At 68.8% G+C, this 54,333-nt stretch carries 56 protein-coding genes and 1 pseudogene (1 of these 57 only partly in view); 35 read left to right on the top strand and 22 right to left on the bottom strand.

What is annotated here, in order from left to right; all coding sequences use genetic code 11:
• The 5 genes from ACFPMG_RS10355 to ACFPMG_RS10335 form a co-directional block, all read left to right on the top strand.
• Positions 1–375, top strand: the 3' portion of a protein-coding gene (locus ACFPMG_RS10355) for a hypothetical protein (RefSeq protein ID WP_376995052.1). It extends 24 nt beyond the left edge of the window; 375 of the gene's 399 nt are visible here — the last part of the coding sequence; its start codon lies beyond the left edge, outside the window; it ends in the stop codon at positions 373–375.
• Between the two features lie 124 nt (positions 376–499).
• Positions 500–1,813: a proline--tRNA ligase gene (gene proS / locus ACFPMG_RS10350; RefSeq protein WP_376995050.1), complete on the top strand. Its 1,314-nt coding sequence runs from the start codon at positions 500–502 to the stop codon at positions 1,811–1,813.
• Positions 1,814–2,135: 322 nt separating this feature from the next.
• A complete protein-coding gene (locus ACFPMG_RS10345) occupies positions 2,136–3,383 on the top strand; it encodes a lipoprotein-releasing ABC transporter permease subunit (RefSeq protein ID WP_376995049.1) in 1,248 nt (415 codons plus the stop codon).
• A complete protein-coding gene (locus tag ACFPMG_RS10340) occupies positions 3,376–4,065 on the top strand; it encodes an ABC transporter ATP-binding protein (RefSeq protein WP_376995048.1) in 690 nt (229 codons plus the stop codon). The genes ACFPMG_RS10345 and ACFPMG_RS10340 overlap by 8 nt, the downstream gene beginning before the upstream one ends.
• 126 nt (positions 4,066–4,191) lie before the next feature.
• Positions 4,192–5,049, top strand: a complete 858-nt coding sequence (locus ACFPMG_RS10335) for a dienelactone hydrolase family protein (protein WP_376995047.1) — start codon at positions 4,192–4,194, stop codon at positions 5,047–5,049.
• 15 nt (positions 5,050–5,064) lie between these two features.
• Here ACFPMG_RS10335 and ACFPMG_RS10330 read toward each other — a convergent pair whose 3' ends face one another.
• Together ACFPMG_RS10330 and ACFPMG_RS10325 are read right to left on the bottom strand one after the other, a co-directional pair.
• Positions 5,065–5,952 carry an EamA family transporter gene (locus ACFPMG_RS10330; protein ID WP_376995046.1) on the bottom strand — a complete coding sequence of 296 codons (888 nt, stop codon included), beginning with the start codon at positions 5,950–5,952 and terminating at the stop codon, positions 5,065–5,067.
• An 80-nt stretch (positions 5,953–6,032) separates the two neighbouring features.
• Positions 6,033–6,635, bottom strand: a complete 603-nt coding sequence (locus ACFPMG_RS10325; RefSeq protein WP_376995045.1) for a hypothetical protein — start codon at positions 6,633–6,635, stop codon at positions 6,033–6,035.
• 190 nt (positions 6,636–6,825) lie between these two features.
• Between ACFPMG_RS10325 and dnaE the strand changes: the two genes are divergently transcribed.
• From dnaE to gloA, 18 genes are all read left to right on the top strand, one after another.
• Positions 6,826–10,308 carry a DNA polymerase III subunit alpha gene (gene dnaE, locus ACFPMG_RS10320; RefSeq protein ID WP_376995043.1) on the top strand — a complete coding sequence of 1,161 codons (3,483 nt, stop codon included), beginning with the start codon at positions 6,826–6,828 and terminating at the stop codon, positions 10,306–10,308.
• Positions 10,309–10,356: 48 nt separating this feature from the next.
• Positions 10,357–10,536 (top strand): hypothetical protein, encoded by a 180-nt coding sequence (locus tag ACFPMG_RS10315; protein WP_376995042.1) that lies wholly within the window; start codon positions 10,357–10,359, stop codon positions 10,534–10,536.
• Positions 10,533–10,808: a type II toxin-antitoxin system RelE/ParE family toxin gene (locus tag ACFPMG_RS10310; RefSeq protein ID WP_376995041.1), complete on the top strand. Its 276-nt coding sequence runs from the start codon at positions 10,533–10,535 to the stop codon at positions 10,806–10,808. The genes ACFPMG_RS10315 and ACFPMG_RS10310 overlap by 4 nt, the downstream gene beginning before the upstream one ends.
• Before the next feature lie 199 nt (positions 10,809–11,007).
• Positions 11,008–11,793 carry a 30S ribosomal protein S2 gene (gene rpsB, locus ACFPMG_RS10305; RefSeq protein ID WP_038528344.1) on the top strand — a complete coding sequence of 262 codons (786 nt, stop codon included), beginning with the start codon at positions 11,008–11,010 and terminating at the stop codon, positions 11,791–11,793.
• Between the two features lie 115 nt (positions 11,794–11,908).
• Positions 11,909–12,838, top strand: a complete 930-nt coding sequence (tsf, locus tag ACFPMG_RS10300) for a translation elongation factor Ts (protein WP_038528340.1) — start codon at positions 11,909–11,911, stop codon at positions 12,836–12,838.
• A gap of 54 nt (positions 12,839–12,892) precedes the next feature.
• Positions 12,893–13,648 (top strand): UMP kinase, encoded by a 756-nt coding sequence (gene pyrH / locus ACFPMG_RS10295; RefSeq protein ID WP_035673100.1) that lies wholly within the window; start codon positions 12,893–12,895, stop codon positions 13,646–13,648.
• Between the two features lie 3 nt (positions 13,649–13,651).
• Positions 13,652–14,209 carry a ribosome recycling factor gene (gene frr, locus ACFPMG_RS10290; RefSeq protein WP_376995038.1) on the top strand — a complete coding sequence of 186 codons (558 nt, stop codon included), beginning with the start codon at positions 13,652–13,654 and terminating at the stop codon, positions 14,207–14,209.
• A gap of 4 nt (positions 14,210–14,213) precedes the next feature.
• On the top strand, positions 14,214–14,951 hold the full coding sequence (locus ACFPMG_RS10285) for an isoprenyl transferase (RefSeq protein ID WP_376995037.1): 738 nt from the start codon (positions 14,214–14,216) through the stop codon (positions 14,949–14,951).
• A complete protein-coding gene (locus tag ACFPMG_RS10280; RefSeq protein ID WP_376995035.1) occupies positions 14,896–15,744 on the top strand; it encodes a phosphatidate cytidylyltransferase in 849 nt (282 codons plus the stop codon). Before ACFPMG_RS10285 ends, ACFPMG_RS10280 begins: the two co-directional genes overlap by 56 nt.
• A 7-nt stretch (positions 15,745–15,751) precedes the next feature.
• A complete protein-coding gene (locus ACFPMG_RS10275) occupies positions 15,752–16,942 on the top strand; it encodes a 1-deoxy-D-xylulose-5-phosphate reductoisomerase (protein ID WP_376995034.1) in 1,191 nt (396 codons plus the stop codon).
• A gap of 54 nt (positions 16,943–16,996) precedes the next feature.
• On the top strand, positions 16,997–18,130 hold the full coding sequence (gene rseP, locus ACFPMG_RS10270; RefSeq protein WP_014240157.1) for an RIP metalloprotease RseP: 1,134 nt from the start codon (positions 16,997–16,999) through the stop codon (positions 18,128–18,130).
• A 29-nt stretch (positions 18,131–18,159) separates the two neighbouring features.
• Entirely contained in the window at positions 18,160–20,529 is a 2,370-nt protein-coding gene (gene bamA / locus ACFPMG_RS10265; RefSeq protein ID WP_376995033.1) for an outer membrane protein assembly factor BamA, read from the top strand.
• 1 nt (position 20,530) lies between these two features.
• Complete coding sequence (locus ACFPMG_RS10260; protein WP_376995032.1) at positions 20,531–21,109, top strand: OmpH/Skp family outer membrane protein; 579 nt, start codon at positions 20,531–20,533, stop codon at positions 21,107–21,109.
• 197 nt (positions 21,110–21,306) lie between these two features.
• Entirely contained in the window at positions 21,307–21,777 is a 471-nt protein-coding gene (gene fabZ / locus ACFPMG_RS10255; RefSeq protein ID WP_376995031.1) for a 3-hydroxyacyl-ACP dehydratase FabZ, read from the top strand.
• On the top strand, positions 21,774–22,562 hold the full coding sequence (lpxA, locus tag ACFPMG_RS10250) for an acyl-ACP--UDP-N-acetylglucosamine O-acyltransferase (protein ID WP_376995030.1): 789 nt from the start codon (positions 21,774–21,776) through the stop codon (positions 22,560–22,562). Before fabZ ends, lpxA begins: the two co-directional genes overlap by 4 nt.
• Positions 22,563–22,613: 51 nt before the next feature.
• Complete coding sequence (locus ACFPMG_RS10245; RefSeq protein WP_376995029.1) at positions 22,614–23,456, top strand: LpxI family protein; 843 nt, start codon at positions 22,614–22,616, stop codon at positions 23,454–23,456.
• A complete protein-coding gene (lpxB, locus tag ACFPMG_RS10240; RefSeq protein ID WP_376995028.1) occupies positions 23,453–24,673 on the top strand; it encodes a lipid-A-disaccharide synthase in 1,221 nt (406 codons plus the stop codon). The genes ACFPMG_RS10245 and lpxB overlap by 4 nt, the downstream gene beginning before the upstream one ends.
• A complete protein-coding gene (gene gloA, locus ACFPMG_RS10235) occupies positions 24,670–25,065 on the top strand; it encodes a lactoylglutathione lyase (RefSeq protein WP_094305990.1) in 396 nt (131 codons plus the stop codon). Before lpxB ends, gloA begins: the two co-directional genes overlap by 4 nt.
• A gap of 6 nt (positions 25,066–25,071) precedes the next feature.
• Here the strand turns inward: gloA and ACFPMG_RS10230 are convergent, their stop codons facing one another.
• The gene (locus ACFPMG_RS10230) at positions 25,072–25,599 is read right to left on the bottom strand and encodes a GNAT family N-acetyltransferase (protein ID WP_376995027.1); all 528 of its coding nucleotides are present in this window, start codon (positions 25,597–25,599) and stop codon (positions 25,072–25,074) included.
• Between the two features lie 123 nt (positions 25,600–25,722).
• Here ACFPMG_RS10230 and ACFPMG_RS10225 point away from each other — a divergent pair, with 123 nt between their 5' ends.
• Both ACFPMG_RS10225 and ACFPMG_RS10220 read left to right on the top strand, forming a co-directional pair.
• Entirely contained in the window at positions 25,723–26,643 is a 921-nt protein-coding gene (locus ACFPMG_RS10225) for a LysR substrate-binding domain-containing protein (RefSeq protein ID WP_376995026.1), read from the top strand.
• A 56-nt stretch (positions 26,644–26,699) separates the two neighbouring features.
• Positions 26,700–27,308, top strand: coding sequence for a glutathione S-transferase family protein (locus ACFPMG_RS10220; protein ID WP_376995025.1), 609 nt, complete (start codon positions 26,700–26,702; stop codon positions 27,306–27,308).
• A 4-nt stretch (positions 27,309–27,312) separates the two neighbouring features.
• Here ACFPMG_RS10220 and ACFPMG_RS10215 read toward each other — a convergent pair whose 3' ends face one another.
• The 3 genes from ACFPMG_RS10215 to gltX all read right to left on the bottom strand — a co-directional run bounded on the left by ACFPMG_RS10215 (position 27,313) and on the right by gltX (position 30,332).
• Entirely contained in the window at positions 27,313–27,519 is a 207-nt protein-coding gene (locus ACFPMG_RS10215; RefSeq protein ID WP_014240168.1) for a hypothetical protein, read from the bottom strand.
• Positions 27,512–28,825: a citrate synthase gene (gene gltA / locus ACFPMG_RS10210; protein ID WP_183180770.1), complete on the bottom strand. Its 1,314-nt coding sequence runs from the start codon at positions 28,823–28,825 to the stop codon at positions 27,512–27,514. The genes ACFPMG_RS10215 and gltA overlap by 8 nt, the downstream gene beginning before the upstream one ends.
• A gap of 94 nt (positions 28,826–28,919) precedes the next feature.
• Entirely contained in the window at positions 28,920–30,332 is a 1,413-nt protein-coding gene (gltX, locus tag ACFPMG_RS10205; RefSeq protein ID WP_376995024.1) for a glutamate--tRNA ligase, read from the bottom strand.
• Between the two features lie 164 nt (positions 30,333–30,496).
• Between gltX and ACFPMG_RS10200 the strand changes: the two genes are divergently transcribed.
• Entirely contained in the window at positions 30,497–32,689 is a 2,193-nt protein-coding gene (locus ACFPMG_RS10200; RefSeq protein WP_376995023.1) for a ComEC/Rec2 family competence protein, read from the top strand.
• A 23-nt stretch (positions 32,690–32,712) separates the two neighbouring features.
• Here the strand turns inward: ACFPMG_RS10200 and lexA are convergent, their stop codons facing one another.
• From lexA to ACFPMG_RS10160, 8 genes are all read right to left on the bottom strand, one after another.
• Positions 32,713–33,411 (bottom strand): transcriptional repressor LexA, encoded by a 699-nt coding sequence (gene lexA / locus ACFPMG_RS10195; RefSeq protein WP_014240174.1) that lies wholly within the window; start codon positions 33,409–33,411, stop codon positions 32,713–32,715.
• 168 nt (positions 33,412–33,579) lie between these two features.
• On the bottom strand, positions 33,580–34,797 hold the full coding sequence (locus ACFPMG_RS10190; protein ID WP_376995022.1) for a molybdopterin molybdotransferase MoeA: 1,218 nt from the start codon (positions 34,795–34,797) through the stop codon (positions 33,580–33,582).
• The gene (gene moaC / locus ACFPMG_RS10185; RefSeq protein ID WP_376995020.1) at positions 34,797–35,291 is read right to left on the bottom strand and encodes a cyclic pyranopterin monophosphate synthase MoaC; all 495 of its coding nucleotides are present in this window, start codon (positions 35,289–35,291) and stop codon (positions 34,797–34,799) included. The genes ACFPMG_RS10190 and moaC overlap by 1 nt, the downstream gene beginning before the upstream one ends.
• Positions 35,288–35,749 (bottom strand): GNAT family N-acetyltransferase, encoded by a 462-nt coding sequence (locus ACFPMG_RS10180; RefSeq protein WP_376995019.1) that lies wholly within the window; start codon positions 35,747–35,749, stop codon positions 35,288–35,290. Before ACFPMG_RS10180 ends, moaC begins: the two co-directional genes overlap by 4 nt.
• A gap of 34 nt (positions 35,750–35,783) precedes the next feature.
• On the bottom strand, positions 35,784–36,572 hold the full coding sequence (gene trpC, locus ACFPMG_RS10175; RefSeq protein ID WP_376995018.1) for an indole-3-glycerol phosphate synthase TrpC: 789 nt from the start codon (positions 36,570–36,572) through the stop codon (positions 35,784–35,786).
• A complete protein-coding gene (trpD, locus tag ACFPMG_RS10170; protein WP_376995017.1) occupies positions 36,569–37,642 on the bottom strand; it encodes an anthranilate phosphoribosyltransferase in 1,074 nt (357 codons plus the stop codon). The genes trpC and trpD overlap by 4 nt, the downstream gene beginning before the upstream one ends.
• The gene (locus ACFPMG_RS10165) at positions 37,639–38,229 is read right to left on the bottom strand and encodes an anthranilate synthase component II (RefSeq protein WP_035673146.1); all 591 of its coding nucleotides are present in this window, start codon (positions 38,227–38,229) and stop codon (positions 37,639–37,641) included. The genes trpD and ACFPMG_RS10165 overlap by 4 nt, the downstream gene beginning before the upstream one ends.
• 154 nt (positions 38,230–38,383) lie before the next feature.
• Positions 38,384–38,887 (bottom strand): STY0301 family protein, encoded by a 504-nt coding sequence (locus ACFPMG_RS10160; RefSeq protein ID WP_376995016.1) that lies wholly within the window; start codon positions 38,885–38,887, stop codon positions 38,384–38,386.
• 79 nt (positions 38,888–38,966) lie between these two features.
• On the opposite strand from ACFPMG_RS10160, the gene ACFPMG_RS10155 reads away from it, so the two are divergent.
• Both ACFPMG_RS10155 and ACFPMG_RS10150 read left to right on the top strand, forming a co-directional pair.
• Positions 38,967–40,166 carry a divergent polysaccharide deacetylase family protein gene (locus ACFPMG_RS10155; protein WP_376995015.1) on the top strand — a complete coding sequence of 400 codons (1,200 nt, stop codon included), beginning with the start codon at positions 38,967–38,969 and terminating at the stop codon, positions 40,164–40,166.
• 27 nt (positions 40,167–40,193) lie between these two features.
• Positions 40,194–40,397, top strand: a complete 204-nt coding sequence (locus ACFPMG_RS10150; protein ID WP_137102786.1) for a heavy-metal-associated domain-containing protein — start codon at positions 40,194–40,196, stop codon at positions 40,395–40,397.
• Between the two features lie 60 nt (positions 40,398–40,457).
• Here the strand turns inward: ACFPMG_RS10150 and ACFPMG_RS10145 are convergent, their stop codons facing one another.
• The 3 genes from ACFPMG_RS10145 to ACFPMG_RS10135 are packed head-to-tail and all read right to left on the bottom strand — an operon-like array spanning position 40,458 to position 44,704.
• Complete coding sequence (locus tag ACFPMG_RS10145; RefSeq protein ID WP_376995014.1) at positions 40,458–41,261, bottom strand: hypothetical protein; 804 nt, start codon at positions 41,259–41,261, stop codon at positions 40,458–40,460.
• 7 nt (positions 41,262–41,268) lie between these two features.
• Positions 41,269–42,780: an anthranilate synthase component I gene (gene trpE, locus ACFPMG_RS10140; protein ID WP_376995013.1), complete on the bottom strand. Its 1,512-nt coding sequence runs from the start codon at positions 42,778–42,780 to the stop codon at positions 41,269–41,271.
• Positions 42,781–42,817: 37 nt separating this feature from the next.
• Entirely contained in the window at positions 42,818–44,704 is a 1,887-nt protein-coding gene (locus tag ACFPMG_RS10135) for a SurA N-terminal domain-containing protein (protein ID WP_376995012.1), read from the bottom strand.
• Between the two features lie 228 nt (positions 44,705–44,932).
• On the opposite strand from ACFPMG_RS10135, the gene tpiA reads away from it, so the two are divergent.
• From tpiA to ACFPMG_RS10105, 6 genes are all read left to right on the top strand, one after another.
• Positions 44,933–45,688 carry a triose-phosphate isomerase gene (gene tpiA / locus ACFPMG_RS10130; protein WP_109138483.1) on the top strand — a complete coding sequence of 252 codons (756 nt, stop codon included), beginning with the start codon at positions 44,933–44,935 and terminating at the stop codon, positions 45,686–45,688.
• Between the two features lie 128 nt (positions 45,689–45,816).
• The gene (secG, locus tag ACFPMG_RS10125) at positions 45,817–46,149 is read left to right on the top strand and encodes a preprotein translocase subunit SecG (protein WP_094305973.1); all 333 of its coding nucleotides are present in this window, start codon (positions 45,817–45,819) and stop codon (positions 46,147–46,149) included.
• A gap of 159 nt (positions 46,150–46,308) precedes the next feature.
• Positions 46,309–47,937 (top strand): CTP synthase, encoded by a 1,629-nt coding sequence (locus tag ACFPMG_RS10120; protein ID WP_137140419.1) that lies wholly within the window; start codon positions 46,309–46,311, stop codon positions 47,935–47,937.
• 143 nt (positions 47,938–48,080) lie between these two features.
• Positions 48,081–48,779 (top strand): dienelactone hydrolase family protein, encoded by a 699-nt coding sequence (locus ACFPMG_RS10115; protein WP_376995010.1) that lies wholly within the window; start codon positions 48,081–48,083, stop codon positions 48,777–48,779.
• A gap of 103 nt (positions 48,780–48,882) precedes the next feature.
• Complete coding sequence (gene kdsA / locus ACFPMG_RS10110; protein ID WP_038528264.1) at positions 48,883–49,710, top strand: 3-deoxy-8-phosphooctulonate synthase; 828 nt, start codon at positions 48,883–48,885, stop codon at positions 49,708–49,710.
• Positions 49,711–49,816: 106 nt separating this feature from the next.
• A complete protein-coding gene (locus ACFPMG_RS10105) occupies positions 49,817–50,254 on the top strand; it encodes a ComEA family DNA-binding protein (RefSeq protein ID WP_376995009.1) in 438 nt (145 codons plus the stop codon).
• Between the two features lie 136 nt (positions 50,255–50,390).
• On the opposite strand, the gene pqqE is transcribed toward ACFPMG_RS10105, so the two are convergent.
• From pqqE to pqqA, 5 genes are all read right to left on the bottom strand, one after another.
• On the bottom strand, positions 50,391–51,500 hold the full coding sequence (pqqE, locus tag ACFPMG_RS10100; RefSeq protein ID WP_376995008.1) for a pyrroloquinoline quinone biosynthesis protein PqqE: 1,110 nt from the start codon (positions 51,498–51,500) through the stop codon (positions 50,391–50,393).
• Positions 51,497–51,784 carry a pyrroloquinoline quinone biosynthesis peptide chaperone PqqD gene (pqqD, locus tag ACFPMG_RS10095; RefSeq protein ID WP_376995007.1) on the bottom strand — a complete coding sequence of 96 codons (288 nt, stop codon included), beginning with the start codon at positions 51,782–51,784 and terminating at the stop codon, positions 51,497–51,499. The genes pqqE and pqqD overlap by 4 nt, the downstream gene beginning before the upstream one ends.
• The gene (pqqC, locus tag ACFPMG_RS10090; protein WP_376995005.1) at positions 51,781–52,557 is read right to left on the bottom strand and encodes a pyrroloquinoline-quinone synthase PqqC; all 777 of its coding nucleotides are present in this window, start codon (positions 52,555–52,557) and stop codon (positions 51,781–51,783) included. Before pqqC ends, pqqD begins: the two co-directional genes overlap by 4 nt.
• Positions 52,554–53,483 carry a pyrroloquinoline quinone biosynthesis protein PqqB gene (gene pqqB / locus ACFPMG_RS10085; protein WP_376995003.1) on the bottom strand — a complete coding sequence of 310 codons (930 nt, stop codon included), beginning with the start codon at positions 53,481–53,483 and terminating at the stop codon, positions 52,554–52,556. Before pqqB ends, pqqC begins: the two co-directional genes overlap by 4 nt.
• 69 nt (positions 53,484–53,552) lie before the next feature.
• Positions 53,553–53,633, bottom strand: a complete 81-nt coding sequence (gene pqqA / locus ACFPMG_RS10080) for a pyrroloquinoline quinone precursor peptide PqqA (protein WP_014240199.1) — start codon at positions 53,631–53,633, stop codon at positions 53,553–53,555.
• 324 nt (positions 53,634–53,957) lie between these two features.
• Here pqqA and eno point away from each other — a divergent pair.
• Positions 53,958–54,333, top strand: a pseudogene (eno, locus tag ACFPMG_RS10075) (phosphopyruvate hydratase); the annotation flags it as partial.

Genomic DNA, 54,333 nt, shown 5'->3' with positions numbered 1-54,333 from the left:
CTCGTCGCGTTTCTGACGCTGTCCAATGGGGCCGCGGCGCAGCCGATCGACCTGTCCGCCTGCCGGTTCCTGACGGCCCACCGCCCGGCGCCGGGGGTGGAGCACACGCCGGGCGTGGACGTGAACGGCAAGGCGGTGGCTCCCGCCGACCTGCCGGGCTCGGCGGGGGCCGCGCCGCCGCTGGAGCGGTTCGACATCCCCGTGACCGTGGATTTCGCCCGCCGCATGGGCTTCCCAGTGCCGCAGGGCGCGGCCGCGCCGGGCGTCGAGGTCGGCTATCTGACTTGGTACGCCAACCGGCTCTACTTCAACGGCCAGCCCATCGGCGCGCCGAGCGAGACCGAGGTCTACGCCTATTGCCGCACCGTCCGTTAGGCCGGTCCACCCCCGGATGCACGCCGTGACGATGGACAAGCGCGCGGTGGCTTCCTAAAGTCCCTGTCCCTGTTGCGGCCCGGCGCACCGCCGGACGAATCCCCTCGAAACCGAGAGCAGAGCCATGCGGCTGTCCACCTTCTTCCTGCCGACCCTCAAGGAGACCCCGACCGAGGCGCAGATCGTCTCGCACCGCCTGATGCTGCGGGCCGGGATGATCCGCCAGACCAGCGCCGGCATCTACGCCTGGCTGCCGCTGGGCCATCGGGTCCTGAAGAAGATCGAGCAGATCGTCCGCGAGGAGCAGGACGCCGCCGGCGCCCAGGAACTGCTGATGCCGACCATCCAGTCGGCGGAGCTGTGGAAGGAAAGCGGCCGCTACGACGATTACGGCAAGGAGATGCTGCGCATCACCGACCGTCACGACCGCGAGATGCTGTTCGGTCCCACGAACGAGGAGATGATCACCGACATCTTCCGCGCCTTCGTGAAGAGCTACCGTCAGCTTCCGCTGAACCTCTACCACATCCAATGGAAGTTCCGGGACGAGATCCGCCCCCGCTTCGGCGTGATGCGCGGGCGCGAGTTCCTGATGAAGGACGCCTACAGCTTCGACATCGACGCGGCCAGCGCCCGGCGCTCCTACCAGAAGATGTTCCTGGCCTATCTGCGCACCTTCGCCCGCATGGGGCTGAAGGCGATCCCGATGCGCGCCGACACAGGCCCCATCGGCGGCGACCTGAGCCACGAGTTCATCATCCTGGCCGAGACCGGCGAGAGCGGTGTCTTCTGCCACAAGGACTGGCTGACCCTGGACGTGCTGCAGAACGCGCCGGGCTTCGAGGAGGATCTCCAGCCCTTCTTCGACACCTACACCTCGATCTACGCCGCCACCGACGAGAAGCACGAGCCCGGCAACTGCCCGGTTGCTGAGTCGGATCTGGTGTCGGCCCGCGGCATCGAGGTCGGCCACATCTTCAATTTCGGCACCAAGTACTCGAAGCCGATGAATGCCGTCGTCGCCGGTCCGGGCGGCGAGCCGGTTCCGGTCGAGATGGGCTCCTACGGCATCGGCGTGTCGCGTCTGATGGGCGCCATCATCGAGGCCAGCCACGACGACAACGGCATCATCTGGCCGGATGCCGTGGCGCCCTTCAACGTCGGGCTCGTCAACCTCAAGGTCGGCGACGCCGAGACCGACCGCGTCTGCCAGGAGCTGTATTACAAGCTCCGCGCCAACGGGATGGAGGTGCTGTACGACGACCGCGACGAGCGTCCGGGCGTGAAGTTCGCCGACATGGACCTGATCGGCCTGCCGTGGCAGCTCGTCGTCGGGCCGCGCGGCCTGAAGAACGGCGTGGTCGAGCTGAAGCGCCGCGCCACCGGCGAGAAGCAGGAGCTGTCGGTGGACAGCGCGCTGGAGAAGCTCTCGGCGTAACACCGTGGGGCAGGGGAGCGGGCGCTGTAATCAAAGTTCCGCGTTTTGCCATTTAGCCCTCTCCCCTCTGGGGAGAGGGTGGCCCGGAGGGCCGGTGAGGGGGTTGCGCTTGTGCCGAACGTGGCGCCGCGCGCAACCCCCTCACCCTAACCCTCTCCCCGGAGGGGAGAGGGGATTTAGGAAGGGAAGGGGGCGCCTTGGAAGGTCGCCCTTTTCCTGCCACGGTTAAGCACTTATGTTGCGGGGCGGCGGACTGGTTGCGGTCCGCCGCCTTTGCTTTTGCCGGGCCTCCATCGCCCGCCCTTCGCTCATCGGGAGCCGCATGATCTTCTCCGCTTTCGAACGCATGGTCGCGATGCGCTATCTGCGGGCGCGCCGCCAGGAAGGGTTCATTTCGGTCATCGCGGGATTCTCGCTGCTGGGCATCGCGCTCGGCGTGGCGACGCTGATCATCGTGATGTCGGTGATGAACGGCTTCCGGGCGGAGCTTCTGGGACGCGTGCTCGGCCTGAACGGCCACCTCAACGTCTACAGCAGCCGCGGCGGCCCGCTGCCCGACTACGACCCGCTGGTGCAGCGCCTCCAGGGTGTGCCCGGCGTCGTCGGCGTGACGCCGACCGTCGAGGGGCAGGCGCTGGTGTCGGTGCGCGGGGTCGCCTCGGGCGCGGTGGTGCGCGGCGTGCGGCCGGAGGATTTCCGGGTGCGGCCGACGCTGTCCCGCAACATCGTGCGCGGCACGGCGGACGCCTTCGGAGAGGACAACATCGCCATCGGTCTCCGCATGGCGCAGCGGCTGGGGCTGGCGGTCGGCGACCAGCTCACCCTGATCGCGCCGCAGGGCAACGTCACCGCCTTCGGCACCGTGCCGCGGATGCGCAGCTTCACCATCGGCGCGGTGTTCGACGTCGGCATGTTCGAATACGACAACAGCTTCATCTTCCTGCCCCTGCCGGAGGCCCAGGCCTTCTTCCGCACCGGCGAGGCGGTGACCTCGCTGGAGGTCTTCGTCAGCGACCCGACCCAGATCCGCGCGGCGCGCGACGCCATCCAGTCGGCGGTGGCCGGGGTGGGGCGCGTGGTCGACTGGCAGCAGTCGAACGCCAGCTTCTTCACGGCGCTCCAGGTCGAGCGCAACGTGATGTTCCTGATCCTGTCGCTGATCATCACGGTGGCCGCCTTCAACATCATCTCCAGCCTGATCATGCTGGTGAAGGACAAGGGGCGGGACATCGCCATCCTGCGCACCATGGGCGCCACCCGCGGCATGATCATGCGCATCTTCTTCCTGTCCGGCGCCTCGGTGGGGGTGGCGGGGACGCTGCTGGGGGTGGCCCTGGGTGTGTCCTTCGCTCTGAACATCGAGACGATCCGCCAGGGCATCCAGGCGCTGACCGGCACCAACCTGTTCAACGCCGAAATCTATTTCCTGTCGCAGCTGCCGGCGAAGATCGATTGGTCGGAGGTGGTCCAGGTCACGCTGATGGCGCTGGGCCTGTCCTTCGCCGCCACCGTCTACCCGTCCTGGCGGGCGGCCCGTCTCGATCCGGTGGAGGCCCTGCGCTATGAGTGAGCCGATGCTGGAACTGTCGGGGATCGTCCGCACCTTCGAGCAGGCGGGGACGGAGCTTCAGGTGCTGCGTGGGGCGGATCTGACCGTCCACGCCGGCGAGCTGGTCGCCCTGGTCGGCCCGTCGGGCGCCGGCAAATCGACCCTGCTGCACATCGCCGGCCTGCTGGAGCGTCCCACCGCCGGCACCGTGCGGATCGCCGGGACCGACGTGTCGGCCCTGGACGACGGCAAGCGGACGGAGGTGCGCCGCCGCTCGGTCGGCTTCGTCTACCAGTTCCATCACCTGCTGCCGGAATTTTCCGCGCTGGAGAACATCGTGCTGCCGCAGATGATCAACGGCGTTCCGAAGCGCACCGCCCGCGAGCGCGCCCTGGAACTGCTGCGCATGGTCGGGCTGGAGCCGCGCGCCGGCCACCGTCCGGCCCGCCTGTCGGGCGGCGAGCAGCAGCGGGTCGCCATTGCCCGCGCGCTGGCCAACGGGCCGGGCCTGCTGATCGCCGACGAACCGACGGGCAACCTCGACCCTCACACGGCGGAGGGGGTCTTCGCCATGCTGACCTCCATCGTCCGGCAGGCCCGCGTCGGCGCGCTGATCGCCACCCACAACCTGGAGCTTGCGAACCGCATGGACCGGGTGTTCGAGATGAGCGACGGCCTTCTCGTGGAGCACGCGCGGGTTTGACCGGCGTCGTGGTGCGGCCGGGCAACCGGCCAAACCGCGTAAGAGTGGCATCGCCGTTCGGCGGATTGGTGATCGGTGCGTCCTGGGGCAGACTTCGCGCAACCCAACAAGGAGGGACCGGAGTCCATGGATCAGAAGATCATCGATCTGTACGACGAGTACACCCACCGGCCGCTGCCGCGCCGCGTCTTCCTGGAGCGGCTGGCGGTGCTGGCGGGCAGCGCGGCGGCCATTCCGGCGATCCTCTCCCAGATCGAGCCGAACTACGCCCTGGCCGCCGAGGTCCCGGAGGACGACAGCCGAATCGCCACGGACCGCGTCACCTTCCAGGGGGCGACCGGCGACGTTCAGGCATACCGGGCCCGCCCGAAGCTGGCCGAGCAGGCGCCGTCGGTGGTGGTGGTCCACGAGAACCGTGGCCTGAACCCCTACATCGAGGATGTGACGCGGCGGCTGGCGGTGGCCGGTTTCGTCGCGATGGCCCCGGATCTGCTGTCCCCGCTCGGCGGCACCCCGCAGGACCCCGACCGTGCCCGGGAGATGATCGGCCAGCTCGACCCCGACAAGACGGTGAACAACCTGATCGCGTCGATGAGCGACCTGATGGCCTACCGCTACTCCAACGCCAAGGTGGGGGCCATCGGCTTCTGCTGGGGCGGCGGCATGATCAACCGGCTGGCCATCAAGGCGCCGGACCTCAAGGCGGGCGTCGTCTTCTACGGCCCGTCGCCCGACCCGGCGCTGGTCACCACGATCAAGGCGCCGCTCCAGCTCCATTACGCCGGGCTGGACAACAATGTGAACGCCAAGGTGCCGGCCTATGAGGAGGCCCTGAAAAAGGGCGGCAAGTCCTACGAACTCTTCATGTACGACAACGTGAACCACGCCTTCCACAACGACACCTCGGCGGAGCGCTTCAACAAGGATGCGGCGGACCTCGCCTGGGGCCGGGCCGTGGAGTTCCTGAAGAAGAACCTGACCTGAGCGATCAGGCCCTTGTCAGAGCCGATGGGTGGCGGGCCGTGCGGAGGGCAGCTTCAGCACGGCCACCGCCAGCCCGGCAAGCACCAGAAGCGCGCCGGCCATCTTCAGCGGGGTGAAGCTCTCCCCCAGGAACAGCGCGCTGGAACTCATGCCGAAGACCGGCACCAGCAGCGAGAAGGGCGCCACCAGGCTCGCCGGATAGTGACGCAGCAAAAAGCCCCAGGCGGCGAAGCCGAACAGCGTCGCCCCGAAGGCGATGTAGGCCACCGCCCCGACGCCCAGCGGCGTCAGATGGGTCAGGGCCTGCCACGCCCGCTCCGGACCCTCCATCCCCAATGACAGCAGCAGCAGCGGGATCGGCGGCACCACGCTGACCCACAGCATCATGCGGAACAGGTCCGGCGCCTTCGCCTGCTTCATCAGCAGGTTCGCCACGCCCCAGGTCGCGGCGGCGGCGATGACCAGCCCCAGCCCGAGCAGCGAATCGCCCGCCGGCATTTCCAGCGCGATCAGGCCGATTCCGGAGAAGGCCACCGCCATGCCCAACACCTGCTTCGGTCCGGGCCGCTCGCCCAGAACCGCCGCGGCGAACAGGGCGGTGAAGAAGGCCTGCGATTGCAGAACCAACGACGACAGCCCCGCCGGCATGCCGATGTCCATCCCGACGAACAGCAGCGAGAACTTCACCACGCCCAGCACCATCCCGATGCCCAGGATGAAGCGCCAGGGCACCGGCGGACCGCCGCGGACCCCCAGCACGAGAAGCGGCAGCGCCGCCAGCGCGAAGCGCAGGGCGCAGAACAGGATCGGCGGAAAGTCCGCGAGGCCGACCTTGATGGCGACGAAGTTGAAGCCCCAGATTGCTGCGACGGCAAGGGCCAGAGCGATGTGAACGGTGCGCATGGGGGCGAGGCTAGACCCGCAAGGCCCGGCGGTCAATGCGGCGCAAGAGCACGCGAAGCGAGTGAGATGTCCGAGTCTATTTACTTATCCGTGTGCAAGATGCGGCACTCGTCCAGGGCGGCCAGCGCCCAGGAGGAGCCGCCAAGATTGACGTCGCCGATCTCGGTCCCGCCGCCGTCCCGCTGCAGCGTCACCGCGCGCGACCGCATGAAGGGTTCGAACAGGTCCTCGTACTTGGGCAGCTCGACCGGAACCACAACGCCGCCGTCGGGGAGGGGGCTGGCCTCCAGCGCCATGGTCTCGCCGTCGGGAAAGATGGCGGTCAGGCGGCTTTCCGTGTCCTTGCCGGCCTGGGCGTGCTGGTCGGCGTTGACCAGCATGGCTGCCCCCTTCGCCGTCGCCCGGAAGGAGAGGGGGGAGGAGTCGTCCGCCCGCGTGGCGTAGCAATAGGCCGAACCGGTCCTGGTCGCCGGGTGCGCCCGCACGACCCAGCCCTTGTTCTGCGCGACGACGCGCCCCGGCGCGTCGGACAGGGGGGAGGCGGGCGTAACGGTCGGCGGCGGCCGGTGGGTCTGCTCCGCGGACGGTGCGGGGGCGCCGGTGGTCTGGCAAGCCGTGAGGAGCGTGGCCGCCAGCACCGCCAGGGCGGCGCCGGAGCGGATACGGCGCATGGAACGGGTCATTCTCGGATCGTGGCTCTGCCTCTCTCGATAGCACGAACACGCATGATCGGGGAATCTTCCCTTACCTTCGACAGGGTTGGCGCATCGCCGCATGGCCGGGCCCGCGCTTGGTCCCTTGCAGTGCGGGACGGGATGCGCGACGACTAGGGGAGACGTCCCCCCTTCGCTGGAACCGGTGCCCATCTCCGCCATGCCCCACGCCGACTTCATCCACCTGCGCGTCCACTCCGCCTATTCCCTGTCCGAGGGCGCCATCAAGGTGAAGGAGCTGGTCAAGCTCTGCCAGAAGAAGGAGATGCCGGCGGTCGCCGTGACCGACACCGGCAACCTGTTCGGCGCGCTGGAGTTCGCGCTGGCCGCCGCGGATTCGGGCGTGCAGCCGATCATCGGCACGGTTCTGGGCATCACCCGAGTCGGTCCCGCCAACGGCAAGCCGGGCCTGCCGGGCAAGGCGGCGTCGGTCCCCGACCAGCTCGTCCTGCTCTGCCAGACCGACGAGGGGTACCGGAACCTGATGAAGCTGGTGTCCAAGGCCTTCCTGGAATCGGACCCGATGGCCGGACCGCAGATTCCCCTGGACGCGCTGGAGGGCCATTCCGCCGGGCTGATCGCGCTGACCGGCGGCCCCGCCGGCTCGGTCGGACGGCTGCTGGGGGAGGGGCAGAAGGATCTGGCGCTCGACGTGCTGGAGCGGCTGAAGCGGCTGTTCCCCGGCCGGCTCTACGTCGAGCTTCAGCGCCACCGCGACCATTTCGCGGTGATCGAGGACGCCATCGAGCCGGCGCTGATCGATCTCGCCTACGCTCACGACCTGCCGCTGGTCGCCACCAACGACTGCTATTTTGCGACCGAGGACATGTACGAGGCGCACGACGCGCTGCTCTGCATCGCCGAGGGCGCCTACATCAGCCAGACCGAGCGCCGCCGCCTGACCCCCGACCACCGCTTCAAGTCGGCCGAGGAGATGCGGGAGCTGTTCAAGGACCTGCCGGAGGCGGTGGACAACACGGTCGCCATCGCCAAGCGCTGCTCCTTCCTGCTGAAGCCGATCAAGCCGATCCTGCCGCCCTTCCCCTGCGAGGGCGGCCGCGACGAGGGGGAGGAACTGCGCGCCCAGTCCCGCGAGGGGCTGGAGATGCGGCTGAACAGCGTCGTCTACACCCCGGACATGACGCCGGAGCAGCGCGCGGAAACCCGCAAGACCTACTTCGAGCGGCTGGAGTTCGAGCTGGACGTCATCGTGTCGATGAAGTTCCCCGGCTACTTCCTCATCGTGTCGGACTTCATCAAGTGGGCCAAGTCGCACGACATCCCGGTGGGGCCGGGCCGCGGGTCGGGCGCCGGCTCGGTCGTCGCCTGGGCGCTGACCATCACCGACCTGGACCCGCTGCGCTTCGGCCTGCTGTTCGAGCGCTTCCTGAACCCAGAACGCGTGTCGATGCCCGACTTCGACGTGGACTTCTGCCAGGACCGCCGCGAAGAGGTGATCCGCTACGTCCAGGACAAGTACGGCTACGACCGCGTCGCCCAGATCATCACATTCGGTAAGCTGCAGGCCCGCGCCGTGCTGCGCGACGTCGGGCGCGTGCTCCAGATGCCCTACGGGCAGGTGGATAAGATCTGCAAGCTGGTGCCGAACAACCCGGCCAACCCGGTGACGCTCCAGCAGGCGCTGGACAGCGAGGAGATGCTGCGCCAGGCCCGCGACGGGGACGAGACGGTGGCCCGCCTCGTCAACATCGCGCTGAAGCTGGAGGGGCTGTACCGCCACGCCTCGACCCACGCGGCGGGCGTGGTGATCGGCGACCGGCCGCTGCACGATCTGGTGCCGCTGTACCGAGACCCGCGCTCCGACATGCCGGTCACCCAGTTCAACATGAAGTTCGTCGAGCAGGCCGGGCTGGTGAAGTTCGACTTCCTCGGTTTGAAGACGCTGACCGTGCTGAAGACGGCGGTGGACCTGATCCCGGAAAAGCCGGACCTGACCACCGTCACGCTGGATGACCCCCGAAGCTACGAGATCCTGGGGCGCGCCGAATCGACCGGCGTGTTCCAGCTGGAAAGCTCGGGCATGCGCGACGTGCTGCGCCGGCTGAAGCCGAACCGGCTGGAGGACATCATCGCGCTGGTGTCGCTCTACCGCCCCGGCCCGATGGACAACATCCCCAAATACATCAAGGTGAAGAACGGGGAGGAGTTGCCCGACTACATGAACCCGGCCCTGGAGCCGATCCTGAAGGAGACCTTCGGGATCATGATCTACCAGGAGCAGGTCATGCAGATCGCCCAGGTGCTGTCCGGCTATTCGCTGGGCGGAGCCGATCTTCTGCGCCGCGCCATGGGCAAGAAGATCAAGGAGGAGATGGACAAGGAGCGCGACAAGTTCGTCGTCGGCGCCAAGGACAAGGGCGTGGACCCCGATCAGGCCAGCATGATCTTCGATCAGGTGGCCAAGTTCGCCGGCTACGGCTTCAACAAGAGCCACGCCGCCGCCTACGCCCTGGTCGCCTATCACACCGCCTATCTGAAGGCGAACCACCCGGTGGAGTTCATGGCGGCGTCGATGACGCTCGACCTCGGCAACACCGACAAGCTGAACGTCTTCCGGCAGGAGTTGGTGCGGCTGAAGATCAAGCTGCTGACGCCGGACATCAACAAGTCCGACAGCATCTTCGGGGTGGAGGCGCTGCCTGACGGCACCAAGGCGGTGCGCTACGCGCTGGCCGCGGTGAAGGGCGTCGGCCTGCCGGCGATGAAGGCGGTGGTCGAGGAGCGGCGGAAGAACGGTCCTTACAAGAGCCTGTTCGACTTTGCCCGCCGTCTCGACCTGAAGACCATCAACAAGCGCCAGCTTGAAAACCTGACCTGCGCCGGCGCCTTCGACGGCATCAACCCGAACCGCGCCCAGGTGCACGCGGCGCTGGAGACGCTGATCCGCTACGCCCAGGCCGAGGCGGCGGAGCGCGACAGCGGCATCGGCAACCTGTTCGGCGGCGCTGGGGGCGGGCTGAAGGAGCCGGACCTGCCCAAGGTGAAGGAGTGGGAGCCGCTGGAGAAGCTGAAGCACGAGTTCGGCGCCATCGGCTTCTACCTGTCCGCCCACCCGCTGGACGCCTTCGCCGGGCCGCTGGGCCGCATGAGGGTGGTGCGGTCGGCGGACCTTGCCACGGCGGTGACCGGCGGCGGCTCGACCCGGCGCAGCGTCGCCGGCATCGTGGTCAGCCGCAAGGAGAAGACCGCGAAGTCGGGCAACCGCTTCGCCTTCGTGGAGCTGTCCGACTCCAGTGGCGGCTACGAGGTGACGGTCTTCTCCGAGGTGCTGGCGACCAACCGCGACCTGCTGGAGGCCGGGCGCCCGGTGCTGATGACGGTGGACGTCCAGATGAACGGCGAGGACATCCGCCTGACCTGCCAGGAGGTGAAACCGCTGGAGGACGCCGTCGCCCAGGTCTCGGACGGCTTGAAGGTGGTGGTGCGCGACGGCGGGCCGGTGGAGAGCATCCGCGGCATGCTGGAGCGGCTGGCCCGCGGCAAGGGCAAGATCCACCTGCTGGTCGAGATCGACCCGCTGAAGGAGGTGGAGATCCAGCTTCCCGGCTCCTTCAACATCACCAACCAGAGCCGTGCCGCGCTGAAGGCGGTGCCGGGGGTGGTCGAGGTGGTGGAGTTGTAATCGGGTGCACAGCTGGAAAAGGCCGCGCCGGGATGTCATATTCAAGCCATGCCGAACCTCGCCCGCCAGATCGACGATGAAGCCGCTGAATCCGACGCCCTGAAGGCTGCGGTCGCAAAGGCGCGCGCAGACCGGCGCGGCGTGCCGCACGAGCAGATGCGGGAATGGCTGTTGCGGGTGGCCGATGGTGAGTTCGGTGCGGAGCCGCCGGAGACTCGCGACCTGTGACGGTCGTCTGGCGAGCGGCGGCGCGTGCCGATCTCGTCCGCATCCTGCACTATGTCTCACAGGAAAATCCGGTCGCCGCTCGGCGCTTGGCCCAGGAATTGGTTCTGGCGGGTGACAGCCTGCAGGTGTTTCCGCAACGCGGCCGCCGGGGCTTGGTCGAGGGCACGCGGGAACTGGTCGTCGTCCGTCCCTATGTCATCGTCTACGACATCGGCGAAGACGAAACCGTTTCGATCCTGCGGCTCTGGCACAGCGCTCAAGACCGCGGTTAGCCGCTGAGAAAACAGGATCGCGCTTCCGACCGAATTGGCAAACCGGTGTTGCCAAAGCGGTTGCGGCGGGCTATGTAAGCGCCGTCGTCAAAACCTCACGCGGGCTGGCGGTCCCTCGGCTTTACCCCGATGGCCCGATCCGGTGTCCTGTCAAACGGACAGTGCCCGCGGCGGAGCAACCGGAAAAGGACTTTTCCAAATGGCTATTCCGTCTTTCACCATGCGCCAGCTGCTCGAAGCCGGCGTCCACTTCGGTCACCACACCCGTCGCTGGAACCCGAAGATGGGCCCGTACATCTTCGGCGTGCGCAACGGCGTGCACATCATCGACCTGGAGCAGACCGTCCCGGCGCTGCACCGCGCCCTGCAGGCTGTCCGTGACGTCGTCGCCGGCGGCGGCCGCGTCCTGTTCGTCGGCACCAAGCGCCAGGCCCAGGAGAAGGTGGCCGAGGCCGCGTCGAAGTGCGGCCAGTACTACGTCAACCACCGCTGGCTCGGCGGCATGCTGACCAACTGGAAGACCATCTCCCAGTCGATCAAGCGCCTGCGCGAGATGGAAGAGCGTCTGGGCGGCGACACCTCCGGCCTGACCAAGCGCGAAATCCTCGAGCTGACCCGCGAGCGCGACAAGCTGGAGCGCGCGCTGGGCGGCATCAAGGAGATGGGCGGCCTGCCGGACGTCCTCTTCATCATCGACACCAACAAGGAGTCGATTGCCGTCAAGGAAGCCAACAAGCTCGGCATCCCTGTCATCGCGGTGATCGACAGCAACTCCGATCCGGACGGCGTGGCCTTCCCGATCCCCGGCAACGACGACGCCCTGCGCGCCATCGACCTGTACTGCGAGCTGGTGAACGGCGCCGTGCTCGACGGCCTGCAGGCTGAGATGAGCGCCGCCGGCATCGACGTCGGCTCCTCCGAGGAGGCTCCGGCCGAGCAGCTGCCGGAAGAGGAAGGGGCCGAGGCCGAACAGGCCCAGGCCTGATCCCGGTGATACGGGGCAGCCGGGCCTTATGACCTATGGCCCGGCTGCCTTTTTTATGAGTTGTTTGGATCAACCCGATCCGCTTGGATCTGTTCGGAAGGAAGAGGGCGAAACCATGGCCGAGATTACCGCCGCGCTCGTCAAGGAACTGCGCGAGAAGACCGGCGCGGGCATGATGGACTGCAAGAAGGCGCTGGCCGAGACCCAGGGCGACCTCGAGGGCGCCGTTGACTGGCTGCGCAAGAAGGGGCTCGCCGCCGCCGCCAAGAAGTCCGGCCGCGTGGCCGCCGAGGGTCTGGTCGCCGTCGCCACCGCCGGCACCGCGGGCGCCGTCGTCGAGGTGAACGCCGAGACCGACTTCGTCGCGCGCAACGACAAGTTCCAGGCCTTCTCCCTGAAGGCCGCCGAGCTGACCCTGTCGGGTTCGGGCGACGTCGAGGGCCTGAAGGGCACCGCCTATCCGGACGCCGGCCGCACGGTCCAGGAAGAGCTGACCAACCTGATCGCCACCATCGGCGAGAACATGAACATCCGCCGCTCGGCCAAGCTGTCGGTCCCGGCGGGCGTCGTCGTGTCCTACGTCCACTCGGCCATCGCTCCGGGCCTCGGCAAGATCGGCGTTCTGGTCGCCCTGGAGTCGACCGGCGACGCCGCCAAGCTGAACGATCTGGGCAAGCAGATCGCCATGCACATCGCCGCTGCCCGTCCGGACGCCCTGGACATCGCCGACGTCGACACCTCCGCCCTGGAGCGTGAGCGCAATGTGCTCGCCGAGCAGGCCCGCGCCTCGGGCAAGCCGGAGAACATCGTCGAGAAGATGCTCGAAGGCCGCATCCGCAAGTACTACGAGGAGGTGGTGCTGCTGGAGCAGACCTACGTGATCGACGGCGAGACCAAGGTCCGCAAGGTGGTGGAGAACGCCGCCAAGGACGTCGGCGCCCCGGTCAAGGTGACGGGCTTCGTCCGCTTCGCGCTGGGCGAGGGCATCGAGAAGGCGGAGAGTGATTTCGCCGCCGAAGTCGCCGCCGCCGCCGGCCAGAAGTAAGGAACCGGCGCCCCGCCGCACGCACTCTTCACACCAACCGGGAGAAAGCCCCCCATGGCCCAGACCACCGGGACCACCGAGCCGGCTGACGGCATCCGCTTCAAACGAGTCCTGCTGAAGGTGTCGGGCGAGGCGTTGATGGGTCAGCGCGACTACGGCCTCGACCCGGAGGTGGTCAACCGCGTCGCCAACGAGGTGAAGGCGGTGATCCAGCTGGGTGTCCAGGTCAGCCTGGTCATCGGCGGGGGCAACATCTTCCGCGGCGTGAAGGGTGCGGCGAGCGGCATGGAGCGCGCCTCGGCCGACTACATCGGGATGCTCGCCACCGTCATGAACGCCCTGTCGATGCAGAGCGCTCTGGAACGGATGGGTGTCGCGACCCGCGTGCAGTCGGCCATTCCCATGTCGTCTGTGTGCGAGCCCTACATCCGGCGCCGCGCCATCCGGCACATGGAGAAGGGCCGCGTGGTGATCTTCGCCGCCGGTACCGGCAACCCCTTCTTCACCACCGACACCGCCGCCGCGCTGCGCGCGTCGGAGATGGGCTGCGACGCTCTGCTGAAGGGCACGCAGGTGGACGGCGTCTACACCGCCGACCCGAAGAAGGTGAAGGATGCCGAGCGTTACGAGCGCCTGGGCTATCTCGAAGTCCTGGCGAACGATCTGCAGGTGATGGACGCTTCCGCGATCTCCTTGGCGCGCGAGAGCCACATCCCCATACTCGTGTTCTCGATCCACACCCCCGGCGCCTTCGCCGAGGTGATGCAGGGCCGGGGCAAGTTTACGATCATCAACGAAGAAACGGAGTGAGCCGTGGCTGCGCCCGATGCATCGGATCTCAAGCGCCGCATGGAAGGAGCGCTTGAGGCGTTTCGCAAGGAGTTGAGCGGTCTGCGCACCGGCCGCGCCTCCGCCAGCCTGCTTGAGCCCGTCACCATTGAGGCTTACGGCGCCAAGATGCACCTCAAGGAGGTCGGCACCGTCAGCGTGCCGGAGCCGCGCCTGATTGTCGTGCAGGTCTGGGACCGCGGCATGGTCAAGGCCGTGGAGAAGGGCATCCGCGATTCGGGTCTCGGCCTGAACCCGCAGACGGAGGGCCAGTCGATCCGCGTGCCGCTGCCCGACTTGACGCAGGAGCGCCGCAAGGAGTTGGCCAAGGTCGCCCACAAATACGCCGAGCAGGCCCGCGTCGCCGTGCGCAACGTGCGCCGTGACGGCATGGACGGCCTGAAGAAGGCGGAGAAGGCCGGCGACATCTCGCAGGACGAGCACAAGGGGCTCGGCGAGAAGGTCCAGGCGCTGACCGACCAGTACATCAAGCTGGTCGACGATGCGCTTGCGGCGAAAGAAAAGGACATCATGCAGGTCTGACGGCATGCGCGACGCGGAAGACAGCCGCCCCCTGCGCCCGCCCGCGCACGTGGCCGTGATCATGGACGGCAACGGGCGTTGGGCGAAGTCCAGAGGACTGCCCCGCACCGCCGGCCATAAAAAGGGCGTGGACGCCGTCCGCCGGACGGTCGAAGCCGCGGGCGACCTGGGGATCGGCTATCTGACGATCTTCAGCTTCTCGTCCGAGAACTGGCGTCGGCCGGAGGAGGAGGTGTCCGACCTCATGCAGCTCTTGCGCTTCTACCTGCGCAGCGAGATTGCCGACCTCCACCGCAACGGCGTGCGCCTGCGCGTCATCGGCGACCGGGCCCGCCTGTCCAAGGACATCGTCGGCCTGATCGACAACGCCGAGACTCTGACCCGCGACAACCGCAAGCTGACCCTCGTGGTGGCGTTGAGCTACGGCTCCCGCCAGGAGATCACGCTGGCCGCGCGGCGTCTGGCCGAAGAGGTGAAGGCGGGGACGCTCGATCCCGAGGACATCACCGAAGACCGGCTGTCCGAACGCCTGTTCACCGCCGACATCCCGGACCCCGACCTGATCGTCCGCACCAGCGGCGAGAAGCGCATCAGCAACTTCCTGCTCTGGCAGGCGGCGTATGCCGAGCTGGTCTTCGTGGACACGCTCTGGCCTGACTTTTCCAAGCGTGACCTGGAGGCGGCGATTGAAGAGTTCCACCGACGGGAACGTCGCTTCGGCGCAACCACCGGCATCCGCTAAATCCGGCGACCTGAAGACGCGCGCCATCTCGGCGCTCGTCCTGGCGCCGCTTGTCCTGGCCGCGGTCTGGGCCGGCGGCTGGGTTTTCCACGTTCTGATCGCGCTCGGCGCGGTGGCCTCCGCCGTGGAGTGGGGCAACCTCGTTCCCTGCCGCCGCAAGGGCGCCGCCATCGCGTTATCGGTGGCCGGCGTCCTGCTGGCGCTGGCCGCGCAGATCGCCGCCGGGCCGTGGGCGGCCGTCGTCGTCGCCATCCTGGCCACCGCCGGCGTGGCCGTGGCCTCGGGCGGGCCGGATCGCGGTCTGTCGGGGGGCGGCATCCTCTATATCGTGGCCGGTCTGGCCGGGCTGATGTGGTTGCGCGACGATCCGGACTCCGGCCTCGCGCTGTTCCTCTTCACCATGCTCGGCGTCTGGGCGACCGACATCGGCGCCTACGCCGCCGGCCGCACCATCGGCGGGCCGAAGCTGGCCCCGCGCATCAGCCCGAAGAAGACCTGGGCCGGCCTGATCGGCGGCATGGCCTCCTCCGCCCTGGTGGGGTGGGGGGTGGCTCTGGCCGCTGGCGCGCAACGGCCGTTGCTGGCTCTTGCGGTGGGCGCCGTCCTGGCCGTGGTGGCGCAAGCGGGCGACCTCTTCGAATCCGCGGTCAAGCGCCGTTACAACGTGAAGGACAGCGGCCATCTCATTCCTGGTCACGGGGGAATCCTGGACCGCATCGACGGGCTGCTCAGCGCGGCTCCTGTGCTGGCCCTGTTCCACGCGACCATCGGCACGGCAATCGCATGGTGGTGACGGGGTCATGGTTGTGAAGGCTGAAGGGGCGGGGGACGCGCCGCGCCGCGTGACGATCTTCGGGTCGACCGGATCGGTCGGCACGCAGACGGTGGACCTCATCGCCCGCGATCCGGAGCGCTTCCCGGTGGAGGCGCTGACCGCCAACCGCAACGTCGCCCTCCTCGCCGAACAGGCGCGGCAGCTCCGCCCCAAACTGGCCGTGGTCGCCGACCCCGCCGCCTACGCCGACCTCAAGGAGGCCCTGGCCGGAACCGGCGTGGAGGCCGCCGCCGGGCCGCAGGCCGTGGCCGAGGCCGCGGAGCGTCCCTCCGACTGGGTGATGGCCGCCATCGTCGGCGCCGCCGGGCTGGAGCCCACCTTGGCCGCCGTGCGCCGTGGCGCCTGCGTCGCCTTCGCCAACAAGGAGGTGCTGGTCTGCGCCGGCGCCCTGATGATGGAGGAGGTGCGCCGCCACGGCGCCAACCTGCTGCCGGTGGACAGCGAGCATTCGGCGATCTACCAGGTTTTCGACTTCGACCGGCTGGACAGCGTCCAGCGCCTGATCCTGACGGCCTCCGGCGGCCCCTTCCGGACCAGGGACCGCGCCTTCATGGCCGCGGCGACGCGCGAGCAGGCGGTCGCCCACCCGACCTGGGAGATGGGCGCTAAGATTTCCATCGACAGCGCCACCATGATGAACAAGGGGCTGGAGATCATCGAGGCGCATTTCCTCTTCGGTGTCCCCGAAGAGAAGATCGACGTGCTGGTCCATCCCCAATCGGTCGTGCATTCGCTGGTCGAGTATGTGGACGGCTCGGTCCTGGCGCAGCTCGGCACGCCAGACATGCGGACGCCGATCGCCTACGCGCTCGGCTGGCCGGCGCGCATCCCGACGCCCGCCGAACGGCTGGACCTTGTCAAGGCCGCAACCTTGACCTTCGAGGCGCCGGACCCCGAGCGATTTCCGGCCCTGCGGCTCGCCCGGGCCGCCTTGCAAAGCGGTGGGGGCGCTCCTACTATTCTCAGTGCCGCCAACGAGGTGGCCGTGCAGGCGTTTCTCGACCGCCGGATCGGCTTTCTCGACATCGAACGGATCGTCGAGGGGGTGTTGGGCACGCTGCCGCACCGGCCGCTCCGCGACCTGAGCGCGGTGCGCGACACCGACGCCGAGGCGCGCCGCGTGGCGGCCGACCGGGTCGCGGCCCTGGCACGCTGAGTCTTTTTCCGGGCGCGGACCGCGAAGGAGCCGCCCCGGGATGCAAAGGATGTGATGGACGTCATGGGCGGCTTCGGGACCACGCTTCTGTCTTTTCTGCTGGTCCTCACCGTGCTCGTGTTTGTGCACGAACTCGGCCACTACCTCGTGGCGCGCCGCAACGGCGTGCGGATCGAGGTCTTCTCCATCGGCTTCGGCCCGGAACTGTTCGGCTGGACCGACCGCTCCGGAACGCGCTGGAAGTTCAGCGCCATCCCGCTCGGCGGCTATGTGAAGATGTTCGGCGACGCCGACCCGGCGAGCACGCCCGGCGCACACACGCAGAGCATGAGCGCCGAGGAACAGGCGGTGTCCTTCCACCACAAGCGGCTCGGCCAGCGGGCGGCCATTGTGGCGGCGGGTCCCATCGCGAATTTCCTGTTCGCCATCGTCGCCCTGACGATCCTTTTCGCCACCGCCGGCCAGTCCTTCACCCCGCCGGACGTCGGCGGCGTACAGCCGGGCAGCGCGGCGGAGCGCGCCGGGCTGCAACCGGGCGACCTGATCGTCTCGATCAACGGCAGCGGCATCCAGCGATTCGAGGAAATCCGGCAGATCGTTTCCATGCAGCCGGGGGCGCCCCTGGAGATGGTGGTGCAGCGCGACGGGCGTTCGGTCAATCTGACGGCGACTCCGGACGTGCGCGAGGTCACCGACCGACTCGGCAACACCCACCGAATCGGCCAGCTCGGCATCATGCGCGGCGGGGCGGAGACCAAGCGCCACGACCCGCTGACCGCACTTTGGCAAGCGGGCCGGGAGGTCGTCGGCATGGTGTCCGGCACCTTCGTGGCGCTCGGCCAGATGATCGAGGGATCGCGCGGCACCGAGGAACTGGGCGGGCCGCTGCGCATCGCCCAGATGTCCGGCGAGGTCGCCCAATCCGGCTGGTACCCGCTGATCTGGTTCATGACGTTCCTGTCCGTGAACCTCGGCATGATCAATTTGTTTCCGGTTCCGCTGCTTGACGGCGGCCATCTGATGTTTTACGCCCTGGAAGGACTCCGTGGGCGTCCTCTCGGACCTAAAGCGCAAGAATACGGTTTCCGCATCGGGCTTGCTTTGGTATTAACGCTCATGGTTTTCGCCACGTGGAACGACCTCGTTCAGCTTCGCGTGGTGGATTTCTTTAGGGGGCTGATATCCTGAGGGATGCCCCCAAAGCCAGGGAGCGAGCTTTGCGGGTGTCGAGCAGGGTTCTGGCGTTCGGCCTGATGGCCGGTTGCGCCATGACGACGGTTTCTCTTGCCCTTTCCCACGCAGCCTGGGCCCAGGCGGGCGCGCCCAATCCGGGTGCGGCGAAATCCGCCGCCTTCGGCGACGGGACTCTGGTCGCCCAGATGTTCTCGGGCGGCACCATCCGGGACATCCGGGTGGAGGGCGTCCAGCGCATCGAGCCGACGACCGTCCGCTCCTACCTCGCGGTGGCGCCCGGCGATCCCTTCGATCCCGACCGCATCGACCAGTCGCTGAAGGCCCTGTTCAACACGGGCCTGTTCGCCGACGTCGTGCTGAAGCGCGACGGCGACGCGCTGGTGGTGCAGGTGGCGGAAAACCCGATCATCAACCGCATCGCCTTCGAAGGGAACCGGCGCATCGAGAAGGAGAATCTGGAGAAGGAAATCCAGCTCCGTCCCCGCGTCGTCTACACCCGCACGCGCGTCCAGAGCGACGTGCAGCGCATCCTGGACATCTACCGCCGCCAGGGCCGCTTCGCCGCGACCGTCGAGCCGAAGATCATCCAGCTCGACCAGAACCGCGTCGATCTGGTGTTCGAGATCAACGAGGGTGTGCGCACCGGCGTGCGCAGCATCACCTTCATCGGCAACGAGAAGTTCTCCGACGGGACGCTGCGCGAGGCGATCCAGACGCGGGAAAGCGCCTGGTGGCGCTTCATGACGTCGGACGACAACTACGACCCGGACCGGCTGAACTACGACCGTGATCTGCTGCGCCGCTACTACCTCAAGGAAGGCTACGCCGACTTCCGCGTCGTCTCCGCCGTGGCGGAGCTGACGCCGGACCGCGAGGATTTCGTCATCACCTTCACGGTGGACGAGGGCGAGCGCTACAAGTTCGGCAAGATGGACATCAGCACCTCCCTGAAGGCCTTGGACCCGGAGCAGCTGCGCAGCGTGCTGTCCACGCGCGAGGGCGACTGGTACAACGCGCAGGAGGTGGAGAACACCATCACCAAGCTGTCCAACGCGGTCGGCGACCTGCAGTACGCCTTCGTGGACGTCCGGCCGCGGATTTCGCGCAACCGCGAAAACCAGACCATCGACATCGTCTACGACATCGTCGAGGGGCCGCGCGTCTTCGTGGAGCGCATCGACGTGACGGGCAACGTCCGCACGCTGGACAAGGTGGTCCGGCGCGAGATGCTGCTGTCCGAAGGTGACCCGTTCAGCACGACCAAGCTGCGCCGCTCCGAACAGCGAATCAAGGATCTCGGCTATTTCGAGCGTGTCAACATCACCACCGCGGAGGGCTCGGCGCCCGACCGCACCGTGATGAACGTCGAGGTGACCGAGCAGTCCACCGGTGAAATCTCGATCGGCGCCGGCTACTCGACCTCGGACGGTCCGCTGGCCGACTTCTCGATCCGGGAGCGCAACCTGCTGGGCCGCGGCCAGGATCTGCGCTTCGGCGCCACCGTGTCGGGCAGCCGTCAGGAATACGACGTCTCCTTCACGGAGCCTTATTTCCTCGACCGCGATCTGTCCGCGGGTTTCGACCTGTTCCGCATCACCCGCGACTATCAGGACGAAAGCTCCTTCGACGAGAAGAGCACCGGCATGGCCCTGCGCATGGGGTATCCGCTGACGGAGAACCTGCGCCAGCGCGTCTATTACCAGCTGCAGAACACCGACATCACCAGCGTCCCCAGCAGCGCGTCGCAGTACATCCAGGACCAGAAGGGCGCGCGCCTGACCTCGCTGATCGGGCAGGAGCTGACCTACGACCGCCGCAACAGCCGCCTGAACCCGACCGAAGGCTATTACATCCGGTTGACGAACGATCTCGCGGGCCTGGGTGGCGACGCGCGCTTCCTGCGCAACCGTCTCGGCGCCGGCTATTACCTGCCGTTGTTCGACGAGAGCTGGGTCGTCAGCGCCACCGGCGAGATCGGCTACATCGTCGGCATCGGTGACGACGGCATCGCCCTGTCCGACCGCTTCTTCATCGGCGGCGATACGCTGCGCGGCTTCAATACCGCCGGCATCGGCCCGCGCGACCTGCGCACCGGCGACGCCCTGGGCGGCACCCGCTACTACCGCGGTTCGGTGGAGATGAGCTTCCCGGTCGGCCTGCCCGAGGAATTCGGTCTGAAGGGCCACGCCTTCTCCGACGTCGGCACGCTGGGCAAGGTCGACATCAACGATCCGCTCGTCCCCGACGACGAATCGATCCGCCTGTCGGTCGGCACCGGCTTGTCCTGGCGCTCGCCCTTCGGGCCGATCCGCCTTGACTTTGCTGTCCCGATTATCAAGGAAGATTACGACAAGAAAGAGATCTTCCGCTTCAGCTTTGGAACCAGGTTCTAACATGCAGTTCAGCAAGCTCAGGGCGCTGGTCGCCGCCGGTGCGGTGATGGCGGGCGTCGCGATGGCGACGCCGTCCTTCGCCCAGGACAAGCCGACCGACAACCTCAAGGCGCCGGTCATCGCGGTGGTCGACGTCCAGAAGATCATGCAGGAGTCGAACGCCTCCAAGGGCGTCTCGAAGTCCTTCGAATCGCTGCGCGAGACCTACCAGAAGGAAATCGCCTCGCTCGAGGACAAGCTGCGCAAGTCCGAGGAGGAGTTGCGCAAGCAGCAGACCGTGCTGGCTCCGGACGCGTTGGCCAACAAGCGCCGCGATTTCGAGAAGCAGGTCGGCGAGGTCCAGAAGACGGTGCAGAGCCGCAAGCGCGTCCTGGAGAACGCGCTGAACGAGGCGATGGCCGTCGTCCACAAGAACATGGTGGAGATCGTGGCCGACGTCGCGCGCGAGCGCGGTGCCAATCTGGTCCTCGCCCGCCAGCAGTTCGTCCTGGTCGACACCCAGCTCGACGTCACCGACGTCGTGCTGGAGCGGGTCAACAAGAAGCTGCCCCAGGTCGCGCTGACCGTTCCCAAGCAGTAAGGCGCGGGCGGGACGAGCCGCCACGCTTCCGCAGGGAGGCGTGGCGGCTTTTCGTTTGCGCAAAGGGCGGCGCCGGAAAGCCGGCGGCGTCGGGATTGCCAAATCCCCGGAAATGGGGCACAAGGGGCTTCGCCCCGTGCCGCCGCAGGCGCGGCGCGGGGTGTTCTCGTGGATTTTGAAAGGCGGGCGGCCGGACCATGGATGTGACGGCGGACAACAAGAAGATAGCCGACCTCGACATCACGCGGATCATGGAAATGATCCCGCATCGCTATCCGATTCTGATGATCGACCGGGTGATCGACATCACGCTGGGCGAAAGCGCCACCGGCGTGAAGAACGTCACCATCAACGAGCCGTTCTTCCAGGGGCACTTCCCGTCGCGCCCGGTGATGCCGGGTGTGCTGATCATCGAGGCGATGGCCCAGACCTCCGCCGTTCTGGTGGTCGCCACGCTGGGCAAGGAGTCCGAGGGCAAGCTGGTCTATTTCATGACCGTGGACGAGGCGCGTTTCCGCCGCCCGGTCACCCCCGGCGACACCATCCACATCCATGTGACCAAGCAGCGCCAGCGCGCCAACGTGTGGAAGTTCAAGGGCGAGGCCAAGGTCAACGGTGTCCTGGTCGCCGAAGCCGTCTATTCCGCCATGATCCTGGACGAGAAATGAGCGTTTCCATTCACCCGACGGCGGTCGTCGATCCGGCCGCCAGGCTGGGCGAAGACGTTTCCATCGGTCCCTTCTGCGTGGTCGGGCCGGATGTCCAACTCGGCGACCGCGTGCGACTGACCTCCCATGTGGTGGTCGAGGGCCGCACGCGCATCGGCGGGGACTCGGTCATCTACCCGTTTGCCTCCATCGGCCACCGCCCGCAGGACCTCAAGTTCAAGGGTGAACCGTCCGAACTGATCATCGGGCGCAACAACCAGATCCGCGAGCACGTCACCATGAGCCCCGGCACCGAGGGCGGCGGCATGGTCACGCGGGTCGGCGACAACGGCCTGTTCATGGTCGGCGTCCACATCGCCCACGATTGCGTCGTCGGCAACAACGCGGTCCTGGCGAACAACGCCACGCTGGCCGGCCATGTGGAACTCGGCGATTTCGTGACCATCGGCGGGCTGTCCGCGGTCCGCCAGTTCGTCCGCATCGGGTCGCACGCCATGATCGGCGGCATGTCCGGCGTGGAGAAGGACGTGATCCCCTACGGCCTCGTCATGGGCGACCGCGCCCGTCTGGCCGGCCTGAACCTCGTCGGGCTGGAGCGTCGCGGCTTCCAGAAGGACGAGATCCACGCCCTGCGCGCCGCCTACCGTCTGCTGTTCGGCAACGAGGGCACCTTCGCCGAGCGCATGGAGGAGGTCGGGCGCGACCTGGGGCAGCAGACGCTCGTCGCCGATGTGCTGACCTTCGCGCGGGCCTCGCGGTCGCTCTGCCAGCCGCGCGAGGGCTGAGGGGCCTTCGCGCTCCGTTCTCTTGTTCTGTTCCCTGGGAGAGTCCCGGCCATGTCGCAGCCTCTTCCCAAGCTCGGCATCCTCGCGGGCGGCGGCAGCTTGCCGGCCCGCATCGCCGCCGCGGTGCGCGGTCAGGGGCGCGAGGTCTTCGTCGTCGCCTTCGACGGCCACACCGACCCCGCCACCGTCGACGGCCTTCCCCATCTGTGGAGCCGTTTCGGCGCCGCCGGCGGCATCATCGACCGGCTGAAGAAGGAAAAGGTCGCGGAGCTGGTCTTCGCCGGACCGGTGCGCCGGCCGTCCTTCACCGAGCTTCTTCCCGACTGGTACACCACCAAGTTCCTCGCCAAGGTCGGCACCCGCGCGCTCGGCGACGATGGGCTGCTGCGCTCCGTCGCGCGCGAACTCGAAGGGGAGGGGTTCCGCGTGGTCGGATTGCACGACCTGCTTGGCGAGCTTCTGACCCCAGAGGGGCCGGTGGGGCGGCTGCGGCCGGACGCCGAGGCGGAGCGCGACATCGCCCGCGCGGTCGAGGTGGCCCGCGCGCTCGGCGCGCTCGACGTCGGGCAGGGCGCCGTGGTGCAGCAGGGGATCGTGCTCGCCGTCGAGGCCATCGAGGGCACCGACGCCATGTTGGCCCGCTGCGCCGGGCTGGCGCGGCCCGGGGTGGGCGGCGTGCTGGTCAAGGTGAAGAAGCCGCAGCAGGACCGCCGCCTCGACCTGCCGACCATGGGTGTGACGACCGTGGAGAACGCCGCCCGCGCCGGTCTGCGCGGCGTCGCCGTCGAGGCTGGCGGCAGCCTGTTGGTGGACCGCGCCGCGGTGGCCGAGACCGCCGACCGGCTGGGCCTCTTTGTCCTCGGCATTACCGTTTCGCCGGAGCCTCGGCCTTGAGCGATCCGTTGATTTTCCTGATCGCCGGGGAGCCCTCCGGCGACGCGCTGGGCGCGCGGCTGATGGCCGCCTGCAAGCGGCTGACCGGTGGACGGGTGCGCTTCGCCGGCATCGGCGGCGAGAAGATGGTTGCGGAGGGGCTGGACAGCCTGTTTCCGATGGGCGAGCTGACCCTGTTCGGTGTGTTCGAACTTCTGCCGCATCTGCCGAACCTGCTGCGCCGCATCGACCAGACGGTTGCCGAGGTTCTGCAACTGCGGCCCGACGCGGTGGTGGGCATCGATTCGCCGGGCTTCACGGTGCGGGTGTCCAAGCGGGTCAAGGCGCAGGCGCCGGACATTCCGCTCATCCACTATGTGGCGCCCACCGTCTGGGCGTGGAAGCCGAAGCGCGCCGCCAAATACGCGGCGATCTACGATCATCTGCTGGCCATTCTGCCCTTCGAGCCGCCCTATTTCGAGAAGGAGGGGCTTCCCTGCACCTTCGTCGGCCATTCGGTGGTGGAGAGCGGGGCGGGGCAAGGCGACGCGCTGCGTTTCCGGGAGGCTCATCGGCTGGCGCCCGACGCGCGGGTCGTCGCCGTCCTGCCGGGCAGCCGGAAGGGCGAGGTGTCGCGCCTGCTCCCCGACTTCCGCGCCACGCTTGAACGGCTGCTGCCGAGCCATCCGGAGCTGGTCGCTGTGGTTCCGACCGTGGCGACGGTCCGCGACCGCGTGGCGGCGGAAGTGGCGGGCTGGCCGATGCCCACCATCCTCGTCGAGGGCGACGGCCCGAAATACGACGCCTTCGCCGCAGCAGAGGCCGCGCTGGCGGCGTCCGGAACAGTGGCGCTGGAACTGGCGCTGGCGCGCCTGCCGACGGTGATCGCCTACCGCCTCAACCCGGTGACGGTGGCCTTGTACCGGCGGCTGATCCGGGTCAAATACGTCAATCTGGTCAATCTGATGCTCGACCGCATGCTGGTGCCGGAACTGCTTCAGGAGCACTGCCGCCCCGACCGGCTGGCCTTGGAACTGGGCCGCCTGCTCGAGGATCCCGCCGCCCGCGCAACGCAGATCGACGGGGTGGCCGAGGTGGCGCGCTGGCTGGGGCAGGGCGGAACGCCGCCCAGCGAACGCGCCGCCCGCGTGGTCCTGGAGGTCGCCGCCGGTCGGCCGGAAACGACGAGGCCGGATAAGACGAGAGCGCAAGAACCCGCTTGGGAGAAGAGACCATGAGCCAATTCCGCCTGCTGCACACGATGCTCCGGGTCTATGATCTGGAGAAGTCGCTGGACTTCTACACCCGCCTGCTCGGCATGAAGCTGCTGCGCCGCAACGACTATGAGGGCGGGCGCTTCACGCTGGCCTTCGTCGGCTACGGCGACGAGAAGGACACCGCCGTCCTGGAACTGACCCACAACTGGGACCAGGCGGAGCCCTATGAGATTGGCACCGCCTACGGCCACATCGCGCTGGGCGTGCCGGACATCTACGCCACCTGCGAGCAGCTCGCCAAGGAAGGCGTCAAGATTCCGCGTCCGCCCGGCCCGATGAAGCATGGCACCACCGTGATTGCTTTCATCGAGGATCCGGACGGCTACAAGGTCGAGTTGATCGAGACGAAGTAACCGTCGTCACAGCGTCTTGTAGAAGAGGACGGTGTCGTGAAAGGCGCCGTCCGCTTCCACCGTGTAGCCGGGAATCAGCCCGGCCCTCTGCCAGCCCGTCGCCTCGTAGAAGGGCTCGCCGCGGTCGCCCTTCAGCGTGTCGAGCACCAGCAGGGACCGCTCCAATCCGCGGGCGGTTTCTTCCACCGCCGCCATCAGACTCCGGGCGACGCCTCTCCGGCGATGGTGGGTGAAGACGAGCAGCTTCTGCACTTCGGCGCGGTGCGCGCCGTTGGGCTTGGTGCAGAGCGCCAACTGCACGCTTCCCAGCAAGTCTCCGTCCGGCCCGCGGGCGATCAGCAGATGGTGCGCGCCACCCGACAGCAGTCCGGCCACGCCGTCCCAGAAGGCCCGCTTCCAGTGAGGGGCCAGCGGGGCGTGGTAGCCCACCGAAGCGCCGCTGTTCACGGCGTCCTCCAGAAGGGCTTCCAGTTCCACGCGCAGGCGGCCGTCATCGAGAGTGGAAATGTCGGTGATGGACAAGGTCATCGTCATGTGAGGTGCCGGGATGGTTCGGTTTCTGCGCCCAAGCCTGCCCGCCGCTCCCCCGGTCCACAATTGACTTCGCAGGGCATGGGTGTGAGGAATCCTCACATTGCCCTTCAGACACGCCGCCCGATGCCACGCCTTCCCTTCACCGCCCTGGCTGCTTTCGAAGCGGCGTCCCGCCACGGCAGCATGACGCGCGCCGCCGACGAGCTTGGTTTGACCCACGGGGCGGTCAGCCGACAGGTGGGCGATCTGGAGAAGCGGCTGAAGGTCCGTCTGTTCGACCGCACCCCGCAGGGGCTACAGCTGACCGACGCGGGGCGCGATCTCGCGCAGGCTTGCACCGCCGGGCTGGGGCGGGTTCAGGAGAGCTGGGACCGCATCGCCGGCAGCGGACCGGAGCGGCTGCGCATTGCCGCGCCGCGCACCTGGGCGGCGCTGTGGCTGGTGCCGCGCTTGGGGCGCTTTCTGGACGGCCGGCCGGATCTGCGGCTGGACATCGAGGGGGGCAACACCGACCGCGCGTCGGAAGCCGAGGCGGGTTGGGCGGTCATCCGCTACGTGCGCGGCGGCGATCCGGGTCCCGACGGGACGCTGCTGTCGGAAGAACCGCTGTTCCCGGTCTGCGCCCCGGCGCTGGCCGAGCGGCTGTCCGGTCCGGCCGACCTGTCCCGCCAGACGCTGCTGCATTATCAGGCCTCGCCGGACTGGAGTCTGTGGCGCGCCGGCAGTGGGGTAAGTCTGTATGGAGCGGGCAGCCTGAGCTTCTCGGAATCGGTGATGGTGATCCAGGCGGCCATGGTCGGGCAGGGAATCGCGCTGGGGCGCCCGTCGCTGGTGCTGGAGGCGCTGGAGGCCGGACGGCTCGTCGTCCCCTTCGGGCCGGCGGTGCCCTGCGGCGACCGCTATGTGATGACCGCCCCGGCCGAAGGGCGCGGGCGCGGCGCGCTCCGCGCCTTCCGGCGCTGGCTGCTGGCGGAGGCCGCAGCGGATCGGGCGCGGTTGGAACGGCTCGGCGTACCGTGTCCGCAGGGCCGTGCTGGCGTCTGATTCCGTTTCGTGTTTATATCCGCCATCGGATGGATTTGGAGCGGAGACACGCCCCCATGCTGCGCCTTTACGACAACCTGTCTTCCGGAAACGGCTACAAGTGCCGGCTGTTGCTGCACAAGCTCGGCATCCCCTATGAGCGGATCGAGCTGGACATCGACCGGGCGGAAACCCGCACACCGGAGTTCCTGGCGCGGAATCCGAACGGGCGCATCCCGACGCTGCAAATGGAGGACGGCAGCCATCTGCCGGAATCCAACGCGATCCTGTGGTATCTGGCGGAGGGCACGCCCTATCTGCCCGACGACCGCGAAGGCCGCGCGCGGGTCCTGCAATGGATGTTCTTCGAGCAGTACAGCCACGAACCGAACATCGCGACCGTGCGCTTCTGGATCACGCACCATGTGGAGATGACGGAGGAGCGCAAGCTGGGGCTGGTGACCAAGCGCCGGCTCGGCTACGACGCGCTGGGCGTCATGGAGGGGCATCTGGCGGAGCGCCGCTTCTTCGTGGGCGACCGCTTCAGCATCGCCGACATCGCGCTCTACGCCTACACGCATGTGGCGGAGCAGGGTGGCTTCGACCTGTCCGGCTATCCGGCGGTGCGCGCATGGATGGAGCGTGTGACGGCGGAAGGGCCGCACATCCCGATCACCCAGGGCTGAGAGGTCAGATCAGCACCACCGCGGCGATCATCGCCACGATCACCGCATAGAAGACGATGCGGCGAAGCCGCCGCGACAGCGGCGGCTTGTTGTCGTTCGCGGCCGGCTGGCCCTGACGGACCCGCCGTGCCGGAACGATGAACGCAGCCGGGCTGCGGGCGGCTCCGTCGGAGCCGCCCGTCCCGATGTGTGCTGTCGGCCGGTTAGCCACGCTCGGCCAGCGGGATGAAGTCCCGCTTGGTCGCGCCGGTGTAGAGCTGACGCGGACGGCCGATCTTCTGGACCGGGTCCTCGATCATCTCCTTCCACTGGGAGATCCAGCCGACGGTGCGCGCCACGGCGAACAGCACGGTGAACATGCTGGTCGGGAAGCCCATCGCCTTCAGGATGATGCCCGAGTAGAAATCGACGTTCGGGTACAGCTTCTTCTCGACGAAGTACGGGTCCTCGAGGGCGATCTTCTCCAGCTCCATGGCGATGTCGAGGAGCGGTTCGTCCTTGATGCCCAGCTCGGCCAGAACCTCATGGCAGGTCTTGCGCATGACCTGGGCGCGCGGGTCGTAGTTCTTGTAGACCCGGTGACCGAAGCCCATCAGGCGGAAGTTGTCGTTCTTGTCCTTGGCGCGGCGGACGATCTCCGGGATGCGATCGACGGAGCCGATCTCCTCCAGCATCTTCAGCACGGCCTCGTTGGCGCCGCCATGGGCCGGACCCCACAGCGAGGCGATGCCGGCGGCGATGCAGGCGAACGGGTTGGCGCCCGACGAGCCGGCCAGACGGACGGTCGAGGTCGAGGCGTTCTGCTCGTGGTCGGCGTGCAGGATGAAGATCTTGTCCATGGCCTTGGACAGGACCGGGTTGACCTTGTACGGCTCGCACGGCGTGCCGAAGGTCATGTAGAGGAAGTTCTCGGCGTAGGACAGGTCGTTGCGCGGGTACATGAACGGCTGGCCGACCGAGTACTTGTAGGCCATCGCGGCGATCGCCGGGATCTTGGCGATCAGACGGTGCGCGGCGATCTTGCGCTGCACCGGGTCCTCGATGTCGGTCGAGTCGTGGTAGAAGGCCGACAGGGCGCCGGTCACGCCGCAGAGAACCGCCATCGGGTGGGCGTCGCGGCGGAAGCCGCTGTAGAAGCGGGTCAGCTGCTCGTGCACCATCGAGTGGCCGCGCAGGATGCCCTCGAACTCTTCCTTCTCGGCGGCGTTCGGCAGGTGGTTGTTGAGGAGGAGGAAGCAGACCTCCGGGAAGGTCGCGTGCTCGGCAAGGTCGTCGATGGCGTAACCGCGGTGCAGCAGAACACCCTCATCACCGTCGATGTAGGTGATCTTGGACTCGCAGCTGCCCGTCGAAGTGAAACCCGGATCGTAGGTGAAACAACCGGTCTCGGCGTAGAGCTTGCGGATGTCGATCACGTCCGGACCCGTGCTTCCCTTCATCACGGGCAGGCTGACCTGCTTGCCAGTCCGGTTGTCGATCAGGGTGAAGGTATCGGCCTTGTCCGCGGTTTGGGTCATCTCGGCACGTCCTTATCTTTAGGGTTGGGGCTTAACGCCCTTTTCGAATGCGCGCAGCATAGTTCTATGCCGGGCGGATATCAACGCACGGAAGTTATCCCCGTGCTGCAGTTGCGGCATCCTTCATCCGGGCCAGGGTTTCCGCGCGGCCGAGGATCTCGGCCACCTCGAAGATGGGCGGCGACACGGTGGAGCCGGTGAGCGCGGCGCGCAGCGGCTGGGCGATCTTGCCCAGCTTCTCACCCCGCTCCTCGGCGAAGGCGCGGACCAGGGCCTCCAGGGCGGCGGCGGTGAAGTCGGCCTCCGCCTCGAAGCGGGCGGCGAGGTCGGTCAGGACGCCGCGACCCTTCTCGTCCAACAGCGCGGCGGCCTTCTCGTCCATCGCCAGCGGACGGGCGGCGAGGTAGAAGCGGGCGCTCTGGGCGAGATCGACCACGGTGCGGGCGCGCTGCTTCAGCCCGTTCATGGCGCGGGTCAGCAGATCGCGCTCCGACTCGGTCAGCGCGCGGCCAAGCTCGGCCTCCAGCCGCGGGGCGGCCAGACCCACGAGGCGGGCGTCGTCGGCCTGCCGCATGTAGTGGGCGTTCAGGTTCTCCAGCTTGGCGAAATCGAAGCGCGAGGGGGAACGCCCGATGCCTTCCAGGTTGAACCACTCCACGGCCTGTTCGGTCGAGATGATCTCGTCGTCGCCGTGCGCCCAGCCGAGCCGCAGCAGGTAGTTGCGGATCGCCTCCGGCAGGTAGCCCATGTCGCGGTAGGCGTCGACGCCGAGCGCGCCGTGGCGCTTCGACAGCTTGGCGCCGTCCGGCCCGTGGATCAGCGGGATATGGCCGAACTCCGGCAGGTCCCAGCCCATGGCGTTGTAGATCTGGATCTGGCGGAAGGTGTTGGTCAGATGGTCGTCGCCGCGGATGACGTGGGTCACGCCCATGTCGTGGTCGTCCACCACCACCGCCAGCAGATAGGTCGGGGTGCCGTCGGCGCGCAGCAGGATCAGGTCGTCGAGCTGGGCGTTCTGCACCGTCACCTCGCCCTGGACGCGGTCCTTCAGGACCGTCTCGCCCTCCTGCGGCGCCTTCAGGCGGATCACCGGCTTCACGCCGGCCGGCGCCTCCGAGGGGTCGCGGTCGCGCCAGCGCCCGTCGTAGCGCACCGGCTGGCCGGCGGCCTTCTGGGCGGCGCGCATCTCCTCCAACTCCTCGGGGCTCGCGTAGCAGTAATAGGCGCGGCCGGCGGCCAGCATCTGCTGCGCCACCTCGGCGTGGCGGTCCTTGCGGGCGAACTGGCTGACCGCGTCGCCGTCCCAGTCGAGGCCAAGCCAGGACAGGCCGTCGAGGATGGCGTCCACCGCGGCGTCCGTCGAGCGCTGGCGGTCGGTGTCCTCGATGCGCAACAGGTACGTGCCGCCATTGCGGCGCGCGTATAGCCAGTTGAACAGCGCGGTGCGCGCACCGCCGATGTGGAGAAAGCCGGTGGGCGACGGGGCGAAGCGGGTGACGACGGTCATGGGAGGCTCAATTCCAGGTTCGGCGCTGCTACAGTGCTGCGGCGGCCGAGCGGCTGCTGCTGCGGTGCGACTGCGGTGGTGCGGTGGTGTAACACATTAAGGGCGCCGGAGGCATTTGCCTTGCGCGCATAGGCGACAGTATGGCCCACGGGGTTGAAGAGGGCATGGCCGGAGGTTTGGCGGCGGAGGAGGGCGATGCCGGTCCTGTCCGTCGCGGCGTCGGCACGCGCCTTCTCGTTGCGGTGTTGGAATGCCTCGCCGCGGAACGGGAGCGCTGGGCGTTGTGGCTGCCCGTGGGGACCGGGGCGGGTGTGGCCCTGTATGTCGGCCTGCCCGCCGAGCCGCCGCTCTGGCTGGGGCCGGGCGCCGCGGTCGGTTGTCTGGCTCTGCTGTGGCTGGCGAGGCGGCGTCTGGCGCCGGTCGTTCTGCTGCTGGGGCTGTTGAGCGTCGCTCTGGGTTTCGCGGCAGCGCAACTGCACAGCGTGGCTGCGATGGCGCCGATGCTGACGCGCGAGCTTGGGCCGGTGCAGGTGACCGGGCGGGTGCTGGCAGTCGAGCGGCAGCCCACCGGCACGCGGTTGATGATCGGCGAACCGACGGTGGAGCGCTTGACCCCGGAGGCGACGCCGGCGCGGGTCCGCCTGCATCTGCCCGCCAAGGTGGCTCCGCCGGAGGCCGGGACGGTGGTCCGGCTGCGCGCCATGCTCCACCCGCCGGCCGCTCCGGCGGAGCCGGGAGCCTTCGACCTGCAGCGGCGGGCCTATTTCGAAGGCTTCGGCGCGGTCGGCTTCGTCATGGGCGCTCCCATCGCCCAGGAGGCGCCACCGCCCGGCGGCTGGCGCCGGGTGACCGTGGCCTTCGAGCGGGCGCGTGCCGCCATCGCCGAGCGGGTGCGCGCCGTCGTCGCCGATTCCGCGGAGGCCAGCGTCACCGCCGCCCTGCTGAACGGCGACGCGGCGGCGATTCCCGAACCGATGATGGACGCCTTCCGCGACAGCGGGCTGGCGCATCTCCTGTCCATTTCCGGCCTGCATGTGGGCATCGCCGCGGGGATCGTCTTCTGGGTGGTGCGGGCGCTGCTGGCGCTGGTTCCCTGGATCGCGCTGCGCTGGCCGATCAAGAAGATCGCGGCGCTGGCCGGCATCCTCTCGGCCATCCTCTACACGCTGCTGGTGGGGGCGCCCCTGCCGACGCTGCGGTCGGTGCTGATGACCGGTCTCGTCATGGGCGCGGTCATCGCCGACCGGTCGCCGATCAGCATGCGGCTGGTCGCCTTCGCCGGCCTCGTCACCGTCCTCTACGACCCGGAGGGGATGCTGGGGCCGAGCTTCCAGATGTCTTTCGCGGCGGTCATCGCCCTGATCGCTGCTTTCGAACGCTTCACGCCCTGGGCGGTGCGCCGGCGGCGCGAGATGGGCTGGCTCGGCCGGGGAGCGATGACGCTGGGCGGCATCGCCTTTTCCAGCGTGGTGGCTACGGTCGCGACGACGCCCTACGGGCTCTACCATTTCCAACAGGTCGCCTTCTACGGCGTGTTGTCCAACATGGTGGCGATCCCCATCACGACGGTGTGGATCATGCCCTTCAGCCTGCTGTCCTACCTGCTGCTGCCCTTCGGGCTGGAGGGGTCGGCTGTGACGGCGATGAGCTGGGGTGTCCGGCTGGTCATCGAAACGGCGGAGCGGACCGCGGCGCTGCCCGGAGCGACGGCGTTCCTGCCGGCCATGCCGGACGCCGCCATCGCGGCGGTCACGCTGGGCGGGCTGTGGCTGGCGATCTGGACAAGGCGCTGGCGCTGGCTGGGGTTGGTGGCCTTGGCCGGCGGGCTGGTCGCCCCGGCCGTCGCGCCGCGGCCCGACATCCTGGTGTCGGAGGATGGAAAACTGATGGCCGTGCGCGGCGCGGACGGGATTCTCAGCCTTTCCATCGCCAGCGATGGGCGGGTCGCCAGCACGTGGAGACGGCGCGACGGCATGGAGAAGCCGGAGGAGACGGCCGGCCAGGATGTCTGGCCGCTCGCCGGGGTCAGCCTGGACGGGCGGCTGCGCTGCGACGCACTGGGGTGCCTTTACCGCGCGCAGGGGAAGACGGTGGCGCTCCTGCGCCAGCCGGATGCCTTGCCGGAGGATTGCGCGGTGGCCGATGCGGTGGTGACCGCGACCCCATCGCGCGGGTGCCGGGCGCCGCTGGTCATCGACCGTTGGCAACTGCGGCGGGAGGGCGCGCACACGCTCACCCTGTCGGACGAGGGCATCCGGGTTGAAAGCGTGCGCGGTCGGCGTGGCGACCGCCCGTGGACGATGGGGGGAAGGACGATGGGCGGAACGCCGACCGATGGAAGGACCGGGGCGCGCTGAACCGCCGCCCCGGAGCATCCTGGTCAGTACTTCCGCACCAGACCGACGAGGCGGCCCTGCACCCGAACGCGGTCGGCGCCGAAGATCCGGGTCTCGTAGGCGGCGTTGGCCGGTTCGAGCGCCACGGTGTTGCCCTTGCGGCGCAGACGCTTCAGCGTGACCTCGGCGTCGTCGACCAGGGCGACGACGATCGAGCCGTTCTCCGCGCTGTCGCAGCGCTGGATGACCACGGTGTCATGGTCGAGGATGCCGGCCTCCACCATGGAATCGCCGGCGACTTCCAGCGCGTAGTGGTCGCCCATGCCGAGCATGGCGGCGGGAATGTCCACGAAGGCGGAGCCGTCGCGCAACGCCTCGATGGGCGTGCCGGCGGCGATCCGGCCGTAGAGCGGAAGCTGGACCGATTCGGACGCCGGGTTCGCCTCCCGCCCCGCGAAGCTGAAGTCGCCCTTGATGACGTTGGGCTGGAACTTGGCGCGCGGCGGCCGGGTGCGGGCGGTCTCAAGCCCCTCCGGCAGGCGCAGCACCTCCAGCGCGCGGGCGCGGTGAGGCAGGCGGCGGATGAAGCCGCGCTCCTCCAGCCCCGTGATGAGGCGGTGGATGCCCGACTTGGACTTCAGGTTGAGAGCGTCCTTCATTTCGTCGAAGGAAGGGGACACACCGCCCTGTCCGAGCCGCTCGTTGATGAAAAGCAGCAATTCATGCTGCTTGCGCGTGAGCATTTGTGCCTCCCGGCCGGTTCCGCACTAGATATGGAACAAAAGCAAAACGTTCCATCTTGTTCTAGTTTGGTTCTTAACCCCCGTCAAGCCCTACGGATGAAATCAATCGCAAATCCACGGGCAGGACTCCCAAAGGGATGGCCAAAGGGATTGCAGGTGCGGAAGGGATTAAAGCGACAGGACACCGCCGCTCAGCGGGATCACCGTCACACGGTCGCCCACGGCGGCGGCGGTTGCCTGCGGTTCGCGGACGATCAGGGCGTCAGCCCGGGCCAGCCGGGACATCATCGCGCTGTCCTGGCGCGGGAAGGGCGTGGCGACGGGCTCGCCCTCCGCTCCGGTGGACAGGGTGGCGCGCAGGAAATCCGTGCGGTCGTCGTTGGCCTTCAGCGGCGCGCCGAGCCGCGCCGCGAACGTGGCGTTCTCGGCGGGCAACCCCTGGAGACGGTGAAGGACGGGCACCAGGAACAGCAGGGCGGCCACCCCGGTGGACACCGGATTGCCCGGCAGGCCGAGCAGCGGCATGCCGTTCGCCGTCCCGAAAATCAACGGCTTACCGGGCTTCATGGCGACACGGTAGAAGTCCAGCGACAGCCCGCCCAGCACGTCGCGCACATGGTCGTGCTCGCCTTGCGAGGCGCCGCCCGTGGTCACCAGCAGGTCGCAGCCGGCCGCCCCGGCGGCCATGGCGGCGAGATGCTCCGGATCGTCCTTGGCCACGCCGAGATTGTGGGCGACGCCGCCCTGGCTGGCGACCAGAGCGCACAGGCCGAGCGCGTTGGAGCTGACGATCTGGCTCGGCCCCAGCGGATCGCCGGGCAGGGCGATCTCGTCCCCGGTGGCGAGCACGGCGACCCGCGGGCGGCGGTGGACGCGCAGCCAGGGCAGGTTGGCCGCAGCGGCCAGGGCGACGTCGCGGGCGGTGAGCAGCCGTCCCTTGGGAAGCAACTCCTCTCCCGCGGTGAAGTCCAGGCCGGCAGGGCGGATGAAGCGGCCCGCGGGCACGGCGCGCCCGACGCGCACGCGGTCCCCGGCGTCCTCGCAATCCTCCTGCATCACCACGGCGTCGGCCCCGGCGGGCAATGGCGCACCGGTGAAGATGCGCACGGCCTCGCCCGCGCCGACCGTTCCGGCGAAGGCGTGGCCGGCCGCGGACTCGCCGATGCGGCGCAGGGTGACCGGCGCATCCGCCGAAGCCGGGACGATGTCGACGGCGCGGACGGCCCAGCCGTCCATGGCGGCGGCGGCGAAGGGCGGCTGGGTCAGCCGGGCGACGGCGGGCTCCGCCAGGACGCGCCCCAGCGCGTCGGGCAGCGGCACCGTCTCCGCCGGCAGGGCGGTGAAGGCGGCGAGGATGCGGGTGCGGGCTTCACCGACCTGCAGCATCAGACCGCGCTCCCCCAGTCGCCGCTCTTGCCGCCGGCCTTGTGAAGCAGTTTCACCTCGGTGATGGTCATGCCGCGGTCCACCGCCTTGCACATGTCGTAGACAGTGAGTGCGGCGACCGACACGGCGGTCAGCGCCTCCATCTCCACGCCGGTTTGACCCCTGAGCTTGCAGGTGGCGGTGATGTCCACGGCGTTGCGCTCGGGGTCGCAGGTCAGGTCCACCTTGACCGACGTCAGCATCAGCGGGTGGCACAGCGGGATCAGGTCCGGCGTGTGTTTGGCCCCCATGATGCCGGCCAGCCGGGCCACCGACAGCACGTCGCCCTTCTTGACGCCGCCTTGCAGGATGAGCGCCAGCGTTTCCGGCTGCATCAGGACGGAGCCGCGGGCGGTCGCCGTGCGTTCCGTGTCGGCCTTATCGGACACGTCCACCATGACCGCGCGGCCTTCGGCGTCGAAATGGGTGAAGCCGCTTGCGGGCTGGTCGGTCATAGGGGTTTCTCCATGAACAGGCTCAGCGGGTCCGGACCGTAGGGGCCGAACGGGCCGCGGTCGGCGAAGCCCTGCTTGCGGTAGAGGGCGATGGCCTCGTCCTGATACACGCCGGTTTCCAGCAGCAGCAGGGACAGGCCGGCGGCGCGGGCCTCGTCCTCGATGCGCTCCAACAGGCGGCGCCCGATCTGGCCGCCGCGCGCGGTCGGCTGGACGAACATCCGCTTGACCTCGCCATAGCCGCCGTCGGTGTCGATGCGCATGGCGCCGCAGCCGACCACGGTTCCCGACCGACGGGCGACCAGGAAACGGATGTCCGGCTTCGCCAGCGCTTGCAGGTCGAGCAGATGGTTGCTCTCGGCCGGGTATAAATCGCCCAGATAGCGGTCCAACTCCTCGATGAGCTGAACCACCTCGTCCTGGAGCGGGCTCTCACGGGCAATGGTCACGTTCGGCACGGCGTCGCTCCTCCCCATTGCTTTTTATTTGGTGTCAGGTGAGCAGGGCGCGGGTGGCCGCGCTCACATCTTCCTGCCGCATCAGCGACTCACCGACCAGGAAGCAGCGCGCGCCGACCGCCGCCATGCGCGACAGGTCCGCCGGGCTGTAGAGACCGCTTTCGGCGACCAGCATCCGGTCGGCCGGTACGTGGGCCGCCAATTCCTCGGTCGTGGCGATGTCCACCGCCAGAGTCTTCAGGTTCCGGTTGTTCACGCCGAGAAGCGGGGTCTTCAACGCCAGGGCGCGGTCCAGCTCCTCGCGGTTGTGCACTTCGACCAGCACGTCGAGGCCCCAGGCGATGGCGGCATCCTCGATCTCCGCGGCCTGTGCGTCGCTCAGCGCCGCCATGATGATCAGGATGCAGTCGGCGCCCAGCGCGCGGGATTCGGCGATCTGGTAGGGATCGACCATGAAGTCCTTGCGCAGCACCGGCAGGTCCACCGCGGCGCGGGCGGCCAGCAGATAGTCGTCGCAGCCCTGGAAATAGGGCTCGTCGGTCAGCACCGACAGGCAGGTGGCGCCGCCCTCGCGGTAGGCGCGGGCCAGTGACGGCGGGTCGAAGTCGGGGCGGATCAGGCCCTTGGACGGGCTGGCCTTCTTGATCTCGGCGATCAGGCCGTAGCGGCCCCCGTCCACCGTGCGGCGCAGGGCGCGGATGAAGCCGCGCGCCGGGTCGGCGCTGCGGGCGGCGTCCTCCACCGCGGACAGCGGACGGGCGGACTTGCGGGCTTGGACCAGCGCGCGCTTGTCGTCGCAGATGCGGGTCAGGACGTCGCTCATGGCGCGGCAACCGGTTCGTTGGTGATGGACGAATTGGTGATGGACACGAGGTGCTGGAGCACGGCGCGGGCCGCACCGCTGTCGATGGCGTGGCGGGCCTGCTCGACGCCCTCCTTCAGGTCGCCGGCCTTGCCCGCCACATGCAGCGCGGCGGCGGCGTTCAGCAGCACGATGTCGCGGTAGGCGCCCTGGACGCCGTCGAACAGCGCGCGGATGGCCTCGGCGTTCACATGGGCGTCACCGCCCTTCAGAAGCTCGGGCCGGGCACGGAAGATGCCGGCCTGTTCCGGCTCGATCTCGAACACCGTGACCTCGCCGTCCTTCAACTGGGCGACGGTGGTCGGGCCGGTGGTGGTGATCTCGTCCAGCCCGTCGGAGCCATGGACGATCCAGGCGGCCTCCGACCCCAGCCGCTTCAGCACATGGGCCAGCGGCTCCACCCACTGCTTGGCGTAGACGCCGAGAAGCTGGCGCTTGGCGCTGGCCGGGTTGGACAGCGGACCCAGCAGGTTGAAGATGGTGCGGGTGCCCAGCTCGACGCGGGTCGGGCCGACGTTGCGCATGGCGAGGTGGTGGCGCGGCGCCATCAGGAAGCCGATGCGCGCGTCCCACAGGGCCTTGCGCACCAGACCCATGTCGCAGTCCAGGTTGACGCCCAAGGCACCCAGCACGTCGGCGGCGCCCGACTTGGACGACATGGCGCGGTTGCCGTGCTTGGCCACCGGCACGCCGCAGGCGGCGATGACGATCGCGGCGGCGGTGGAGATGTTGTAGGTGCCCGACCCGTCGCCGCCGGTGCCGCAGGTGTCGATGGTGCCATCCGGGGCCTCCACCGGGATCGCCTTGGCGCGCATGACGCGGGCCGCCCCGGTGATCTCGTCCACCGTCTCGCCGCGCACGCGCAGCGCCATAAGGAAGCCGCCCATCTGCGACGGGGTGGCGTTGCCCGACATGATGATGTCGAAGGCCAGCGAGGCCTCTTGCTCGCTCAGGGCGTTGCCGGCGGCGACCTTGGCGAGGATCGCCTTCATGTCGGTCAGGTCGCCGTGCGGCGCGGACGGCGTGCTCATGCGGCGGTCTCCAGCCGGCGGGTCGTGTTCAGGAAGTTTTCCAGGATCTTGTGCCCGTGCTCGCTCTCGATGCTTTCCGGGTGGAACTGCACGCCGTGGATCGGCAGCTCGCGGTGGGACAGCGCCATGATCAGGCCGTCCTCCGTCTCGCCGGTCACCTCCAGGCAGGCGGGCAGGGTGGCGCGCTCGACGATCAGCGAATGGTAGCGGGTGGCCCGGAAGGGCGAGGGCAGGTCCTTCAGGACGCCGCGCCCCTGGTGGAACATGCGGTCGACCTTGCCGTGCATCGGCACCGGCGCGCGCAGCACCGTGCCGCCGAAGGCCTGCCCGATGGCCTGATGGCCCAGGCACACGCCCATCAGCGGAACGCCGGCCTTTGCGGCGGCGTCGATCAGCGGCAGGCAGATGCCCGCCTTGTCCGGGTCGCAGGGGCCGGGCGACAGCACGATCCCCTCGGGGCGGAGCGCCATGGCCTCCTCCACCGTCAGGCTGTCGTTGCGGCGGACGTCCAGTTCGGCGCCCAGTTCACCCAGGTAATGGACGAGGTTGTAAGTGAAGCTGTCGTAGTTATCGATGAGCAGCAGCATGGGGCGCCCCGGCATCCTTCCGGCCTGTCGTTTCCGGTCCGTTGGTCACGGCCCAATCGTCCCGGAATAGCGTTCCGGCCTTGTTCCAAGGCGGGTACCCTAGCGGCTGGAGCGGTGGATTTCCAGCCTGTCCGAACCTCGACTCCGCGGAGAATCAGCGGCAGAGGAACTGCGGCGCCGTCGCCGGCTTGTCCAGGACCATGCCGCGCGCGTCGGTCTCCTCGGTGATCTGGCAGCGCCGCACGGTGCGCGGCAGGTCGATGGCCAGCGTGGCCTGCGTCCCGCCGTAGCGGCAGATCAGGAAAACGTTGTCGCGCCGCGCGGCGGGAAAGTCCCATTGCCGGATTTCCGAGCGCCCCCGCCGAAGGCTGCGGTCCGGCTCCAGCCCCGCCGGGGCGGCGGCCAGGGAGGGAGACGTCATCTGCGCCGCCCGGTCGCCCTCCACCAGCGCGACGCCGGCGAAGGCGTGCTGGTCCTTCGCCGGGTAGGGCGACCAGCCGCCGGGCGCCTCCGGCTGGGCCTGCACGGTCAGGCTGGGCGGGCAGCGGACCTCGTTGGCGAGAGCGGGGCCGGCGGTGGCGGTGACGAGGACCGTCAGTAGGATCAGGGTGCGGAGCATGGCGGTCACAGCATAGTCCCAGCCGGTGGAGGCCTCCACCCTGCTCCGCTGTTGCAGGGACGGTGTTGGGGTGCCACCTTGCGCGCAAACCGGAAACCAGGGTTCGAGATTCCTTCCCATGGCCAGAAAAACGCCGCGCAAGCCCCAGAAAGCCGCGGCACGGAAGCCATCGCCGAAAACACCGGCCGCCGCATCGGGACGGACGGCATCGGGGCGTGCCGTCTCGCCGGTCCTGCTGGCGCTGGCCGGGGTGGTCGCGGTCTTCGCGGTGGCGCTCGGCGCGCGCTTCATCATCGGGCGCGACGCGCCGGAGATGGAGACCGTTGTGGAGCGGGAGGCGCCGGTCATCGCCCCGGCCGCGCCGATCAAGGCCCCGCCGCCCAAGGTCGCCGAGGCGCCGCCCCCGCCGCCGCCGGTTCGCGAGGCCGAATCCGCTCCGGCACCCGTTCCCGCGCCGGCTCCGCAGGTGACCGAGGTCCCGGCCCCCGTTCCGGTTCCCGCACCGCCCCCGCCGCCGGCCCTGACGCCGAAGCCGGTGGTGGCGATGCTGCCGCCTCCCGTCGCCCCGCTGGAACCGCCCAAGGTGGCCCCCGGCTCGCCGCTGTGGAAGAAGAACGCGCTGCCCTTCCGCGCCCCGCCGGGCAAGCCGGCCATCGCCATCGTCATCGACGACATGGGCGTGGACCGCAAGCGGTCGAATCGCGCGGTGTCGTTGCCGGCGCCGTTGACGCTGGCGTGGCTGCCCTACGCCCACGAGCTGCCGGCCCAGGCCCGCGCCGCCCGCGCCGCTGGGCATGAGTTGATGCTTCATCTTCCCATGGAGCCCAGCGGCTCGGCCGATCCGGGACCGCAGGCGCTGCGCGTGTCGCTCGACAAAGGGGAGATCCTGCGCCGGACCAAGGCGGCGCTGGACAGCTTCGACGGCTATGTCGGGGTGAACAACCACATGGGCAGCCGCTTCACCGCCGATTCCGCAGCCATGACGCCTGTGCTGGGGGAGATCGCGCGGCGCGGCCTGTTGTGGCTGGACAGCCGGACCACCGCGAAGAGCGCCGGCCTGACCCTTGCCCGGGAGCTGCAGATGCCCTTTGCCGGGCGCGACATCTTCCTGGACAACGAGATGACCGTGTCGGCGGTGCGCGGCCAGCTCGCCAAGACGGAGCAGGTGGCGCGCAAGCAGGGCTACGCCATCGCCATCGGCCACCCGCACGATGCGACAATCGACGCACTGGCCTCCTGGATGCCGGAGGTGCAGAAACGCGGCTTCGTCCTGGTTCCGGTCAGCGCCGTCGTGCGCGCCCATCACACCGGCGGGTGACCGCTGGTCCCGCTTGAGGAGAGTTCCATGGCTGACACCTACAAGGTCGGCGGCATGACCTGCGGCGGCTGCGCCCGCTCCGTCACCAACGCCATCGGCAAGCTGGCGCCGGGCGCCGCCGTGACGGTGGACCTCGACGCCGGCACCGTGGCCGTGGAGGGCGGAGTCGCCCCGGAGACGGTGAAGACGGCCGTGGAAGGCGCCGGCTTCGATTTCGGCGGTCAGGCCTAAGTCCTTTTCAGGCCTGAGAAGGGGTTCAGGCCTGAGAAGGGGTTCAGGCCTGAGACGGATTCAGGCCGCCTGAGGGCGGCGCAGCCGCCACACCAGCAGGCCGCCGGCCCAGGACAGCGACACCGCCAGAGCGACGCCGAGCGCGACGAACCGTCCGGCTGGCTCGGCCAGCAGATGGGCGGTGGTCAGCGCCAGGGCGAGGCCGGGGTTGGTCAGCAGCGCGCTGCGCATCGCCGCGGCGACCACGCCGCCGCCCAGGCGGCCGTGCAGGATCGCCGTCAGGCTGGTGAGTGCGATGGGGTAGACGGCGGCGATTCCCGTGGCCGCCGGCCCGATGCTGTGGCTGAGCGTGGTCACGGTGGCGACCAGCAGGCCGACCAGACCGGCGCGGGCCGGGATATCGTACCAGCGCGACCGCGCCACCCGGACCACCGTGTCCTGTGGAATCGGCGCCGACACCGCCCAGGCGGCGATGCCGTAGCAGGCCAGCGTCAGCAGCAGCGCGAGCGGCAGCGTCCAGTCGACGGCGGAGCGCAGGGTGGCCGCCGTGGCGATCCAGAAGACGGAGCTGGCGATGACCGTCGCCGGCATGCTCCAGCGCGGGGCGATCCGCACCAGAAGCGCCAGATAGAGGACGATCGTCGCGTTCCCGACCATTCCCGACAGGGCGGCGTCGGCGACGAAGCCGTCGCCATGCTCCATCGCCAGCATCACGAAGGCCGGTCCGGTCGAGACGGGCAGGGCGGTGATCATGCCGCCATAGAAGGGGCCGGCCTTCTCCGCCGCCAGCGAGGCGGCGACGACGACCAGGGCCGCCGCCACGATCTTGACGATCAGCGGCAGCAGCAGCGCATCGAGGGGCATGCGGTCCTTACCGGGCGGAGGTCTCGCGGACGGTTTCCTCCGCGGCGCGGATCAGGGCCATCGACTTGTTGACGGTCTCCTGATACTCGGCCTCTGGATCGCTGTCGGCGACCACGCCGCCGCCGGCCTGCACATACATCATGCCGTCCTTCAGGACGGCGGTGCGCAGCGCGATGCAGGTGTCCATGGCGCCCGACGCGCCGAAATAGCCGACGCAGCCGGCGTAGACGCCGCGGCGGGCCTTCTCCAGCTCATCGATGATCTGCATGGCGCGGACCTTCGGCGCGCCCGACACGGTGCCGGCCGGGAAGCCGGCGATCAGCGCGTCCAGCGCGTCGTGCTTCGGGTCGAGGTCGCCCTCGACATTGGAGACGATGTGCATGACGTGGCTGTACAGCTCCACGATCATCTTCTGCGTCACCTTGACGGTGCCGGTGCGCGCCACGCGGCCCACGTCGTTGCGGCCGAGGTCGAGCAGCATCAGATGCTCGGCCAGCTCTTTCGGATCGCTCAGCAGGTCCTCGGCCAGCGCTTGGTCCTCCGCCGCCGTGGCGCCGCGCTTGCGGGTGCCGGCGATGGGGCGGACGGTCACCTTGCCGTCGCGCACGCGCACCAGGATTTCCGGGCTGGAGCCGACGACCGACAGCTCGCCGAAGTCGCAGTGGAACAGGAAAGGCGACGGGTTCAGGCGGCGCAGCGTGCGGTACAGCGCCAGCGGCGACGGCTTGAAGGGGAAGCGGATGCGCTGGGACGGCACGACCTGGAAGATGTCGCCGGCCCGGATGTACTCCTTCGCCCGCTCCACGATCGCGTGATACTCCTCGCGCGTCGTGTTGGAGGTCCAGGCGAGCGGCAGCCCGTCCTTGGTCCGCGGCTCCCGCCGGTAGGGCAGGGGGCGCTCCAGGTCGGCCACCGCGTCCATCAGCCGTTCGCGGGCGTCGCCGTAGGCGGCGGCGCCGTCGACCCCCGGCTTCGGCCAGACCGGGGTGACCAGAGTCACCGAATCGGTGTGGCTGTCGAAGATGGCGACGATGCTCGGCCGCGAGAGGATGGCGTCGGGGATGCCCAGCTCGTCCGGGTTGTCGTCCGGCAGCCGCTCCATCAGCCGGACCATGTCGTAGGTCAGGTAGCCGAACAGGCCGGCGGCCATCGGCGGCAGCGCGTCCGGCAGGTCGATGCGGCTCTCGTTGATGAGGGCGCGCAGCGACTCCAGCGGGTCGGCGTCGATGGGCTCGTAGGCGTCGCGATCGTGAAGGGCGTTGCGGTTCACCTCCGCCCGGTCGCGGCGGCAGCGCCACACCAGATCGGGCTTGAAGCCGATCACCGAGTAGCGGTCGCGCCGCGACCCCGCCCCGCGCTCCGCCGATTCGAAGAGGAAGCCGAAGGGGCGCCCGTCGGCCAGCTTCATGTAGGCGGAGACGGGTGTCTCCAGATCGCTGACCAGCGTGGTCCACACCACCTGCGGCTTGCCGGCCTCATAAGCGGTGTGGAAGGCGGCGGATTCCGGCTGAACCTTCACGGGACGGGCCTCGGCTGAGTGGGGCGATTGAGTGGGGTTAGTTGCCGCTGGCGAAGAACTGGTCGATGCGGTTGCGGTGAACCTCGACCGGGTAGCTGTTGCGCAGCGCGTTGCCGAACTGGGCCATGATGTCGCTCTCCAGCCCCTGGGCGACGGTGCTCTCCACGGTCGCCAGCGTGGCGTCGGAGGCCGCCGGGTCCGCCGGGATGATCTCCTTCAGGCGGGCGACGACCTGGCTGTCGGCGGTGGCGCCGATCACCGTCTCGCCCGGCTTCACCTCGAACAGCTTGCGCACCAGCTCGCCCGGCAGCCCCTCGACCGAACGGGCGTCGCGGGTGAAGGGCGTGGTCATGGCGAAGCTGGCGCCGGACTGGCCGGCGACGTCCTGCGCTGCGGCCTCCGAGCCCTGCTTCAGCTTGGCGGCGATGTCCTGGGCCTTCTCGGCGGCCAGCTTGGCGCGCTTGTCGTCCTGCCAGCCGGCGACGGCCTGATCGCGCACCTCGGCCAGCGCCTTGGGCGCGGCCGGCGTCACGCCGTCGACGCGCACGGCGTAGAAGACGTTGTTGGGCGCTTCGGTCAGGTTCGAGGTGGCGCCGGAGGCGAGCTGGAAGGCGGTCTGCACCATGGCGGCGAAGTTCGGGCGGCCCGGGGCGGCGTCTTTGCCGTCCGGCGCCTTGCCGCTGCTGTCGACCGCGGCGATCTTGGCGATGGGCAGCGACTGGGCCTGGGCGACCTCCTCCAGCGGGGCGCCGCTGGCGAGCTGGTCCTCGACGCGGTTGGCGATGGAGTAGAGCGAATCCATCGCCTTCTCCTTGCGCAGCTCGGCCAGGAGCTGGTCGCGGGCCTCCTCGAAGCTCTTGGTGGCGCCCGGCTGGATGGCGGTGACCGTCAGGACATGCCAGCCCAGCCCGCTGCGCACCGCGTCGCTGATCGCGCCCTGGGCCAGGGCGAAGGCGGCGTCGCCGATTTCCGGCAGCTCGTTGCGGGTGACGTTGTCGAGCGTGATGACGTCGGTCCCGGCGTCCTTGGCAGCGGCGGTCAGGCCCTTGGTCTTGGCGGCCTCGGCGATCTGCTTCGCCTTCGCCTCGTCGTCGGCCAGGACCATCTCCACTGTGCGGCGCTCCGGTGTGCCGAGCTCGTCGGCGCGCTCGTCGTAGGCGGCGCGGAGTTCGTTGTCGGGAACCTGGATGTCCTTGGCGATCTCGTCGGCGGAGAGCTGCGCGATGCTCAGCGCGCGGTATTCCGGCGCGGTGAAGCGGACCTGATGGTCCTCGTAATAGCGGGTCAGCTCCGTCTCGTCGGGCACGCCGACGTCGCCGATGGCGGCGTTGGGCAGGGTGACGACCTCGGCCACGCGGCGCTCTCCGCGGAAGCGGTAGAGGTCCTGGACCAGCGGCTTCGGCGGGGTCACCCCGGCGCCGACCGCTCCGGCCACCAGCTCACGCGCGGTCTCGCGGCGCAGCAGGGCGACGTAGCCGTCCTCGGTGAGCTGGTTGTTGCGCAGCACGCTGCGGAACTGGTTCGGGTCGAACTGGTTCTGCGCGTTGCGGAAGGCCGGCTCCTCGGCGATGCGCTGGCGCACCACGTCCGGGCCGACCGAGATCCCGGCGTCGCGCGCCGCCTGATCGTAGAGCGCGCGCTGCACCAGCGCCGACAGCGACTGGTCGAGCAGGCCGAACTGGCGCGCCTGCTCCGTCGTCAGGTTGCCGCCCACCATCGGGCGCAGCCGCTCCATCTGGCGGCGGAACTCCTGGTCCAGCTCCGCCCGGTCGATCTCCACCTTGCCGACGGACGCGACGGTGCTGGAGATCCCGCCTGTGCGGATCATGTCGCCGATGCCCCAGGCCGCGAAGCTGACGATGAGGAGCACGAACAGGATCTTGACGACCCACGAACCGGCGTAAGTGCGGATGAACTGAAGCATGGGACCCGAAGTGAGTGCGCAAAGGGCGGCCCTGCGGCCGGGGCGGCATCATAGGCACCCCGCGAAAGCCCGGCAACACCCCATTTCCCCCGCGATTCCCCATCGGAAAGAACCCGTTGGACGGGTGGAAATGCCAAGCGCTCCTTGCTAGACAGGGGACGCACTTTGAAAACGAACACCCGCGACAACGCCCACATCAACAAACGAGAGCCGGAGGACGAAAACGCCATGGCCGCACGCCGCAAACTGATTGCCGGGAACTGGAAGATGAACGGGCTGAAGGCCGACGGGCTGGATCTGGCCTCGGATCTCGCCGGACGCCTGACGGGGGCCGGGACGGTCGCCTTCGACATGCTGGTGTGCCCGCCCTTCCCGCTGCTGTTCCCGGTGGGCGACGCCATTTCCGGCAGCCCGCTGGCGCTCGGCGCGCAGGACTGCCACGCCAAGACCTCCGGCGCACACACCGGCGACGTCAGCCCGGCCATGCTGACCGACGCCGGTTGCCGCTACGTCATCCTCGGCCATTCGGAGCGCCGCGCCGACCACGCCGAATCCGACGCGCAGGTCGCCGCCAAGGCCGCCGCCGCCCACAAGGCGGGCCTGATCGCCATCATCTGCGTCGGCGAGACGGAGGCCCAGCGCGACGCCGGGCAGGCGAACAGCGTCGTCGCCAGCCAGCTCAAGGGCTCGATCCCGGAGGGCGCCACCGCGGCGAACACCGTCATCGCCTACGAGCCGGTCTGGGCCATCGGCACCGGAAAGACCGCCACGCCCGACGACGTCAAGGCGATGCACGCCCACATCCGGGCGGAGCTGGCCGGCAAGACCGCCGATCCCGACGCGGTGCGCGTCCTCTACGGCGGCTCGGTCAAGCCGGGCAACGCGGCGGAACTGATGGCGGTGGAGAATGTGGACGGCGCGCTGGTCGGCGGCGCCGCGCTGAAGGCGGACGATTTCTGGGCGATCGCCACCAGTTGCCGCTAGCATATCGCGCAGGACCGCGTTAAAAACAGTGGGCGCGCGCCACGGGCCCTTGCCAAGGTCCGTGGCGCGCTGTTGGTTTGGGCGGTCCCTGCGGACCGCTCCGGGAAGGGATCAAGGGAACGGGCTGCATGGAATCGGTGCTTCTGGTCATTCACCTGCTGATCGCCCTGGCGCTGGTCGGGGTCATCCTGATCCAGCGGTCGGAAGGCGGCGGTCTCGGCATCGGCGGCGGCAATATGGGGGGCATGATGTCCACCCGCGGCACCGCCAATCTGCTGACGCGGACCACCGGCATCCTGGCGGGCTGCTTCATGGCGACCAGCCTGGTCCTGGCGATCCTGGCGGGCGCGCACAAGGCGCCGACCTCGATCATCGACACGATGCCGGCCCAGCCCGTGGCCCCGGCGGCCCCCGCCCAGCCGGCCACGCCGGCGCAGCCCGCTCCGCCGGTCGCCCAGTAAAAGCGGCCCGGCAAAACGCGACGCGGCTCCGGCCGGGTCCGACGCGAGGCGGCCTCCCCCGAAGCCGCCTCTTTCTTTTGAGGATCGTCGATCCGGGCCGCGCCCGGGGACGGTCCGAATTCGGGGAACGGATCAGGCTCTGAAGGTCTTCGGACGGACATGACTCGCTACATCTTCATCACCGGTGGCGTCGTTTCCTCGCTGGGCAAAGGTCTGGCGTCGGCGGCGCTTGGGGCGCTTCTCCAGGCGCGCGGCTACAAGGTGCGGCTTCGCAAGCTGGACCCGTACCTGAACGTGGACCCCGGCACGATGAGCCCGTACCAGCACGGCGAGGTCTATGTGACCGACGACGGTGCTGAGACCGACCTCGACCTCGGCCATTACGAGCGCTTCACCGGCGTGGCCGCGCGCCGTGGCGACAACATCACCACGGGCCGCATCTATTCGACGGTGATCGCCAAGGAGCGCCGCGGCGACTATCTGGGCGCCACCGTGCAGGTGATTCCGCACGTCACCGACCAGATCAAGGACTTCATCCGCGCCGACACGACCGACGAGGACTTCATCCTCTGCGAGATCGGCGGCACGGTGGGCGACATCGAGTCGACCCCCTTCCTGGAGGCCATCCGCCAGTTCGGCAACGAGGTCGGTCCGGAGAACGCCCTGTTCATCCACCTGACCCTGCTGCCCTACATCCCGACGGCGGGCGAGCTGAAGACCAAGCCGACCCAGCATTCCGTGAAGGAGCTGCTGGGCATGGGCATCCAGGCGAACATCCTGCTCTGCCGCGCCGACCGTCCGATCCCGGACAACGAGCGCCGCAAGATCGCGCTGTTCTGCAACATCCGTCCGGAGCGCGTGATCGCCGCCCTGGACGTCGATTCGATCTATCAGGTGCCGGTCAGCTACCACGAGGAAGGCTTCGACACCCAGGTGCTGGCCTATTTCGGCCTGCCGACCGAGGGCAAGCCGGACCTGTCCCGCTGGACCAGCATCATGGAGCGCGTGCGCAAGCCGCAGGGCGAGGTGACCATCGCCGTCGTCGGCAAGTACACCAGCCTGCTCGACAGCTACAAGTCGCTGGCCGAGGCGCTGACCCATGGCGGCATCGCCAACAACGTGAAGGTCAAGCTCGACTGGATCGACTCGGAGATCTTCGAGGACGACACCGCCGTGCAGCGGCTGGAGAACGTCCACGGCATCCTGGTGCCCGGCGGCTTCGGCTCGCGCGGCACGGAGGGCAAGATCCGCGCCGCCCAGTTCGCCCGCGAGCGCAAGGTGCCGTACTTCGGCATCTGCTTCGGCATGCAGATGGCGGTGATCGAATCGGCCCGCAACATGGCCGGGATCGTCGACGCCGGCTCGACCGAGCTGGGCAAGCCGGGCAACCCGGTGGTCGGCCTGATGACCGAGTGGATGCGCGGCAACAGCCTGGAGAAGCGCACGGAGGGCACCGATCTCGGCGGCACCATGCGTCTCGGCACCTACCCGGCGAAGCTGGTCCCCGGCAGCAAGGTCGCGGAGGTCTACGGCACCACCGACATCACCGAGCGGCACCGCCACCGCTACGAGGTGAACGTCTATTACAAGGAGCGTCTGGAGAAGGTCGGCCTGCTGTTCTCCGGCCTGTCGCCGGACGGCGAGCTGCCCGAGATCGTCGAGATCCCGGACCATCCCTGGTTCATCGGCGTGCAGTTCCACCCGGAGCTGAAGTCCAAGCCCTTCGACCCGCACCCGCTCTTCACCTCCTTCATCAAGGCGGCGATCGAGCAGAGCCGGCTGGTCTGATGTGACCATACGGGGGAGGGCATTCCTCCCCCGCGTGTTCCGGTTCCGGGTTTCCTGTGGGTATAGTGACAGCGGCGGCCGAGCCAACGGCCGCCGCTTTTGCGTTGCGGGTCCGGGAAAAAACCAAGGGAAGGGACACAACCATGACCGACATCAGCATCCCTGCCGGCGACGGCGGCAGCTTTTCCGCCTATGTGGCCAAACCGGCGGGCGGCGGACCGGCGCCGGGACTCGTCGTCATCCAGGAAATCTTCGGGGTCAATCAGGTCATGCGCGACCTGTGCGACGGTTTCGCCGCCCAGGGCTGGCTGGCGGTCTGCCCGGACCTGTTCTGGCGGCAGGAGCCGGGCGTCCAGATCACCGACAAGACCCAGGAGGAGTGGAACCGCGCCTTCGCCCTGATGAACGGCATGGACCAGGACAAGGCGGTGGACGACCTCAAGGCCACGCTCGCGTGGCTGCGCCAGAATCCGGATTGCACCGGCAAGGTGGGGTCGGTCGGCTACTGCCTGGGCGGGCGGCTCGCCTTCATGATGGCGGCGCGTTCCGACTCCGACGCCAACGTCAGCTATTACGGCGTCGGCCTCGACGGTCTGGCCGGCGAGGCGGTGAGCATCACCAAGCCGCTTCTGATGCACATTGCCGAGAAGGACCAGTTCGTCCCGGCGGAGGCGCGGGAGACGATCCTGGCCGCGGTGAAGGGCAACCCGAACGTCACCGCCCACGTCTACCCCGGCGTCGATCACGCCTTCGCCCGCGCCGGCGGCGCCCATTTCGACGCGGCGGCGGCGGAGCTGGCCAACGGACGCACGGCAGCCTTCTTCAAGCAGCATCTGGGTTGACGCCATTCCGGTTGACCGGGATCGCCGATATCTGGGAAGGAAGGAGCAGCGCGAGGGGGCCTTTGGCATGCGTCCCCTCGCATTGCTTTTTGGAGAGCACGGGATGACCACCGCCAAGACCGTCCAGATCGGCAACCTGACCATCGCCAACGACCGGCCCTTCACCCTGATCGCCGGACCGTGCCAGATGGAAAGCCGCGACCACGCGCTGGAGACCGCGGCGGCGCTGGTGGAGATGACCGGCGCGCTGGGCATCGGGCTGATCTACAAGTCCTCCTTCGACAAGGCCAACCGCACCTCCATCAGCACGGCGCGCGGCCTCGGCATGGACAAGGCGCTGCCGATCTTCGCCGAGATCAAGGAGCGCTTCGGCTGCCCGGTGATCACCGACGTGCATGAGGCCGACCAGTGCGCCGCCGTGGCCGAGGTGATGGACGTCCTCCAGATCCCCGCCTTCCTCTGCCGCCAGACCGACCTGCTGATCGCGGCGGCCAAGACGGGCCGGGCGGTCAACGTCAAGAAGGGCCAGTTCCTCGCCCCCTGGGACATGAAGAACGTCGCGGCGAAGCTGGTGGCGTCGGGCAACGACAAGGTGCTGCTGTGCGAGCGCGGCGCCAGCTTCGGCTACAACACGCTGGTGTCGGACATGCGGTCCCTGCCGATCATGGCGGAGACCGGCTTCCCGGTGGTCTTCGACGCCACCCATTCCGTGCAGCAGCCGGGCGGGCAGGGCACCACCTCCGGCGGCCAGCGCGAGTTCGTTCCGGTGCTGGCGCGTGCCGCCATCGCCGTGGGCGTCGCCGCCGTCTTCATGGAGACCCACGAGAATCCGGACTGCGCTCCCAGCGACGGTCCGAACATGGTCCCACTGAAGGAAATGCCGGCCCTGCTGGCGCGCCTCCAGGCCTTCGATCGGCTCGCAAAAGGCTGACGAAAGGACAGGTTCGGGAACGGCGTGCCGGTTCCAGCGTTGCCCAGGCACCGTGGGCGCCGCGCTTCCGCTGGAGCGCCCGTGGGTTGAGCCATGGAGCAACGCCATGAAGCCGATCCGCCTGTGCGCCATCGCCGCCATCGCCAGTGTTGGCGCGATGATCGCCGTTCCCGCCCTCGCGCAATCGACCGCGCCGTCCGCAACGCCTTCGACCACGCCCATGCCGCAGGCCAAGCCGGCCATGCCGCCAGGGCACAGCGGCACCACCACCGCGCCGCCGATGGGCAGCGGGTCGTCATCGTCGACGGCGAAGGCCAAGGTCATCGACCTCAACACCGCCGGCAAGGACGAGCTTCAGACCTTGCCGGGAATCGGCGAGGCGCGGTCCGAGGCCATCGTGAAGAACCGCCCTTACCGTTCCAAGGACGAGTTGGTCAGCAAGAAGATCGTGCCGCAGAACGTCTACGACGACATCAAGGGGCGCATCGCCGCGGTCGGCGGCTCCAAGACCAGCGCCTCGGCGACGACCGCCCCGAAGAAGTGAGCCAATCCCCTCTCCCCTCTGGGGAGAGGGTTTAGGGTGAGGGGGTTGCGCTTTTGCCGGACGTAGCACCACGCGCATCCCCCTCACCGGCCCTCCAGGCCACCCTCTCCCCTGAGGGGAGAGGGCTAAGATAGCGTCACAAGAGGCTGAAGCTCCGGTAGGTGATCGGCGCCTCGGCCGTACCGCCATCCTCTGCGGCGATCTCCGCCAGCCGGCCGTGATGCTCCGACAGGTCGCACACCGGATCGGTGTTGTCGGCGCTTCCGGTCAGCGCCAGCGCCTGACAGCGGCAGCCGCCCCAGTCGATCTCCTTCTGGTCGCAGCTCCGGCAGGGTTGCGGCATCCAATCGGTGCCGCGGTAGCGCTGGAAGGCGGCGGAGTTGGCCCAAATGTCGGCCAGCGGGCGCTCCGTCACCCGATCGAACGTCATGCCGGGGATCGTCTCGGCGGCATGGCAGGGCAGAACCGAGCCGCTGGGCGTCACGTTCAGGAACTTGCGGCCCCAGCCGCCCATGCAGGCCTTGGGGCGCTTGGCGTAGTAGTCGGGCACCACATAGTCGACGACCAGCCGGCCCTTCAGCTCCGGCAGGCGGGCGCGCACCCGCTCGTCCATATGGACCAGCTGCGCGCGGGTCGGCATCAGGGCGGCGCGGTTCTTCAGCGCCCAGCCGTAATATTGGACGTTGGCGATCTCGATCCGGCCGGCCTTCAACTCCAGCGCCATGTCGATGAAATCGTCGACCCGGTCGATGTTGTGGCGCTGCACGATGGCGTTGACCGTCAGCGCCATGCCGGCATCGGTGACCGCGCGCGCCACCTCCAGCTTCTTCGGCTGGCCGCCGGGGAAGCCGCTGATCAGTTCGGCCTTGGCCGGCACCGTGTCCTGGAAGCCGATCTGCACATGCTGGAGCCCGGCGTTGCGCAGCCGCTCCAGCCTCGCCCGGTCGAGCAGAACCGCGGAGGTGATGAGGTTGGCGTAGAGCCCGGCCGCGGTGGCGTGGGCGATCAACGCCTCCAGGTCCTTGCGCGCCGTCGGCTCGCCGCCGGAGAAATGCACCTGGATGATGCCGAGGTCCGCCGCCTCGTCGAGCACGCGGCACCAGGCGGCGGTGTCCAGCTCCCGGCTGGCCGGGTCGAGCGCCAGCGGGTTGGAGCAGTAGGCGCAGCGCAGCGGGCAGCGGTGCGTCAGTTCCGCCAGCAGGGCCAGCGGCGGTTCGAGTCCGGTCGTGGCGCCACAGAAGGTCATCGGGTCAGGAACCCCTTCGTGATCATGTCGCCCAACAGTTCCAACACATCCGCGGCGATCTCCTCCCGCGGCGCGTCGAATTGCGCGGCCAGAGTCGCGACGGCCGCGCCCACCGTCACCGGAGGTTTGGCGGTCACGGCCCGCACCACCTCAAGCGCCACCTCGTCCAGGATCAGCACGCGCTCCGGCCCCAGGAGCTGCCAATGGCCGCGCACCCGGTCCTGGCGGAGCATGACGCCGGGGGCCAGCCGGACCCGGTCCTCCTCGGTCACGCCGTCCGTCATCGCCGGTAGACCGGCGGTTCCATGTCGTCCGGCACGAAGGCGCCGGGCGGGATCAGGCCGGGCGACACATAGGCGTGGTGCAGCGCGTCCAGCTGTGCCCACAGCAGCTCCGCCTTGTGGCGCAACGCGGCGATCACCTGCTGCTGCTGCTCCGGTGTCCGGGCGTTGTCGAGCACGTATTCGAGCCCGAATTCGACGTCGCGCGGCGCCTCGTCCAGCCGCTTGCGGAAATAGGACAGGGTGGCGTCGTTGGCAAAGGCGTAGTAGGCCTCGAACCCGGCGATGCGCTCGCGGTGGATGGCCGGGGCGAACAGCTCGGTCAGGGACGAGGCAACGGCCTCCAACGTCGATTTGCTTGACACGAAATTGACGTAGGAATCGACGGCGTAGCGGGTCGCCGGCAGGATGCCCCTCAGCGAAGTGACATAGTCGCGGTCCAGACCCAGCCCGTCGGTCAGGCGCAGCCAGCGCTCGATTCCGCCGACCTTGCCCTCCTCGCGCTCCCGGCTCTCGCCGAAGCCATCATGGTCGAGCACGCGCTGGATCCAGATGCGGCGCAGCGCCGGATCGTCCATCCGCGCCATCAGGGCGAGATCCTTCTTCGGGATGCAGACCTGATAGTAGAAGCGGTTCAGCGCCCAGGCCTGGACCTGCCCGCGCTTCAGCTTCCCGCCGTGCAGCAGTTTGTGGAAGGGGTGGAGGTCGTGGTACTGGCGCTCGCCGATGGCGCGCAGCTCGCGTTCCAGGTCCTCGCGCGACAGCGCTGACGTCATAGCGTGAACTCCATCCCGTCGTGGGCGATCTCCCAACCTTCGGCGGCGGCTGCTGCCCGTTCGGGCGAGTCGTCCAGCAGGGCCGGGTTGGTGTTGTTGATGTGGACGAAGACCTTGCGCCGCACGCCCAGTCCCGCGAAGGCGGCGATGGAGCCGTCCGGGCCGGACATCGCCATGTGGCCCATGCGCTGGCCGGTCTTGCTGCCGGTGCCGGCGCGGATCATCTCGTCGTCGGTCCAGGTGGTGCCGTCGAACAGCACCAGCGGCGCCCCGCGCAGCCGGTCGGCGAGCCAGCCCGGCATGGCCGAGCATCCGGGGATGTAGAAGAACTCCCCGTCGCCGTTGCGGTCGCGGATGCGCAGAGCCACCGTGTCCTCCGCCACCGAGCCGAAGCCGGCGGCGGACGGGTCCTCCAGATAGAGCGCGACCTTGCCGGGCACGGCAAAGGCTTCGATCTCGAAGGGGAAGGGGGTTCCGGCGGCGTCGGCGGGAACCCAGGGCCGGTCCAGCGCCATGGCGCGGCGCGGCGCAAGCTCCGGATTGACCACGCGGAAGACCGCGTTCGCCTCCAGCACGCGGTGCACCCGGTCGGTGGCGTAAACGGCCAGCGGCTGGGATTCGCGCAGAGTCAGCAGGCCCGCCACATGGTCGATGTCGGCGTTGGTCAGCACCGCCGCGGCGATGGGGCTGTGGCGCACGGCGGTCTGCGGGTGCAGCGCCGGGTTGGCGAGGATCTGCTGGCCGATGTCCGGCGAGGCGTTCAGCAGCAACCAGCGCCCGTCGCCCCCGCTGACGGCGAGCGAGGATTGGGTGCGCGGGCGGGCCGCCGGGTCGCCGGAGCGGGCGCGGCGGCAGCCCGCGCAGTTGCAGTTCCACTGGGGAAAACCGCCGCCCGCGGCGGAGCCAAGGACGAGGATCGTCAGCATGGGGTGCCTTCCCTAATCAAGGCGGCCCGAATCAGGCGGCGGTCGTCACGCATGGGAACCGGCCGGCGCTCAGAGGCGGGCGCAGGCGTAGGCGTTGATTTCGGTGCCGACGGCGATTTCGACGATCTGGGGCTTGCGCCAGGTCTTCATGGTTGGGTCCTCCGCGCTTGGATTGGCCTTGGGGTGATTCCCAGGGGCTGTTGCCGCCCGCCGCGGGCGGCCCCGCTAGCGAACGTTAGAACGCTACGGGTACGGGACAAGGTGGTCTATGCGACTTTGGAAGCAGGTGCGCTGCACAACCGGATAGGGGTGCTCCACCGTCCGGGCGTCCTTCCGCGCGTTGTTGCGCCCCAGCGGCCTTGCATCCCCCCGCACGCAGGGCTATCAAGCCCGCGCGCTTCTTTTTCGCCTGGAAAGATCATCCGCCTGGAAAGATCATCCAGTGGACGCGCGCAACGCGGAGGAAGGACAAACATGAGCGCCATTACCGAAATCCACGCCCGCGAGATCCTCGACAGCCGTGGGAACCCGACCGTCGAGGTGGACGTCCTGCTCGAATCCGGCGCCTTCGGCCGCGCCGCCGTTCCGTCGGGCGCCTCGACCGGCGCGCACGAGGCGGTGGAGCTGCGCGACGGCGACAAGTCCCGCTACGGCGGCAAGGGCGTGCTGAAGGCCGTGGAGGCGGTCAACGGCGAGATCTTCGACGCCATCGCCGGCCTCGACGGCTCCAACCAGCGCGCCCTCGACCTCGCCATGATCGAGCTGGACGGCACCCCCAACAAGGGCCGGCTGGGCGCCAACGCCATCCTCGGCGTCTCGCTCGCCGTCGCCAAGGCCGCGGCGGAAGAGG

Source organism: Azospirillum himalayense (genome assembly GCF_042657465.1).
Lineage (GTDB): Bacteria > Pseudomonadota > Alphaproteobacteria > Azospirillales > Azospirillaceae > Azospirillum > Azospirillum himalayense.
This window is presented reverse-complemented; position numbering and strand designations above follow the sequence as displayed.

Excerpts from the sequence above, each read along its gene's own strand:
- proS (WP_376995050.1), top strand. The coding sequence starts at position 500 with ATGCGGCTGTCCACCTTCTTCCTGCCGACCCTCAAGGAGACCCCGACC.
- ACFPMG_RS10345 (WP_376995049.1), top strand. The coding sequence starts at position 2,136 with ATGATCTTCTCCGCTTTCGAACGCATGGTCGCGATGCGCTATCTGCGG.
- ACFPMG_RS10340 (WP_376995048.1), top strand. The coding sequence starts at position 3,376 with ATGAGTGAGCCGATGCTGGAACTGTCGGGGATCGTCCGCACCTTCGAG.
- ACFPMG_RS10335 (WP_376995047.1), top strand. The coding sequence starts at position 4,192 with ATGGATCAGAAGATCATCGATCTGTACGACGAGTACACCCACCGGCCG.
- ACFPMG_RS10330 (WP_376995046.1), bottom strand. The coding sequence starts at position 5,952 with ATGCGCACCGTTCACATCGCTCTGGCCCTTGCCGTCGCAGCAATCTGG.
- ACFPMG_RS10325 (WP_376995045.1), bottom strand. The coding sequence starts at position 6,635 with ATGACCCGTTCCATGCGCCGTATCCGCTCCGGCGCCGCCCTGGCGGTG.
- dnaE (WP_376995043.1), top strand. The coding sequence starts at position 6,826 with ATGCCCCACGCCGACTTCATCCACCTGCGCGTCCACTCCGCCTATTCC.
- ACFPMG_RS10315 (WP_376995042.1), top strand. The coding sequence starts at position 10,357 with ATGCCGAACCTCGCCCGCCAGATCGACGATGAAGCCGCTGAATCCGAC.
- rpsB (WP_038528344.1), top strand. The coding sequence starts at position 11,008 with ATGGCTATTCCGTCTTTCACCATGCGCCAGCTGCTCGAAGCCGGCGTC.
- tsf (WP_038528340.1), top strand. The coding sequence starts at position 11,909 with ATGGCCGAGATTACCGCCGCGCTCGTCAAGGAACTGCGCGAGAAGACC.
- pyrH (WP_035673100.1), top strand. The coding sequence starts at position 12,893 with ATGGCCCAGACCACCGGGACCACCGAGCCGGCTGACGGCATCCGCTTC.
- ACFPMG_RS10285 (WP_376995037.1), top strand. The coding sequence starts at position 14,214 with ATGCGCGACGCGGAAGACAGCCGCCCCCTGCGCCCGCCCGCGCACGTG.
- ACFPMG_RS10275 (WP_376995034.1), top strand. The coding sequence starts at position 15,752 with ATGGTTGTGAAGGCTGAAGGGGCGGGGGACGCGCCGCGCCGCGTGACG.
- rseP (WP_014240157.1), top strand. The coding sequence starts at position 16,997 with ATGGACGTCATGGGCGGCTTCGGGACCACGCTTCTGTCTTTTCTGCTG.
- ACFPMG_RS10260 (WP_376995032.1), top strand. The coding sequence starts at position 20,531 with ATGCAGTTCAGCAAGCTCAGGGCGCTGGTCGCCGCCGGTGCGGTGATG.
- fabZ (WP_376995031.1), top strand. The coding sequence starts at position 21,307 with ATGGATGTGACGGCGGACAACAAGAAGATAGCCGACCTCGACATCACG.
- lpxA (WP_376995030.1), top strand. The coding sequence starts at position 21,774 with ATGAGCGTTTCCATTCACCCGACGGCGGTCGTCGATCCGGCCGCCAGG.
- ACFPMG_RS10245 (WP_376995029.1), top strand. The coding sequence starts at position 22,614 with ATGTCGCAGCCTCTTCCCAAGCTCGGCATCCTCGCGGGCGGCGGCAGC.
- gloA (WP_094305990.1), top strand. The coding sequence starts at position 24,670 with ATGAGCCAATTCCGCCTGCTGCACACGATGCTCCGGGTCTATGATCTG.
- ACFPMG_RS10230 (WP_376995027.1), bottom strand. The coding sequence starts at position 25,599 with ATGACGATGACCTTGTCCATCACCGACATTTCCACTCTCGATGACGGC.
- ACFPMG_RS10225 (WP_376995026.1), top strand. The coding sequence starts at position 25,723 with ATGCCACGCCTTCCCTTCACCGCCCTGGCTGCTTTCGAAGCGGCGTCC.
- ACFPMG_RS10220 (WP_376995025.1), top strand. The coding sequence starts at position 26,700 with ATGCTGCGCCTTTACGACAACCTGTCTTCCGGAAACGGCTACAAGTGC.
- gltA (WP_183180770.1), bottom strand. The coding sequence starts at position 28,825 with ATGACCCAAACCGCGGACAAGGCCGATACCTTCACCCTGATCGACAAC.
- gltX (WP_376995024.1), bottom strand. The coding sequence starts at position 30,332 with ATGACCGTCGTCACCCGCTTCGCCCCGTCGCCCACCGGCTTTCTCCAC.
- ACFPMG_RS10200 (WP_376995023.1), top strand. The coding sequence starts at position 30,497 with ATGGCCGGAGGTTTGGCGGCGGAGGAGGGCGATGCCGGTCCTGTCCGT.
- lexA (WP_014240174.1), bottom strand. The coding sequence starts at position 33,411 with ATGCTCACGCGCAAGCAGCATGAATTGCTGCTTTTCATCAACGAGCGG.
- ACFPMG_RS10190 (WP_376995022.1), bottom strand. The coding sequence starts at position 34,797 with ATGCTGCAGGTCGGTGAAGCCCGCACCCGCATCCTCGCCGCCTTCACC.
- moaC (WP_376995020.1), bottom strand. The coding sequence starts at position 35,291 with ATGACCGACCAGCCCGCAAGCGGCTTCACCCATTTCGACGCCGAAGGC.
- trpC (WP_376995018.1), bottom strand. The coding sequence starts at position 36,572 with ATGAGCGACGTCCTGACCCGCATCTGCGACGACAAGCGCGCGCTGGTC.
- trpD (WP_376995017.1), bottom strand. The coding sequence starts at position 37,642 with ATGAGCACGCCGTCCGCGCCGCACGGCGACCTGACCGACATGAAGGCG.
- ACFPMG_RS10165 (WP_035673146.1), bottom strand. The coding sequence starts at position 38,229 with ATGCTGCTGCTCATCGATAACTACGACAGCTTCACTTACAACCTCGTC.
- ACFPMG_RS10155 (WP_376995015.1), top strand. The coding sequence starts at position 38,967 with ATGGCCAGAAAAACGCCGCGCAAGCCCCAGAAAGCCGCGGCACGGAAG.
- ACFPMG_RS10150 (WP_137102786.1), top strand. The coding sequence starts at position 40,194 with ATGGCTGACACCTACAAGGTCGGCGGCATGACCTGCGGCGGCTGCGCC.
- ACFPMG_RS10145 (WP_376995014.1), bottom strand. The coding sequence starts at position 41,261 with ATGCCCCTCGATGCGCTGCTGCTGCCGCTGATCGTCAAGATCGTGGCG.
- ACFPMG_RS10135 (WP_376995012.1), bottom strand. The coding sequence starts at position 44,704 with ATGCTTCAGTTCATCCGCACTTACGCCGGTTCGTGGGTCGTCAAGATC.
- tpiA (WP_109138483.1), top strand. The coding sequence starts at position 44,933 with ATGGCCGCACGCCGCAAACTGATTGCCGGGAACTGGAAGATGAACGGG.
- secG (WP_094305973.1), top strand. The coding sequence starts at position 45,817 with ATGGAATCGGTGCTTCTGGTCATTCACCTGCTGATCGCCCTGGCGCTG.
- ACFPMG_RS10120 (WP_137140419.1), top strand. The coding sequence starts at position 46,309 with ATGACTCGCTACATCTTCATCACCGGTGGCGTCGTTTCCTCGCTGGGC.
- ACFPMG_RS10115 (WP_376995010.1), top strand. The coding sequence starts at position 48,081 with ATGACCGACATCAGCATCCCTGCCGGCGACGGCGGCAGCTTTTCCGCC.
- kdsA (WP_038528264.1), top strand. The coding sequence starts at position 48,883 with ATGACCACCGCCAAGACCGTCCAGATCGGCAACCTGACCATCGCCAAC.
- ACFPMG_RS10105 (WP_376995009.1), top strand. The coding sequence starts at position 49,817 with ATGAAGCCGATCCGCCTGTGCGCCATCGCCGCCATCGCCAGTGTTGGC.
- pqqE (WP_376995008.1), bottom strand. The coding sequence starts at position 51,500 with ATGACCTTCTGTGGCGCCACGACCGGACTCGAACCGCCGCTGGCCCTG.
- pqqD (WP_376995007.1), bottom strand. The coding sequence starts at position 51,784 with ATGACGGACGGCGTGACCGAGGAGGACCGGGTCCGGCTGGCCCCCGGC.
- pqqC (WP_376995005.1), bottom strand. The coding sequence starts at position 52,557 with ATGACGTCAGCGCTGTCGCGCGAGGACCTGGAACGCGAGCTGCGCGCC.
- pqqB (WP_376995003.1), bottom strand. The coding sequence starts at position 53,483 with ATGCTGACGATCCTCGTCCTTGGCTCCGCCGCGGGCGGCGGTTTTCCC.
- pqqA (WP_014240199.1), bottom strand. The coding sequence starts at position 53,633 with ATGAAGACCTGGCGCAAGCCCCAGATCGTCGAAATCGCCGTCGGCACC.